This window comes from Alkalibaculum bacchi, assembly GCF_937875145.1.
In the GTDB taxonomy this organism is placed as follows: Bacteria; Bacillota; Clostridia; order Eubacteriales; family Alkalibacteraceae; genus Alkalibaculum; species Alkalibaculum bacchi_A.
In genome coordinates, this window is the sequence record NZ_CALNCS010000054.1 from 1 (window position 1) to 57671 (window position 57671).

Annotated in this window: 56 protein-coding genes and 6 tRNA genes (1 of these 62 running past the window's edge); 16 read left to right on the plus strand and 46 right to left on the minus strand. The window is 35.2% G+C overall.

All coding sequences use genetic code 11. The features are described from left to right. Window positions 1–595 precede the first annotated feature (595 nt). The 11 genes from Q7P22_RS03265 to Q7P22_RS03315 all read right to left on the minus strand — a co-directional run bounded on the left by Q7P22_RS03265 (window position 596) and on the right by Q7P22_RS03315 (window position 5295). Window positions 596–679: transfer RNA gene (locus Q7P22_RS03265), tRNA-Leu, on the minus strand. Between the two features lie 13 nt (window positions 680–692). Next, window positions 693–768 (minus strand) — tRNA-Lys (locus Q7P22_RS03270). 35 nt (window positions 769–803) lie between these two features. Further along, a tRNA-Gln gene (locus tag Q7P22_RS03275) sits at window positions 804–879 on the minus strand. A 20-nt stretch (window positions 880–899) separates the two neighbouring features. Beyond that, window positions 900–975, minus strand: a tRNA-His gene (locus Q7P22_RS03280). Between the two features lie 21 nt (window positions 976–996). Continuing rightward, a tRNA-Arg gene (locus Q7P22_RS03285) sits at window positions 997–1073 on the minus strand. Between the two features lie 14 nt (window positions 1074–1087). Then, window positions 1088–1161 (minus strand) — tRNA-Gly (locus Q7P22_RS03290). Window positions 1162–1442: 281 nt separating this feature from the next. Beyond that, entirely contained in the window at window positions 1443–1919 is a 477-nt protein-coding gene (locus Q7P22_RS03295) for a metallophosphoesterase (RefSeq protein ID WP_303860578.1), read from the minus strand. After that, window positions 1919–2509 carry an XTP/dITP diphosphatase gene (locus Q7P22_RS03300; RefSeq protein WP_303860581.1) on the minus strand — a complete coding sequence of 197 codons (591 nt, stop codon included), beginning with the start codon at window positions 2507–2509 and terminating at the stop codon, window positions 1919–1921. Before Q7P22_RS03300 ends, Q7P22_RS03295 begins: the two co-directional genes overlap by 1 nt. Then, window positions 2506–3237, minus strand: a complete 732-nt coding sequence (gene rph / locus Q7P22_RS03305) for a ribonuclease PH (protein ID WP_303860583.1) — start codon at window positions 3235–3237, stop codon at window positions 2506–2508. The genes Q7P22_RS03300 and rph overlap by 4 nt, the downstream gene beginning before the upstream one ends. Window positions 3238–3253: 16 nt before the next feature. Continuing rightward, a complete protein-coding gene (locus tag Q7P22_RS03310; protein ID WP_303860586.1) occupies window positions 3254–4252 on the minus strand; it encodes a GerMN domain-containing protein in 999 nt (332 codons plus the stop codon). A gap of 56 nt (window positions 4253–4308) precedes the next feature. After that, window positions 4309–5295, minus strand: coding sequence for an AIR synthase family protein (locus tag Q7P22_RS03315; RefSeq protein WP_303860588.1), 987 nt, complete (start codon window positions 5293–5295; stop codon window positions 4309–4311). Window positions 5296–5384: 89 nt separating this feature from the next. On the opposite strand from Q7P22_RS03315, the gene Q7P22_RS03320 reads away from it, so the two are divergent. Beyond that, complete coding sequence (locus Q7P22_RS03320) at window positions 5385–5534, plus strand: hydroxymyristoyl-ACP dehydratase (protein ID WP_303860590.1); 150 nt, start codon at window positions 5385–5387, stop codon at window positions 5532–5534. 292 nt (window positions 5535–5826) lie between these two features. Here the strand turns inward: Q7P22_RS03320 and Q7P22_RS03325 are convergent, their stop codons facing one another. The 11 genes from Q7P22_RS03325 to Q7P22_RS03375 all read right to left on the minus strand — a co-directional run bounded on the left by Q7P22_RS03325 (window position 5827) and on the right by Q7P22_RS03375 (window position 20408). Then, window positions 5827–6795, minus strand: coding sequence for an ABC transporter ATP-binding protein (locus tag Q7P22_RS03325; protein ID WP_369695487.1), 969 nt, complete (start codon window positions 6793–6795; stop codon window positions 5827–5829). Further along, window positions 6792–7793: an ABC transporter ATP-binding protein gene (locus Q7P22_RS03330; RefSeq protein WP_303860595.1), complete on the minus strand. Its 1002-nt coding sequence runs from the start codon at window positions 7791–7793 to the stop codon at window positions 6792–6794. The genes Q7P22_RS03325 and Q7P22_RS03330 overlap by 4 nt, the downstream gene beginning before the upstream one ends. A gap of 16 nt (window positions 7794–7809) precedes the next feature. Continuing rightward, window positions 7810–8751, minus strand: coding sequence for an ABC transporter permease (locus Q7P22_RS03335; protein ID WP_369695485.1), 942 nt, complete (start codon window positions 8749–8751; stop codon window positions 7810–7812). Then, window positions 8751–9680 carry an ABC transporter permease gene (locus tag Q7P22_RS03340; RefSeq protein ID WP_303860599.1) on the minus strand — a complete coding sequence of 310 codons (930 nt, stop codon included), beginning with the start codon at window positions 9678–9680 and terminating at the stop codon, window positions 8751–8753. The genes Q7P22_RS03335 and Q7P22_RS03340 overlap by 1 nt, the downstream gene beginning before the upstream one ends. 119 nt (window positions 9681–9799) lie before the next feature. After that, the gene (locus Q7P22_RS03345) at window positions 9800–11419 is read right to left on the minus strand and encodes a peptide ABC transporter substrate-binding protein (protein ID WP_303860602.1); all 1620 of its coding nucleotides are present in this window, start codon (window positions 11417–11419) and stop codon (window positions 9800–9802) included. A gap of 250 nt (window positions 11420–11669) precedes the next feature. Next, the gene (gene gatB, locus Q7P22_RS03350; protein ID WP_303860604.1) at window positions 11670–13091 is read right to left on the minus strand and encodes an Asp-tRNA(Asn)/Glu-tRNA(Gln) amidotransferase subunit GatB; all 1422 of its coding nucleotides are present in this window, start codon (window positions 13089–13091) and stop codon (window positions 11670–11672) included. Between the two features lie 15 nt (window positions 13092–13106). Further along, entirely contained in the window at window positions 13107–14558 is a 1452-nt protein-coding gene (gene gatA, locus Q7P22_RS03355; RefSeq protein WP_303860606.1) for an Asp-tRNA(Asn)/Glu-tRNA(Gln) amidotransferase subunit GatA, read from the minus strand. An 11-nt stretch (window positions 14559–14569) separates the two neighbouring features. Next, window positions 14570–14857, minus strand: coding sequence for an Asp-tRNA(Asn)/Glu-tRNA(Gln) amidotransferase subunit GatC (gene gatC, locus Q7P22_RS03360; RefSeq protein WP_303860609.1), 288 nt, complete (start codon window positions 14855–14857; stop codon window positions 14570–14572). Between the two features lie 140 nt (window positions 14858–14997). Further along, window positions 14998–16977: an NAD-dependent DNA ligase LigA gene (gene ligA / locus Q7P22_RS03365; protein WP_303860612.1), complete on the minus strand. Its 1980-nt coding sequence runs from the start codon at window positions 16975–16977 to the stop codon at window positions 14998–15000. Between the two features lie 17 nt (window positions 16978–16994). Continuing rightward, window positions 16995–19214 carry a DNA helicase PcrA gene (gene pcrA / locus Q7P22_RS03370; RefSeq protein WP_303860614.1) on the minus strand — a complete coding sequence of 740 codons (2220 nt, stop codon included), beginning with the start codon at window positions 19212–19214 and terminating at the stop codon, window positions 16995–16997. Window positions 19215–19274: 60 nt separating this feature from the next. After that, window positions 19275–20408, minus strand: coding sequence for an iron-containing alcohol dehydrogenase (locus Q7P22_RS03375; protein ID WP_303860617.1), 1134 nt, complete (start codon window positions 20406–20408; stop codon window positions 19275–19277). Between the two features lie 226 nt (window positions 20409–20634). On the opposite strand from Q7P22_RS03375, the gene Q7P22_RS03380 reads away from it, so the two are divergent. Beyond that, window positions 20635–21270 carry a hypothetical protein gene (locus Q7P22_RS03380; protein WP_303860620.1) on the plus strand — a complete coding sequence of 212 codons (636 nt, stop codon included), beginning with the start codon at window positions 20635–20637 and terminating at the stop codon, window positions 21268–21270. 180 nt (window positions 21271–21450) lie between these two features. Here Q7P22_RS03380 and Q7P22_RS03385 read toward each other — a convergent pair whose 3' ends face one another. The 9 genes from Q7P22_RS03385 to Q7P22_RS03425 all read right to left on the minus strand — a co-directional run bounded on the left by Q7P22_RS03385 (window position 21451) and on the right by Q7P22_RS03425 (window position 30436). Beyond that, window positions 21451–21885 (minus strand): DUF3887 domain-containing protein, encoded by a 435-nt coding sequence (locus Q7P22_RS03385; RefSeq protein ID WP_303860623.1) that lies wholly within the window; start codon window positions 21883–21885, stop codon window positions 21451–21453. 12 nt (window positions 21886–21897) lie between these two features. Beyond that, complete coding sequence (locus Q7P22_RS03390; RefSeq protein ID WP_303860626.1) at window positions 21898–22659, minus strand: YhfC family intramembrane metalloprotease; 762 nt, start codon at window positions 22657–22659, stop codon at window positions 21898–21900. Window positions 22660–22847: 188 nt separating this feature from the next. Next, on the minus strand, window positions 22848–22997 hold the full coding sequence (locus Q7P22_RS03395) for a hypothetical protein (protein ID WP_303860630.1): 150 nt from the start codon (window positions 22995–22997) through the stop codon (window positions 22848–22850). 208 nt (window positions 22998–23205) lie between these two features. Further along, window positions 23206–24276 carry an amidase domain-containing protein gene (locus Q7P22_RS03400; protein ID WP_303860632.1) on the minus strand — a complete coding sequence of 357 codons (1071 nt, stop codon included), beginning with the start codon at window positions 24274–24276 and terminating at the stop codon, window positions 23206–23208. A gap of 83 nt (window positions 24277–24359) precedes the next feature. Then, a complete protein-coding gene (locus tag Q7P22_RS03405; RefSeq protein ID WP_303860635.1) occupies window positions 24360–24899 on the minus strand; it encodes a DUF2284 domain-containing protein in 540 nt (179 codons plus the stop codon). A 387-nt stretch (window positions 24900–25286) separates the two neighbouring features. Beyond that, window positions 25287–26801 carry an ATP-binding protein gene (locus tag Q7P22_RS03410; protein WP_303860637.1) on the minus strand — a complete coding sequence of 505 codons (1515 nt, stop codon included), beginning with the start codon at window positions 26799–26801 and terminating at the stop codon, window positions 25287–25289. A gap of 21 nt (window positions 26802–26822) precedes the next feature. Beyond that, window positions 26823–28184, minus strand: a complete 1362-nt coding sequence (locus Q7P22_RS03415; protein WP_303860640.1) for a VWA-like domain-containing protein — start codon at window positions 28182–28184, stop codon at window positions 26823–26825. Between the two features lie 45 nt (window positions 28185–28229). Continuing rightward, the gene (locus Q7P22_RS03420) at window positions 28230–29540 is read right to left on the minus strand and encodes a leucine-rich repeat domain-containing protein (protein WP_303860642.1); all 1311 of its coding nucleotides are present in this window, start codon (window positions 29538–29540) and stop codon (window positions 28230–28232) included. Between the two features lie 113 nt (window positions 29541–29653). After that, entirely contained in the window at window positions 29654–30436 is a 783-nt protein-coding gene (locus tag Q7P22_RS03425) for an arylamine N-acetyltransferase (protein ID WP_303860644.1), read from the minus strand. Window positions 30437–30648: 212 nt separating this feature from the next. Here Q7P22_RS03425 and Q7P22_RS03430 point away from each other — a divergent pair, with 212 nt between their 5' ends. Continuing rightward, window positions 30649–30876, plus strand: a complete 228-nt coding sequence (locus Q7P22_RS03430) for a hypothetical protein (protein WP_303860646.1) — start codon at window positions 30649–30651, stop codon at window positions 30874–30876. A gap of 226 nt (window positions 30877–31102) precedes the next feature. Here the strand turns inward: Q7P22_RS03430 and Q7P22_RS03435 are convergent, their stop codons facing one another. Continuing rightward, window positions 31103–31651 (minus strand): hydrolase, encoded by a 549-nt coding sequence (locus Q7P22_RS03435; protein WP_303860649.1) that lies wholly within the window; start codon window positions 31649–31651, stop codon window positions 31103–31105. Between the two features lie 212 nt (window positions 31652–31863). Here Q7P22_RS03435 and Q7P22_RS03440 point away from each other — a divergent pair, with 212 nt between their 5' ends. Continuing rightward, window positions 31864–32139: a hypothetical protein gene (locus tag Q7P22_RS03440; RefSeq protein ID WP_303860652.1), complete on the plus strand. Its 276-nt coding sequence runs from the start codon at window positions 31864–31866 to the stop codon at window positions 32137–32139. A 179-nt stretch (window positions 32140–32318) separates the two neighbouring features. Here the strand turns inward: Q7P22_RS03440 and Q7P22_RS03445 are convergent, their stop codons facing one another. The 14 genes from Q7P22_RS03445 to Q7P22_RS03510 all read right to left on the minus strand — a co-directional run bounded on the left by Q7P22_RS03445 (window position 32319) and on the right by Q7P22_RS03510 (window position 47700). After that, entirely contained in the window at window positions 32319–33542 is a 1224-nt protein-coding gene (locus tag Q7P22_RS03445) for an ABC transporter permease subunit (RefSeq protein ID WP_303860655.1), read from the minus strand. 1 nt (window position 33543) lies between these two features. Next, entirely contained in the window at window positions 33544–34452 is a 909-nt protein-coding gene (locus Q7P22_RS03450) for an ABC transporter ATP-binding protein (protein WP_303860657.1), read from the minus strand. A 683-nt stretch (window positions 34453–35135) separates the two neighbouring features. After that, entirely contained in the window at window positions 35136–35732 is a 597-nt protein-coding gene (locus Q7P22_RS03455; protein ID WP_303860660.1) for a hypothetical protein, read from the minus strand. Window positions 35733–35802: 70 nt separating this feature from the next. Then, window positions 35803–36753 carry a DUF3644 domain-containing protein gene (locus Q7P22_RS03460; RefSeq protein WP_303860662.1) on the minus strand — a complete coding sequence of 317 codons (951 nt, stop codon included), beginning with the start codon at window positions 36751–36753 and terminating at the stop codon, window positions 35803–35805. A 161-nt stretch (window positions 36754–36914) separates the two neighbouring features. Continuing rightward, on the minus strand, window positions 36915–38396 hold the full coding sequence (locus Q7P22_RS03465; RefSeq protein WP_303860663.1) for a class I SAM-dependent DNA methyltransferase: 1482 nt from the start codon (window positions 38394–38396) through the stop codon (window positions 36915–36917). A gap of 2 nt (window positions 38397–38398) precedes the next feature. Continuing rightward, window positions 38399–39787 (minus strand): restriction endonuclease subunit S, encoded by a 1389-nt coding sequence (locus tag Q7P22_RS03470; RefSeq protein WP_303860665.1) that lies wholly within the window; start codon window positions 39785–39787, stop codon window positions 38399–38401. Next, window positions 39784–42579 carry a DEAD/DEAH box helicase family protein gene (locus Q7P22_RS03475; protein WP_303860668.1) on the minus strand — a complete coding sequence of 932 codons (2796 nt, stop codon included), beginning with the start codon at window positions 42577–42579 and terminating at the stop codon, window positions 39784–39786. The genes Q7P22_RS03470 and Q7P22_RS03475 overlap by 4 nt, the downstream gene beginning before the upstream one ends. Window positions 42580–42591: 12 nt before the next feature. Then, window positions 42592–42810 (minus strand): helix-turn-helix transcriptional regulator, encoded by a 219-nt coding sequence (locus Q7P22_RS03480; protein ID WP_303860671.1) that lies wholly within the window; start codon window positions 42808–42810, stop codon window positions 42592–42594. Between the two features lie 108 nt (window positions 42811–42918). Continuing rightward, window positions 42919–43260, minus strand: coding sequence for a plasmid mobilization relaxosome protein MobC (mobC, locus tag Q7P22_RS03485; protein WP_303860673.1), 342 nt, complete (start codon window positions 43258–43260; stop codon window positions 42919–42921). Window positions 43261–43599: 339 nt separating this feature from the next. After that, entirely contained in the window at window positions 43600–45051 is a 1452-nt protein-coding gene (locus tag Q7P22_RS03490; protein ID WP_303860676.1) for a VapE domain-containing protein, read from the minus strand. After that, window positions 45038–45979, minus strand: coding sequence for a hypothetical protein (locus Q7P22_RS03495; protein ID WP_303860679.1), 942 nt, complete (start codon window positions 45977–45979; stop codon window positions 45038–45040). Before Q7P22_RS03495 ends, Q7P22_RS03490 begins: the two co-directional genes overlap by 14 nt. Before the next feature lie 95 nt (window positions 45980–46074). Further along, on the minus strand, window positions 46075–46395 hold the full coding sequence (locus tag Q7P22_RS03500; protein WP_303860683.1) for a hypothetical protein: 321 nt from the start codon (window positions 46393–46395) through the stop codon (window positions 46075–46077). After that, window positions 46388–47509: a site-specific integrase gene (locus Q7P22_RS03505; protein ID WP_303860686.1), complete on the minus strand. Its 1122-nt coding sequence runs from the start codon at window positions 47507–47509 to the stop codon at window positions 46388–46390. The genes Q7P22_RS03500 and Q7P22_RS03505 overlap by 8 nt, the downstream gene beginning before the upstream one ends. Window positions 47510–47511: 2 nt before the next feature. Beyond that, window positions 47512–47700, minus strand: a complete 189-nt coding sequence (locus Q7P22_RS03510) for a hypothetical protein (RefSeq protein ID WP_075726746.1) — start codon at window positions 47698–47700, stop codon at window positions 47512–47514. A gap of 275 nt (window positions 47701–47975) precedes the next feature. Here Q7P22_RS03510 and Q7P22_RS03515 point away from each other — a divergent pair, with 275 nt between their 5' ends. The 12 genes from Q7P22_RS03515 to Q7P22_RS03570 form a co-directional block, all read left to right on the plus strand. Continuing rightward, window positions 47976–48404, plus strand: coding sequence for a helix-turn-helix domain-containing protein (locus Q7P22_RS03515; RefSeq protein WP_303860697.1), 429 nt, complete (start codon window positions 47976–47978; stop codon window positions 48402–48404). 673 nt (window positions 48405–49077) lie between these two features. Beyond that, complete coding sequence (locus Q7P22_RS03520; protein ID WP_303860699.1) at window positions 49078–50103, plus strand: DUF6017 domain-containing protein; 1026 nt, start codon at window positions 49078–49080, stop codon at window positions 50101–50103. Between the two features lie 46 nt (window positions 50104–50149). After that, window positions 50150–50329 (plus strand): hypothetical protein, encoded by a 180-nt coding sequence (locus tag Q7P22_RS03525; RefSeq protein WP_303860702.1) that lies wholly within the window; start codon window positions 50150–50152, stop codon window positions 50327–50329. Next, the gene (locus Q7P22_RS03530; RefSeq protein ID WP_303860704.1) at window positions 50301–51251 is read left to right on the plus strand and encodes a toprim domain-containing protein; all 951 of its coding nucleotides are present in this window, start codon (window positions 50301–50303) and stop codon (window positions 51249–51251) included. Before Q7P22_RS03525 ends, Q7P22_RS03530 begins: the two co-directional genes overlap by 29 nt. Window positions 51252–51301: 50 nt before the next feature. Further along, window positions 51302–52102 (plus strand): phage antirepressor KilAC domain-containing protein, encoded by an 801-nt coding sequence (locus tag Q7P22_RS03535; protein WP_303860706.1) that lies wholly within the window; start codon window positions 51302–51304, stop codon window positions 52100–52102. Then, complete coding sequence (locus tag Q7P22_RS03540) at window positions 52089–52589, plus strand: PcfB family protein (RefSeq protein ID WP_303860719.1); 501 nt, start codon at window positions 52089–52091, stop codon at window positions 52587–52589. Before Q7P22_RS03535 ends, Q7P22_RS03540 begins: the two co-directional genes overlap by 14 nt. A gap of 47 nt (window positions 52590–52636) precedes the next feature. Beyond that, window positions 52637–54427: a VirD4-like conjugal transfer protein, CD1115 family gene (locus Q7P22_RS03545; RefSeq protein WP_369695488.1), complete on the plus strand. Its 1791-nt coding sequence runs from the start codon at window positions 52637–52639 to the stop codon at window positions 54425–54427. A 131-nt stretch (window positions 54428–54558) separates the two neighbouring features. Further along, window positions 54559–54774, plus strand: coding sequence for a Maff2 family mobile element protein (locus Q7P22_RS03550; protein WP_303860720.1), 216 nt, complete (start codon window positions 54559–54561; stop codon window positions 54772–54774). A gap of 10 nt (window positions 54775–54784) precedes the next feature. After that, window positions 54785–55654 (plus strand): VirB6/TrbL-like conjugal transfer protein, CD1112 family, encoded by an 870-nt coding sequence (locus Q7P22_RS03555; protein ID WP_303860711.1) that lies wholly within the window; start codon window positions 54785–54787, stop codon window positions 55652–55654. 24 nt (window positions 55655–55678) lie between these two features. After that, window positions 55679–56149 carry a DUF3848 domain-containing protein gene (locus Q7P22_RS03560; protein WP_303860714.1) on the plus strand — a complete coding sequence of 157 codons (471 nt, stop codon included), beginning with the start codon at window positions 55679–55681 and terminating at the stop codon, window positions 56147–56149. Between the two features lie 11 nt (window positions 56150–56160). Then, the gene (locus tag Q7P22_RS03565; protein WP_303860717.1) at window positions 56161–57354 is read left to right on the plus strand and encodes a DNA cytosine methyltransferase; all 1194 of its coding nucleotides are present in this window, start codon (window positions 56161–56163) and stop codon (window positions 57352–57354) included. After that, window positions 57355–57671 carry the 5' portion of a PrgI family protein gene (locus tag Q7P22_RS03570; protein WP_303860718.1) on the plus strand. It continues 106 nt past the right edge of the window, so 317 of the gene's 423 nt are visible here — the first part of the coding sequence; the start codon lies at window positions 57355–57357; its stop codon lies off the right edge, out of view.

Below are 57671 nucleotides of genomic sequence, written 5' to 3' on the forward strand. Positions count from 1 at the left end.
AAGTTATGTTTGATTTATTTAAAAATCTTTTCTTGACATATTACCAGATTGCTTATAGAAACACACATCTATAACGCTTTTGTGTACTATACAGCGAAAAATAATTAATGGCAAGTTATAATTAACCATTTGTGACCAATTTGAAATAACAAATAAAAAGAATTAATTCTGTTAAGACAGATTTTTGACAGATGTATCATGATACTACATTTATGTTTGTTGTTTCTCTATAATTATATTTTAGCTTTTCTGAATAAAATAGCTGTTAAATAAAAAAAGAAACCCTTAGATACTAATAAAAAAACTTAGTATTTATAAGGGTTCTAGAAATTTCAAATCTCAAAAAATAAAAAAACACCCTCGCCGAGTAACGAAGATGCTTTTTTTGGTGCGGATGACAGGAGCAAATGCTTCGCATTTCTTTGCTCAGTCGCATAGCTCCTTCACAATCTCGTCATTTTCAAATATGCATTTAGCATATTCGAATGGCTTCGCCACCATTCCTCGTCCTTCTCAAGGTTCGACTCCTGTCATTCTCTAGACGTATTTCCACACATAAAAAAACACCCTCGCCGAGTAACGAAGATGCTTTTTTTGGTGCGGATGACAGGAATCGAACCTGCACGTCATAGACACTAGATCCTAAGTCTAGCGCGTCTGCCAGTTCCGCCACATCCGCACAAATTTTAAAATGGTGATCCATCCGCGACTCGAACGCGGGACACCCTGATTAAAAGTCAGGTGCTCTGCCAACTGAGCTAATGGATCAAGATTATTACTAATTAAAGATAAACAATTATGGTTGGCTGGGGTAGCAGGACTCGAACCTACGCATGCCAGAATCAAAATCTGGTGCCTTACCGACTTGGCGATACCCCAATATTAATTTAAAATTTCTATGGGGTGAGCGATGGGATTTGAACCCACGACATCCAGAACCACAATCTGGCGCTCTAACCACTGAACTACGCTCACCATATCTTTAGTTTTGTTGGATGGCGCGCTTGAAGGGATTCGAACCCCTGGCACACGGCTTAGAAGGCCGTTGCTCTATCCTACTGAGCTACAAGCGCATGCTTTAAAAAAATGGAGCGGGTGAAGGGAATCGGACCCTCGCGACTGGCTTGGAAGGCCAGGGCTCTACCACTGAGCTACACCCGCATAGTTAATTTATTACTTTTATTTACTTGATTTTTCGACATATTTCGATTGACGACTCATTTATTATACAATGTTCTATTTTTAGAGTCAAGAACTTTTTTAATTTTTTTATAATTATGTTTTATCTCCAAACATTCCAATTCCTCTATTTCTTAAGGACAAGCATTAGTATACAATAGGATAAGACTTAAGTCAATATCTTTTTTAATATTTTCATTGTCATCTTTTTATCAATATATTCTTAGCTTTAAAGGACTAAGGGGAACGTCTTACTCGTTCCCTTATTGTACGTCTAAAATTCTAGCTTCTAATAGTCCACTTTCTGTGATTTCAATAACTCCATATGTTTCTTTAGGTTGCCATCTTTTATCACCAATGCTTCCAGGATTTAAAAATAAAATTCCATTTACTATCTCCTGATAAGGCACATGGCTATGGCCGAACAAAACCACATCAGCTTTTTTCTCTTGTGCAGCGTAATATAAACTGTTTAGATCTGATTTTATTCTATACTGATGTCCATGGGTCAAAAAAAATCTCTTTCCACATATATCTTCGATAATTTCCAATGGTCCTTCACATAAATCTGTATTGCCCTTTACATATTTAACTGGACAAGATACCATCTCTTGAATTTTTATAGCATCTCTTATATTATCCCCCAAATGAAAAATCATATCCACATCTTTAAATGTTTCGAGTATCTTTTTCACCCTAAATAAATTTCCATGACTATCACTAAAAACTAATATCTTCATTAGCACTTATTGTTCATTAGCATTTCTGTTAACTTGTCCAATGCCAATGCTCGATGACTAATTTTATTCTTTTCTTTTGCTGAAAGTTCTCCAAATGTTTCCTTTAACCCATCCACAATAAATAATGGATCATATCCAAATCCATTTTGTCCATTTAATCTAAGGTCAATACTCCCCTTGCATTCACCTTTAAAGAGATGTTCTTCTCCATTGGGAAGAATCAATACCATAATACATACAAATTTAGCGCTTCTATTTTCCATGGGCACATCTTTAAGTTCAGATAATAGCTTTTCATTATTCATCTCATCTGTAGCATTTTCTCCTGCGTACCTGGCAGAATATACACCAGGTTTACCTTCTAGAGCATCTACCGCTAATCCAGAATCATCTGCTAAAATTATTTCTTTCGTATACTTCTTTAAGGCTCTTGCCTTTATGAGGGCATTTTCTTCAAAGGTTGTACCATCTTCCACGATGTCTACATAAATCCCTTCTTCTTTCATAGTTACTACATCAAATTCACTTCCAAGTACAGCCTTAATTTCGTCCTTCTTGTGTTCGTTTCCTGTAGCAATAACTATTTTCATTCGTTCATTCCTTCCATCAGCACTTTTCTCTGAATACTAATTAATTCCATAATTCCCTTTTCTGCATAAGTTAAAAGAGTGCTCAATTCCTCTTTACTTATAGGTCTTGCTTCTCCTGTACCTTGAATCTCCACATATTGGCCTGTTTCTGTCATTACTACATTCATATCCACGTCTGCCTTACTATCTTCTTCGTAACATAAATCTAATAATGGTTGCCCCCCTACTACACCTACGCTTACTGCTGCTACAAAATGGTCTATTGGGATTTCTTTAATGCGTCCTGCATCTTTTAATTTCTTTACAGCAATCATAATTGCAACGAATGCACCAGTAATAGAAGCCGTTCTTGTACCGCCATCTGCTTGAATGACATCACAATCTACCCAAAGTGTTCTTTCTCCTAATTTTTCTAAATTAATTATAGACCGAAGGGTTCTGCCAATCAATCTCTGAATCTCCATATTTCTGCCATCTACTTTTCCCTTGCTAGAATCCCTGATTTTTCTCGTCACTGTCGAGCTAGGAAGCATTCGATACTCTGACGTAATCCAACCTTTCCCCTGTCCCCTTAAAAAGATTGGGATTTTTTCTTCTACCATAGCAGTACAAATTACTTTTGTATCGCCAAACTCAATCAATACAGATCCTTCTGCATGTTTGGTATAATCTTTTGTAATCTTTATCTTTCTTAACTCATCGTATTTTCTTTTATCGTATCTTTGCATTTCTTGCCTCCATTTGTCATTTATATACGTTTGCGAATGCCTCTATAGTATAGCTTGCAACATCCTTATTTCCTTGGGATAGAATAATTAACTCTATATCACTATTTTGACTTATTGTCAAAGACATACTCTTCATAAACCGAACACATTCCTGGCTATCCGTATCAATGGGATTCTTTATCTTTATCTTAACCATATTGCCCTCTATTGAGACCTTTTCTAATTCAAAACCTTCAGGAATTGGTGTATTCGTTTCCTTAAAAAAGCCAATTTGTTCTTGAACTATCTTATCTACCGATGTGCTATCTTTGGAAATATTTTTTGTTACTGGTATATAATATGTGTAGTTGTTGCTTACATTATTATAAAAGTATAAAGTGCTCTTTACGTATTCCCCTTGAACTACATGATCTAAAGAATTGATATTTCCTCGGGTCAAAGGTTCACCTACTTTTGTTCCTTGTGCTAGTTCTTCTACAATCTGATTATTCACTAATACTTGCACCTTATTAACCGTTTCAAATTCTGTCAGTGTGTATACAATCGCCTTTATCGCGGTCTGTTCTTCTTTTTTGTCTTTAAATGAATTAATATCGTCGTTAAAACTTATTCTCATAAGATTATCTTCTTTTAAAGCCAAATCAAATTCAAGACTTTCCGGCAATACAGGAGATAAACCAATCTCTCTAAGCTCAATTCTATTTTCCGGATTATCTACTAAGGCCTTTATCACAGATTTTGCAATGCCTTCCTGTTTTGGAATTTGGCGCATAACTGGAATTAAATACCCCTGAGGGTCTACATAATAAAAAACACCCCGGGTTTTGCTTTCATCTAGCTCTAGCAATCTGATATCATTTAACTCGGTAAAAGTACTCACATAGTCCTTATTGGCTTGTTCATAATCTATATTTTCCACAGCTTGTTTATCATTCAAAACTGTATCTGTCCCTTTTCTACAACCCGAGCATATAATAAGCATAACTATGCATATCATCCACAATTTTCTTTTCAAAACTCCACCCCCTAGGATAATTATATGAGAAAGGGGGGCTTGTTAGAATAATGGATTTATTTATACGCTTTATAAAGTTCATCCGCCTCAGGTGCATCTAAAGGCAATCGCTGTCCATGTTCATTTAGTATCATCGACTCTTCTTCTATAAACTCACCTATTACTGCTCCATTAATTTTTTTTTCTTGTAAACTCTTTAAGAGCACTTCTTCTTTTTCTTTTGCAACAATCATGAGCATTACGCCACTAGAGATTAGTCTAAATGGATTTATATGAAACGGTGAGGTGATTTTTTGCGTTACCTCTAATATAGGGATGTTTTGAGACACGATTTGAACTCCGAGTTTCGCTTTTTCAGCCATTTCCCATGCAGCACCCAGAATTCCTCCCTCTGTAGCATCGTGCATAGATTTTACGCCAATTTGGGCACCTATAAGACCTTCCTCTATTACACTTAAGCTAGATGATACATACTGCAGTCCTTCTAAGTCTTTTTCTGTTAGGTTTTCAATTTGATTCTTAAAATCATCATATAAAATAGCCGTTCCTTCTAATCCTGCATACTTCGTCATGACAAGCAGATCTCCACGTTGAACCTTTTCTCCCAGAGTTAAATAGTCTCTGGAACCTCCTCCTAGTGAGGTGACTGAAAGAACAATTCGATTTACTGCGTCCGTTATTTCTGTATGTCCACCTAACAATTGAATCTCAAGCTCATTAGATACTTGTAAAATATCCTCCATTATCTCTTGAATATCTTCTAAAGTAGCCCTAGGAGGCGCTAATAAGGTAACCATAATACCAAAAGGTTTAATACCCTTAGATGCAATATCATTACATGATACATATACTGCTAATTTTCCCATATTGCTTGTCGTAATCGTAATAGGATCCGATGATATAACACATAGCTCATCTTTGAAATCTACAATACTACAATCTTCGCCAATACCTGAGCCTACTAATACTCTTTCATCTTTGTATTTTATCTTTGAGAAGATAATCCTATCTAGTTGTTCATTTGAAAGTTTTCCAATTTCCAATATTTTTCACTCCAAAAATTCTGAATTTGTCAAATACTATTATAGTATATACTAAATTAATCTGAAAGAAAAATAATGGAGGGCTTAAATTGACGACGATTAATTGTACTTCAAATTGTATCTATCAAGAAAACGGAAAATGCGCACTTCAAAATGTACAAGCTATTACCAGCTCATGTAATGATGATTGTGCATACTTTATTTCAAAGAAGCAAAAGGAAAATAGAAATACTCCGTAAAAGTTAAAAAAGATTATCGTTCTATAAAACGCAAGAAAGTGCCTCGCACTTTAGTTGTAGGTTCTAAGTAAAACCTTTTAGGTCACTAATAGTCACCGTTACATCAGGTTATTATCATTTGATAATAATTTCATTAAAAACTAGAACTTTCCTAATACGAAATAAATTTTTTATAAAAAATGCTATCCCCATAAAAGGTGATAGCATTTTTGCTTATTGTTTACGTAGTATATTCAATAATAGTAGGGACTATGAATATGAAAAGTCTTAATTAAAATATAGGCCTCTAATATTATATTTCACCTATACGATGACAAGCTGCATAATGACCAGGTTCTTGTTCTTGAAAAATTGGTGTAACTTGTCTGCATTTATCAATTGCATAACTACACCTATCCACAAACCTACATCCTTCTTTTGGATTTATTGGACTAGGAACATCTCCATCTAACATAATCCTCTTTTTATTCCTCTGAATATCAGGATTAGGAATAGGAATTGCAGATAATAGAGCTTTTGTATAGGGGTGAAGAGGGTTATCATATAATTCTTCTGATTCTGCCAGTTCCATCATATGCCCTAAATACATTACTCCAACTCGATCTGAAATATATCTAACCATAGATAAATCATGAGCAATAAACAGGTATGTTAAACCGAGCTTATCCTGTAATTCCTTCAACAAATTAACCACTTGCGCTTGGATCGAAACATCTAAGGCCGAAATAGGTTCGTCACACACAATAAATTTAGGATTTAAAGCCAACGCTCTAGCGATACCTACCCTTTGACGTTGTCCACCAGAGAATTCATGTGGGAAACGCATGGCATGTTCTTCGTTTAATCCAACCAGTTCTAGTAATTCAACTACTCTTGCATTCTTTTCTTTTTCAGATTTATAAACTCTGTGAATCTCTAAAGGCTCCGCGACAATATCTGCTACTGTCATTCTTGGATTTAACGAAGCATATGGATCTTGGAATATCATTTGTAAATTCTTTCTCACATCAGCCATATCATGCCTTGAAAGATTAAAAATATTTTTTCCATTAAATATAACTTCTCCTTCAGTAGCATCATACAATCTGGTGAGAGTCCTACCAGCAGTAGATTTTCCACATCCTGATTCACCTACAAGACCAAAGGTTTCTCCATGAAATATATCAAAGCTAATACCATCGACAGCCTTTAGCTTATTACCATTACCAACATTAAAAAACTTTCTTAGATTTTTTACACTAATTAATGGTTCTTGCATTATACTTCACTCCCCTTCGCATCTTTTGACATAGGATGATTCAACCAACAACGGCTAATATGAGTTGAACTGTGCTCTGTAAATTGTGGCATATGATCTTTACAAATTTTCATAGCATAATCGCAACGATCATAAAAAGCACATCCCTTTGGAGGAATATATAAATCTGGCGGTGTTCCATCTATCGAAAGTAAAGCCTCATCTTTATTCATATCTAAACTAGGTACAGAAGCTAGTAGTTTTTTAGTATAAGGATGAGAGGTGTTTTTAAATATTTCATCTGTCAAGCCTTGCTCTACAATTTGTCCTGCATACATTACTACAACACGATCACTCATATCCGCAACTACACCTAAATCATGAGTAATTAATATAATTGACATACCTAACTTTTCTTGTATATCTTTCATTAAATCAAGAATTTGAGCCTGAACCGTTACATCCAAAGCTGTTGTAGGCTCATCTGCGATTAACAACTGAGGATTGGATACCATAGCAAGCGCGATCATAACCCTTTGCCTCATTCCTCCGGAAAATTCATGAGGATATTGTTCTATTCTTTTTTCGGGTTGAGGCACTGATACAAGTTCTAATGCTTCAATTGCCCGTTTTTTTGCTTCTTCTCGTGATAAACCCTGGTGATTTATCAAACCTTCTATAATTTGTTGTCCGATTTTCATTGTTGGATTGAGAGAAGTCATAGGATCCTGAAAAATCATAGAAATCCGATTCCCTCTAACTTTTTGCATCTCTTTTTCTGTCTTCGTTATTAAATTCTCGCCGTCAAATTTGATTTCTCCTGCTTTAAAATAGGCAGGAGGCATTGGCAACAATTGCATAATTGAATTTGCTGTAACACTTTTCCCACACCCTGATTCTCCGACAATCGCAACTGTTTCTTGCTTACCTACATAAAAGCTGATATCTCTAACTGCTTCAACCTCTCCAAAAAAAGTTTTAAAAGAGACGGCTAAATTATTTATTTCTAGTATTTTATTCATATTCGTCCTAACCTCTCTACTTACGTAATCGTGGGTCTAATGAGTCCCTTAATCCATCTCCGAGTACATTAAATGAGAACATGATTAACGAAATCAAAATTGCAGGAATAAGAATTTGGTATGTATTTCCTACCGCCAGACCAGCCAATCCGTCATTTGCAAGTGTTCCAAGACTTGACTTTGGCGCCTGTAAACCTAAACCTAAGAAACCTAATGTGGCTTCAGCAAATATAGCACGTGGAATAGTAAGTGTTACATTAACTAGAATTGGACCTAATGTATTTGGAATAATATGTTTTCTTAAAATCCAACCTTTACCAGCACCTAATGATTCTGATGCCAAAGAGTATTCTGTTTCCTTTAATTGCAATACTTGTCCCCTAACCAGTATGGCCATTGGTACCCAACCAGTCAAACTCATAGCAAGTATTATGACAAACATAGAGCTACCTCCGCCCTCTGTCTGCAGAACGACTGATAGTAATATTACAACTAGCAAATATGGAATACTATAAATAATCTCAGCAAGTCTCATCATTATACTGTCTACTCTTCTAGAAGCCATACCTGCAACGCCACCATAAATAACACCTATTAAAAAATCAATTAATGCTGCAATTACTCCTATTGCTAAAGAATATCTTGCACCAAACCACACTCTAGTAAACATATCTCTACCTAACTCATCACTACCAAACCAGAAAGCAGAATTCGGTTTTTGATTCGTCATATCTAGATGCTGCTCAAAATATGCATATCCTGACATGTATGTACCTACAAAGGACATAATAGCCATTACAATAATTAGGGTTAATCCTAGCATAGCTAGTTTATTTTGTTTCAGTCTTCGCCAAACATCAGGCCAATACTTAATACTAGGACGATGAATTTTATCTGCATTTTGATTAGATTTGTCCGCTTTTTCGAATAATTCTGGTTTAAAATCTATATTATTCATCATCGCCCCTCCTTCGTCAACTTAATTCGTGGGTCTACAAGCATATATGCAATATCTACGATTAACAACATAATGATTAATATAGCTGCATAAAAAATAGTTGTGCCCATAATTAAAGTATAATCCCTATTGTTGATAGATTGAACGAAAAATCTACCTAATCCAGGTATTCCAAAAATCTTTTCAATTACAAAACTTCCAACGAGCAAATTAGAAATGGTTGTCCCAAGAATTGAAATAACAGGTAAAATCGCATTTCGAACTGCATGTTTTAGGATAACAGCTGACTTGGCAATTCCTTTTGATCTTGCAGTCTTTATATAATCTTGTCCTAGTACTTCAAGCATTGATGATCTCATAAGTCTTGCCATTGTCGCTAATGGCATCAATGCCATTGCAAAAGAGGGAAGTAGTGAATGTCTCCATGTACCCCATCCTCCAATAGGAAAGAAAGATACATTTCTCGCCACAAATTGTATTAACAATGTTCCCATAATAAAGGATGGAACTGAAATACCAATTATTGCGATAATCATAGATATATAATCAGGGATTTTATTTTGATATAGTGCTGCAAGAACACCTAATGCGGGTCCAAACACAACAGCAATAAGTAAAGCTTGCAATCCTAATTGAGCTGAAACAGGAAATCCTCTCGAAACCATATCATTAACGGTTTCTACTCTTGACTTCATAGAATCACCCAAATCTCCCTTCAATAAATTTTGAAGATAGATTACATATTGTTCAGATACTGGCTTGTCCAGACCATACTTCGCCTGTAAGTTTTCATATACGGCTGGTGGCATTTTACTTTCTGAACGAAAAGGATTGCCAGGTATTGAATGCATTAACATAAATGTTATGGTAATAACCGCCCAAATGGTAACCAATGCTAAAGCAATCCTTTTTATAAGATATTTTGTCATAATAGTTCTCCTTTATAAAGTAAGCTACTCTATGTTTATGTTGATGAATGAAAAACGAGCTCTATAAACAAGTTCATAGAGTCTCGGTTTTCACTTAACATATCTATTTATTTATTATTTTAGAACTTGTCAACATCCATATCTGCATAGATAAAGTATGGGTATCTGTTTACAGGTTTAAATACTCCGCTTACATAAGATTTTTGTGCATATGGTTGTGTATAGAAGTAGATTGGTAATACTGGCATCTCTTCCATTAATAATGTTTCTGCTTTTCTCATTGCATCCATACGTACCGCTTGATCAGCAGTTGCTTTTGCTGTCTTTACATATGCATCATACTTTTCGTTGCTGTAATTAGCATCGTTGTATTCACCATTTGTTACCCAAAGATCGATAAATGTCATCGGATCAATATAATCGCCTATCCAACCTGCTCTGGATATTTCATAATCTCCAGCTTTTTCCCTATCTAGTTTAACCTGAAACTCTACATTTTCTAATTGAATTTCAATATCTAGATTTGTTCTCCACATTTCCTGTACTGCCTGAGCAATTTTTTTGTGAGCTTCTTGTGTATTGTAGACAAGAGTAGCATTTTGCATATCATCAATGGACATGCCTTCTTCAGTTAAGCCTTCTTGTAATAATTTTTTCGCTTCGTCAACATCAAATTTGATGAAATTACCTACTTTACGGAATTCCTTTCCGCTTTCATCAAGTATACCATAAGGTACAACACCTTCTGCAGGTAGTTGACCACCTTGTGCTACATTATCAATAATCTTTTGTCTATCAATTGACATAGATAAAGCTTTTCTTACTTTTGCATTGTTAAAAGGTTTTACTTCATTATTTAAATTATAATAATATGTAGCTAAATCTGCTCCTATTACTAATTCAGAGCTCTTTTCAGTATTAAGTTGAGCTACTACTGTTTGTGGAAGAGGTGTTAAGAAATCAAACTCTCCACCTTCATATCTTTGCCATGCTGTATTTTCATCGTCTAATATTGCAAAATCTACACCATCTAGTTTTACTTTATCAGCGTCATAATATTTTTCATTCTTTTTGATTAAAATTTTAGCATTGTGTTCCCATTCAGTTAATAAGAATGGTCCATTTGACACATATGTTGAAGGATCTTTTGCCCAGTCTGGATTTTCTTCAACAACATCCTTACTTACTGGGAAATAACAATAAAAAGATGTTAATTCTGGAAAGAATGCAGTAGGACTTTCTAATACAACCTCTAAAGTTTTGTCATCTACAGCTTTTACTGCTACATCTTCTACAGAACCTTTGCCTTCATTATATGCTTGTCCACCTTTTATATAGTAAAATTGATAAGCATAATATGCGGCAGTTTCTGGTTTAAGAGCTCTTTTCCAAGAATATTCAAAATCATGAGCTGTAACAGGCTCCCCATTTGACCATGTAATATCATCTCTTAATGTAAATGTATAAGTCAGTTCATCTTCAGCTAACTTATACTTTTCAGCCATTCCCCCGACAATTTCTCCATCTGCACTTTTTTTCATTAACCCTTCAAAAATGTGGTCTAGAACCCATGATTCGTGAGTACCTTGTGCCAAGGCTGGATCTAGAGATCCTGGTTCACTTGCATTATTCGTTCGAAGAATTTTTTCTTTATCTTCTTCTGAAGCACCTGAACATCCAGAAATCAAAAGCACAACCACGAGAATAATACTTGTCATTGTTATTAACTTTTTCTTCATAAATTTTCCCCCTATTTTTTTCACGTCAATTATATTAATCTTACTTAATATATCATTTTTATCAGAACATTTCAATATTTAATGTTCATAAACAACTTATACCATTTATACCAATAATTTTATTACTTTTTCTATTCCTATATAATTCATATCAAATTGGTTGTACATACTATTAAAGAAAGAAGAATACTCTTAATTTCAGTGTATTCTTCTTTAAACAGTTGTATTAAAGTTTTATTAATGCCTTATTTTAGATATTCTTTTTAATCATATCATTTACTACGCCTGGATTCGCCTTGCCTTTTGTCGCTTTCATTACTTGTCCTACTAAAAATCCTATTGCCTTGTCTTTTCCGCTTTTTAGATCTTCTACAGATTTTGGATTGTCTGTTATGACCTTTAGAACGATTTCCTTTATGGCATCTTCGTCATTCATTTGGACTAGGCCCTTTTCTTTGACGATATCCTCTGGCGCTGCACCCGTTTCAAACATCTCTTTTAACACAGTTTTTCCTGCAGAATTGCTAATTTCCTTTTTATTAATCATATTGACCATTTTAGCCAAACCTTCAGGGTTAAATTTAATTTGGGTAATTTCGATTCCTGCTTCATTTAATAGTGCGGATAAATCGCCTAATATCCAGTTTGAAACAGATTTTGCATCATCACAATACATTACCGACTCTTCAAAGAAATCTGCCATTTGCTTTGTAGTTGTCAGAATTTGTGATTCTGTCTGGGTTAAATTCCACTCTGAAGTATATTTTTCTATTCTCTCCCATGGAAGAATTGGAATAGAGCCTTTTATAGATTCGATATACTCTTCTTCTAATATAACTGGTACTAAATCTGGATCTGGGAAATATCTATAATCATGAGCTTCTTCTTTACTTCTCAAAGAAAAGCTTAATCCCTTGTCATCATCCCATTTACGGGTTTCCTGAATAATTTTATTTCCCTTTTCAATTTCTTTAATCTGCCTTTTTGATTCTGATTTAATAGCATTTTCTAGAGATCTAAAGGAGTTTAAGTTTTTCATTTCAGTCCTCGTACCATACTCTTTACTTCCCATAGGTCGAACAGATAAGTTTACGTCAAAGCGCAAAGAACCTTCTTGCATCTTACAATCAGAAACTTCTGTATATTCTAAAGTAGCTTTAACTTTTTCTGCAAAGACTCTAGCTTCTTCAGCGCTTCTCATGTCAGGTTCTGTGACAATTTCAATTAAGGGAACACCGCATCTATTGTTATCTGCAAGAGTACCTTCTGAGCCTTCGTGAATCAACTTTCCTGCATCTTCTTCAATGTGTATTCTCGTAATACCTACAAATTTATCAAAGCCCTCTCCTTTAATGTGAATCTTTCCCTTTCCACAAATAGGAAAATCGAATTGAGAGATTTGATAGGCCTTAGGTAAATCAGGGTAAAAGTAATTTTTTCGGTCCATCTTGCTAAAACGTGCAATTTCACAATCCATAGCAGTACCTGCTTTTACGGCATATTCTACTACTTTTTTATTTAATACAGGCAAAGTACCTGGAAGCCCTAGACATACTGGACAAGTTTGTGTGTTTTCGTCGGCGCCAAATTTTGTTGAGCAACCGCAAAATATTTTACTTTTGGTTTGCAATTCACTGTGTATTTCTAATCCTATTACGATTTCGTATTCCATATATTCTAACCTCCTTTATAGACTTGCTCTTTTTTTATGATAATCCGTAGCTTGTTCAAAGGCATAGGATGCTTTTAACAGAGTATCTTCTCCAAAAGCTTTACCAATAAGCTGTAGTCCTATAGGTAAGCCTTCTGAGTCAAATCCACATGGGATAGAGATACCTGGTACACCAGCTATGTTCACTGGAACAGTATAAATATCAGACAAGTACATTTCTAGTGGATCATTACTCTTTTCCCCTAACTTAAAGGAGGTAGTCGGACAAGTCGGAGAAAGAATGACATCGCAAGTTTTAAACACATTGTCAAAATCTTCTTTTATTAATGTACGAACTTGTAGGGCTTTTTTATAATACGCGTCATAGTATCCAGAGCTAAGGGCATATGTTCCTAGCATAATACGCCTTTTCACTTCACTTCCAAACCCCTCGCTACGAGATTTTTTATATAAATCAACGAGGCCATCAAAATCCTCAGCACGGTAACCATATCTTATACCATCATAACGAGCTAAATTAGAGCTAGCTTCTGCTGAAGAGATAATATAATAAGCAGATAATGCGTATTCTGTAGTAGGCAAACTCGTTTCAATAATTTCAGCCCCTAGATTCTTATAGACTTTAATTGCTTCTCGAACAGACTGCTCTACTTCATTGTTTAATCCTTCTTGAAAATACTCTTTTGGAACGCCAATTTTTAGTCCTTTTATGTCTTTAGTTAAATAATTTGTAAAATCTTTTTTCTCTGTCACTACAGATGTAGAATCTTTATCATCATGACCGCAAATAGCATTTAAAACAATAGCACAATCCTCTACATCTTTTGTCATAGGGCCTATTTGATCTAAGGAAGATGCAAAGGCAATAAGTCCATATCGAGATACCATTCCGTAAGTAGGTTTTAATCCTACAACGCCACAAAAACTTGCAGGTTGACGAATAGAACCGCCTGTATCTGTACCTAGAGCAAAAGCTGCTTCACCAGCTGCAACGCAAGCAGCAGAGCCACCTGAGGATCCTCCTGGTACTCTGTCTAAATCCCAAGGATTATGAGTCTTTTTAAAACTTGAGTTTTCTGTAGAAGAACCCATAGCAAATTCATCCATATTCATTTTTGCAAGAACAATAGAACCAGCTTGTTCTAATTTTTCTACTACAGTGGCATTATAAGGCGGTTTAAAGTTGTAAAGTATTTTTGATGCACAAGTGGTCTCTACATCCATGGTGCACATATTATCTTTTAAGCCATAAGGAATACCCATTAAGCCCTTTGCTTGAATTCCATTTTTGTCTAGATTTTCTGCCTTTTCTAAGGCTTCTTCGCCCATAATTTTAAGAGTAGAATTTACCTTGTCTTCTACATCGTCTATTCTCTTTAAATAAGCTTGTACTACATCTTTATAACCTACTTCTTTTTTATTAATAAGATCTACTGTGTCGTGTAATGTTAAATCAAATAATTCCACTATCAACCCTCCTACTCTATAACTTTTGGCACTTTAAAGCAGCCATTTTCTTGAGATGGTGCATTTTGTAGTACCTTTTCTCTATCTAAAGATGGGATTACTACGTCTTCCCTTAACACATTGTTTACTGGTAACACATGAGCAGTAGGCCTGACATCACTCGTATCTAATTCATTTAGCTTTTCAGCATAATCGAGAATACTAGTCAATTGATCGCCAAAAACTTTTAACTCATCGTCATGAAACTCAAGTCGCGCTAATTCTGCAACATAAACTACATCTTCTTTCGTTAATTTCATCGTATTCCTCCTCTATTTACATGGAGATAGGAGGTTTGAGCTTAGAGGTAAGATTTTCCTTACCACCTTACCACCTATATTCCAAATTTTCAAACCTAATCACCTTACAATTATATGCCAAGTTCTTCCTCTAATCAAACTTATTTGCCGATCATAGACAAAAATTGCTCTTCTGTAATGATTTCTATACCTAGCTCTACAGCCTTTTCGTATTTAGAACCGGGGTTTTCACCAGCTAGGACATAATTTGTCTTTTTACTTACAGACCCAGCAACCTTTCCACCGTTTTTTTCTATCAGCTCTTTTGCTTGATCCCTCTTAAGACTTGGTAGTGTTCCTGTAACAACGAATTTTGCTCCTTTTAGTAGATCTTGGCCAGTATCTTTTTTCTGTTCTTTCATATTTATATCTAGACTTTTTAATTTCTCAACAAACTCTAGATTGGATTCTAATTTAAAAAAGTCTATGATTTCGTCGGCCATTTTCTCGCCTATGTCTTGAACGGAAAGGAGTTCTTCCTTAGGAGCACTTATAAGGTCATCTAAAACATCAAACTTCTCTGCTAAATTTTTTGCTCCTTTTTCTCCAACATAGGGAATCCCTAGGGCAAAAATCAGCTGATGAAGAGAACTCTTCTTTGATACTTCAATAGACTGGAGGAGATTGTCTACAGATTTTTCTCCTAGCTTTTCTAGTTTAGCTAATTCTTCACGTCTTTCATAGAGCAAATATAAATCACTTGGATCTTTTACAAAGCCTTCTTCCCAGAGTTTTGCTACAAGGGAACCTCCAAGACCTTCAATATTCATGGCATTTTTAGAAGCAAAGTGAGCAATTCGCCTTATAACCTGTGCAGGACAACTTAAATTGACGCATTTACGAGCTGCTTCTCCTTCTATTCGAAAAGTTGGTTCTCCGCAGGTAGGACAAGTCTCAGGCATGTGAAAAGGCATCTCTTGCCCTGTCCTCTTATCAAAATTTACCTGAAGAACCTCTGGAATGATTTCTCCAGCCTTTCGAACTAAAACCATATCTCCAATTTTAATATCTTTATCTTTGATAAAGTCTTCGTTATGCAAAGTAGCTCTAGAAACCCTTGTACCTGCTAATTGAACTTCTTCTAATTCTGCAACAGGAGTCAAGCTACCTGTTCTACCTACCTGAATAGTAATATCTAATAATTTTGTCTCTTTTACTTCAGGTGGGAACTTATAGGCAATAGCCCACCTAGGATTTCTTGCAGTAGTGCCTAAGATTTCTCTCGTCTTTAAGTGATCTATTTTTATAACGATGCCATCGATATCAAAAGCTAGTTCATATCTTTTTTCATTCATTTCATTACAAAAATCAATGACCTCTTCCATGTTCTTACAGATGAAATAAGGACTTACCTTAAATCCTCGAGAAGATAGATAATCTAAAGACTGGTGATGGGTTTCAAAAGAATCCTCTATCTCTTCTACATTAAACACATACATATCTAAGGGGCGACGAGCTGCGATCTTAGGGTCTAATTGCCTAAGCGATCCTGCTGCTGCATTTCTAGGGTTAGCAAATAATGCCTGCTGAGCTTTTTCCCTTCTCTCATTTAATTTCTGGAAGTCATTTCGATTCATAATCACTTCTCCGCGAACTTCAAGGCTATCCTCCCCTTTTAACTTAAGGGGAACAGAGCGAATGGTTTTTAAGTTTTGTGTTACATTTTCTCCCGTAACACCATTTCCTCTCGTTGCACCTTGGACAAATAGGCCATCTTCATAATTTAAAACAACGGTCAAACCATCGAATTTATACTCTACTACGTACTCATAGTCTTGAATGACCTTTCGAATTCTATTGTCAAAGCTTCTTAGGTCCTCTGGACTAAAGCCATTTGCCAAGCTTAACTTAGGTCTCCTAAAGCTTACTTTACTAAAAGAGTCCAGAGCCTTTCCCCCAACTCTCTGACTAGGAGAATCAGGCACCATATACTCTGGGTATTTATTTTCTAAATCCATCAACTCATTCATAAGATGATCATACTCGTAGTCCTGTACCTCTGGTGCATCTAATTCATAGTACAGTTTGTTATGGTGTTCTATTTCTTCTCTTAATTGTTCTATTTTTTCTTTTATATCCATATCCTTACCACCTATTTCTAACCAACAATCGTAATCGGCGCCATACTTAAAGCTACTTTTTTAATTCCCATTCCTGGAAAGGCTATAGAGGCGATGGCATTATCCCCTTGTCCTGAGATATTGATGATTGTACCCATTCCCCATTTAGCATGATTGACTTTTGTCCCTTCTTTTATATCTCCTTTGCTGGATTTTTTTTCTGATTGATGGGAATAAGTATGTTGCATTCGGTTTAGTTGTTGATAAATGCTATTTTTATTAATAATTCCTTTTTGAGATGTTTCGGTTTCCGTAAAGGTAGATTGCTTTTCTACATCACCAGAGATGAAATTGGCAGGAATTTCATCTAAAAACCTTGATCTAGGATTGTAGCTCGTCCTTCCGTATAGCTTTCTGTAATTGGTATAGGTCATATAAAGCTTTTCTCTGGCCCTAGTTATACCCACATAACAAAGTCTTCTTTCTTCATGAAGTTCTTTATCGTCATTTAAAGATCTGGAATGTGGAAATATGCCATCTTCTAAGCCAGGCATGAAAACTACTGGAAATTCTAAGCCCTTAGCATTGTGAAGGGTCATAAGCTTGACTTGACCTTGACCTTCGGAGTAATCATCTATATCTGCGACTAAAGATACATTTTCTAGAAAAGCTGTTAACGATACGTCATCGCTGTTACTCTCAAATTCTACAGCACTAGAGATTAATTCTTGTAGATTTTCAATTCTACTTTGACCATTCTCTACTTTGCCCTCTTTGAGCATATCCATATACCCTGTAGTATGCATAATATTATCAATTAATTGGCTAAGAGATAAACTATTCTTTATTTCTATAAACCCTTTCATCATGTCTGAAAATGCTATGAACTTATTCATAACTGCCTTTGACAAACCAACCATTTCTTCGATATTTAATACTACCTCAAATAAGCTCATGCCTTTAAAGTCTGCAAATTCTTGAAGTTTTTCTATTGTAGCATTTCCTAGACCTCTTTTTGGCGTATTGATTACCCTTTTAAAACTTACATCGTCCTTGTGATTTTCTATCAACGTCAAATACGAGAGAATATCTTTGATTTCCATACGAGAGTAGAACTTTAAACCACCAATAATTTGATAAGGAATACCTCTTCCCATAAAGGATTCTTCAAATACCCTAGATTGAGCATTGGTACGATACAATATGGCAATAGAACCGTAGTTACAATCTGTCTCTCTATCAAGTTTAGAAATTTCTGAAGCAATATAATCTGCCTCATCCCTTTCACTAAACAGTTGCTTAATCTCTATTAATTCACCTTCTGGATTGTCTGTCCACATTTCTTTTGCTTTTCTATTTGGATTGTTTTGAATGACACTATTAGCCGCTTCAATAATGGTAGTACTAGAACGATAGTTTTGTTCTAGGCGTACAATCTCTGCATAATCAAAATCTTTTTCAAATTCTAAAATATTTCTTATATCTGCGCCTCTAAAGCCATAGATGCTTTGATCATCATCTCCACATACGCAAATATTTTGATGATTATCGGCTAACATCTTTACAATATGGTATTGAATCGGATTTGTATCCTGATACTCGTCCACTACAATATACTTAAATTTATCTTGATAATACTGAAGTACCTCTTCATTTTGTCTAAAGAGATTCACAACATTTACAAGCAAATCATCAAAGTCCATAGCATTATTACTCATAAGCTTATTTTGATATAGTTTATAAATTTGAGCAATCTTTTCTCCTTTGAAATCCCCTTCATTTTCACGTAAGAATTTTTCTGGTGAAGTCCCCTTTTCTTTGGCTTGAGAGATTGCACTAGTTACCGAGCCAATAGTTAGAGATTTTTCATCAATGTTTAACTCTTTGTAACAATCTTTAATAACATTTTTTTGATCTGCTGAATCGTAAATAACAAAACTTCTCTCATATCCTAAAAGGTGGGCGTGAAAGCGTAAAAGTTTTGCACATAATGAATGAAAGGTACTCATCCAAATTCGGTCTACATGAGATACATCCATTTTTACCATACGTTCTTTCATCTCTTGCGCCGCCTTATTTGTAAAAGTCAAAGCTAGTATCTGATCTGCCCGACCTTTTCCGCTTTGAATAATATGGGCTATACGATGAATAATCGTTCTAGTTTTTCCTGAACCTGCTCCTGCTAATATAAGCAGTGGCCCCTCTGTATGAATCACAGCCTTTTGCTGCATTTTATTTAATCCATCTAAAAGATTCATATTCTTCTCCTTACTCTTTGGTTTATACCCTAAGTTTTTTGTAATAATATAGATTTCTTTCTAAAAAAGAATCTTACCATAGTAGATGGATTTTAATACTTTATCCATCTCTTCTTTAGTCATTTTTACTGGATTTGCTCTAGTAGAGCCTAACAGGGCATTGTCTAATACTACATCATAGCGAGATAAAAACGCTTCTTCTGAAATTCCCATCTCTTTAAAACTCTTTGGAATATTTAATCTATCGTTTAAATTTTTGATGCTTTCTATAAAATTATCTTGCCCAATAGCTTTTGCAAGCTTATCTAATCTTTCCTTCACTAGGGAATCTCTAGAATTATAGCTCAAAACATATGGTAAGCCTATTGCATTGATTAAGCCATGCCCATAGTCGAACATGCCCCCGATACTATGGGAGATGCCGTGATCCATTCCAAGACCTATATTGTGAAAGGCCATAGCTGCCATAGATTGATAATTATGCACCTTTTGTCTGCTTGTAATATCCCCTTTTTCATAGGATATTGGCAAGTATTCAAAGAGTCCTTCTATAGCTCCCCTACAAAGGACTTCGCTAAAGTCGTCTAGATTTTTATTCGTGTAGCATTCTACAGCATGGGTCATAGCATCCATTCCCGTTTGAGCTACCACCTCTTTAGGCATAGATAAGGTAAGCTCACCGTCCAGTATGGCGTAATCTGGAATAAAATTATATGTTTTTAATCCTATTTTAATATTTTCTTCTCCATAAGTGATGACTGAGGTTTTTGTCATCTCAGAACCTGTACCCGAGGTGGACGGAATAGCAATAAGTCCTATATCTCTAGAAATATTGATGTCGAGGGATTTTCTGATGATTTCGAAATTGAGTTCAGGATGTTCATATAAAAGTATCATAACCTTGCTTGCATCAATAGCGGAACCCCCTCCCAAACCAATTACCGCATCAGGCTTAAAAGCTTTCATTTTATTGACCCCTGCTACAACTTCACTAGCTGTAGGATTTGCACCTATGCTCGAAAATACACTATACTGGCAATTATTTTCCTCTAATATCTTCTCTAACCGAGGGATCGTTCCATTTTTAAACATAGATGATTTTCCTGTGACAATGAAGTATTTTTTATACTTTAACTCCTTAATATATTCTAAGGATCCAGGATAGGATACATATTCAATTCCATGTAATCTCATTTTTATAACCTCCTCTGATTTAGTTCTAAGTTGGATGTTTAAAACATTGATATGGTGTTAATCAATACTTTGGTTCAAGATTTTGATTATTACTGCACATTACACATTATAGCATTAATCGCTGTAGAATTATTCTGAAATATTTTCACTAGACATATAATACATATATAAAAAGAGCTTTTATGCTCTAAGAGAGGTGAGAGTTATAATACGCAAAAAAGAAATAATGATACTAACATCAATTCTATCCATTTTGATTATTACATCATCTTGCGTAAAAAGTGAAGAAAAAGTAAACGAGGAAATTATTCAAATGACTACTAATTTACTTTCTTGTAATTGGCAAATACATAATATTCAAATGACTTATGAAGATTATAAAGAAGAAGTTGCTGATTATTTTATAGATAAAGAGACCTTTAAAGATCATATAAAACACGATGATTTAAATCCAATTATCTTAGAGGATGTAACAAAGAACGATGCCGCATTGATTGAGAAATACAAGACGAAAAATATTTTCAACTATGATCTTTTAAACATTCAAATATCTAAAGTTTATGGCGAGGCCACTTCTACAAGTAAATACTGCTATATTAATATGATTGTGTCTCCACATATTCCCCAGCAAAAGGAAAATGCGGTGGCATATACGGCTACAGGATACACCTTAAAAGAAGAGCAAAACATAATGATTCTATGGACAAAAGAAAATAACAAGTGGAAGATATCCGATTTCCAGGGAAATACCTATTTAATAGACTTAAAAGATAAACTGTCGAAGGAATTCATCAGCAGATACACCACCTACAACAGCGAACCTGTTGAATACATACATACGTTTGAATTGATAAACGAATAAAAAATAGTGATCAGCCACCAACGGTGGCTCTTGTTTTTGCTTTTGCTAACCACCTGGGAGTAATACCCGATTTATCTTGTCCGAAGGTAAGAGAAATCGAATGGTATTACCCCTGTCAAGGTTGGCGAGACTTATAGCGACTAAAAGGAGCTATAAGTCCGCAACCTACGACAGACCGCCTTATTTAGCATTTTCCACTAATTTAGGTGAATTAAATAGAAGCGTCTCTATTTTAGGGTCTTCTCCTTCTGTAAAGTAAACTGTGACGGCGACATCTGATGTTTCTTTTGAAAATGTAGCTTTATAGATTACCACAATGTAATCTTCGTCACCTTGTGACACTTTATCTACTTTTGCTAGTTCTTTGTTTTCGTAATTACCGATAATATCTTTTATTTGTTTTTTAATGATTCCTTCGTAATTTTCTACATTTAAGGCATCAAGCATTATAGGGCCAAAGTCCTTGCTAAATTTCTCATAATTGTCTTCATTCATTCCTTGTAGCATATTTTCGACCATAGGATCCGCGTATTTTTGGACTTCTTCTTTATCTACCCCCTTGCTACAAGCTGGTAATAAGAGTAAAAGCAAAAAAAGGATTGCTATTCTTTTCAAATTCTATCCCTCCTATATTACAAATTTCCACAGACTTTTTTTACGATGTATATATATTATACTGAAGATAGCTCCTATGCCTATTATGCCCTCCACAATCCATATATTGGACGATATGAGCAAAATTGATACATTAAGCAAAGTATGAAGCCCTATGGCTATAATAAGGCCTGTAACTTTCCCAACGCGAATAGATCCTAAAACAAGTAAAGAAAGGCCTATGTGAATAATTATAGTAAATAGCCGTTCCATGCCAGCTAGCAAATAAAGTGCAGGGGGAGTTTCCTGTAATAATAGAGTTACGGTATCTATATTCGGCAAGAGACCTACTATATTTTCGAATAAACCAAAGTTCAAATGTAAGGATATAAAAATAAAAGCCAAATAGTTTACGCCCACTAAGATAATGGATTCTACTCCTCCATGGCCAATGCCAAAAATCACCCCATTTTCCCATTCACGTTTATCTACTAGCAAAAACTTAAAGGCTACATATCGTCCAATCTCTTCAAAAAGACCTGCAGTCAAAGCTAACATCACAATATACAGTTTTTCATTTTGAACGATATAGGTATAAAACCAAAATTGACCGCCAAGCCAATTTAACAGCGGAATTCGTATGAACAATTGAAAGATGGTGAACACCAAAGCACCGACGACAAGATAAGATAAAGAAGCATTGTAATGTCTCTTAAAATAGATAATCATGACAATTGGAAATCCTATAGAAATTAACGCTGTAAGGGCAATAAAAAGCAAAGATAAACCGCCCATTTTTTCACCCCCAATAGAATTCTCAAATACAGTATAACATATAATGGTAAAACATATCGTAGATTCATGAAATTTAACAAGTGTTTAGCAGTAGTTAAATGATAGTTGAACAATTGTACTTTTTCTGTCCAACCATTAAAAAAATGAAAAGCAGGAACAAACAAATCATTCCTACTTTTCATTTCATTTTATGCTTGATCTTGTATCAGCTTTTCTACTCGATCGATTGCTGTTTGAAAACCATCTCTCCAACCATCTGAATACTTATAATCAGCTTCCGAACCCATTAACATAACAGATTTTTTCATATTTTCTAATCTTTCTATTATCGCTTCCATACTATAGCATCCCCCTTAGAAAAACAATATTTACTATATTCTATACCTTTGTTATGATAACGTTACCATAACTTATATTTATTATTGTAGTCCTTTATATTCAAAAAATCAAGTAAATAGTCAACTTATTATCGGTATAATATGTCATTTTTCATCCTTATTCAAAAGAATCATGTTATACCAACAAATAAAGTGCTATACTAAATGATTAATAATGCACTCGAATCAACCAAAAAGTAATTCCAGATCGATTCCAGCCTATATCCCAAGGTACTCTATAACGGTCTACATTATGACAGTTTACGAGAGGATATCCTTTTGAATCATAACCCGATACAATAGACACGTGACCAATCTTCCCCTTTTCTTCGTAAGCGACAATATCTCCTGGCTGCAATTTGTAGGCTGATTGGTATACATTCTCATAACTCCCTACAGCTATTCTTGAGCCTCTCCCGCTATTTAAAAAGTAATTCGTAAGATTTTGAGCCTTTATCCAAGCTAGACTCCCCCCTTTATGGTAATTCCACAGGCTGTTTTTCTTAAAGCCTCCCCCTTCGTGTAGGACTTGAGATGTAAAATTAGCGCAATCTCCACCAACAGGATTGTAATTTCGGTAATCTTTATTGTAGCTACTGTTTTCATAAGCACTACAATATTTGTCTGCGTACTTGATGGCCTTTTTTCTTCGACCTTCTAATTTGTATTTTTCAGGATTGTAGTTACTAATGTACTTCATTATCTCTTCTTTTTTTTCGTCTTTTAAGGAAATGCTATCTGCCATTGGATCAGATGACCAATCCTTTGTAATAATCCAGCGATCTTCTTTCATTTCAATTCTCATATAGTGGTATACTGCAATCTTATAACTGTTTTCTTTGTCCTCACCTTTGTACTGATAAATATATTCATCTATAGATTTTACAGTTAAATTATAGGTAGAATCAGAGCCTGTTATTTTGGGAAACTTGTGATAACTCTTTATATCTGTATATTCTATTTCTTGTTTTTTTGCCCATTTATTAAGATAATCTTGCTTTTTTATAGCGTATTCATATGCCCATTTTCCGTGAAGAACATCCTGATCATAAGCCTGTTTAAGGAGCTCTTCATCATTGTTTAAATAAGCTATATTGATATCATTAAGAAGTTGACTTGCTATTTTTTCTACTTCTTTATCTTCAAATAATCTAGAATACATGCCTAGGGTAACTGTAATACAGCCAATTACAATAAGTATTAGTAGAACTCGCACTATGTATTTGTAGCTACGCATCATCACACCTCATAAAAAATCACCTCTTACTGAATACTATTAATAGCTATTCAGCAAAAGGTGATCTCATTACAAATAAAACAAAACTAATTCATTAATACGCAACCTACATAAGTCAGTGTATTAGGGCCATAGTAGTAAGGTATATTGTTTGCAGAACAGATATCACTTACAACGATTCCATAAGCTTCCATAGAAGAAATCATTTTATCTGGAAAACGACAGGGCTCATCCGGATATGTACATTCTTTACATATCGTACACGCTCCAGCTCCTAAGACCATAGCATCAGGATAAATTTCTCCTATCTTTTTTGCAAAATCAGCAATTGCTTTGCCATGAACTTCATTAATCTCTGTCATCGATTCAAAATCAAAAGAATCTTCAAGCTCACCAGTAGTTTGCAGAATCAATCCTTTTTTAAATTTGCGAATCTTCTCTTCGCATTCTGGTAGCGTTCCACATCCTGGTGGACAGGACCAGTTCTTTCCGTAAGACTTACATTTATTCTCTGCACACATATCTCGCACTTCTGTTCGCAGTTCAATAAGGTCTGCATCCAGATCTCCAATATGCGTAAAACCACTTTCTAAAGCAAGCTCTTTAATTTTTCCGTAATCATCCATACTCCATGCTCCTTTATTTTAGAATTTTGCATTCGTTTCTTTATCATAAAATATCGCAAATTGCCTCAGCTACGTTGTAGCTTAGGTCGTTACACTTGCTTATAGCACTTCACGTCGTCCGCGGGTGCACTTACATCAATTCAAACAAGTTTGGCTGATGTTTACTTTGCCTTCGCGCAAATCATCCCATTTTCTCGTGCAAGCGCAGAAAATATTTTGATTTTAGCGAGCCAATCTTCTAATACAAATATTATATCACGTAAAACGATTTCAGGATAGTGTTTTTAACTACGATTAAATGCTGATTGAACTATCGTTACGTAGTTAAAAAAGGATTGCTAAAAGAATTTCCCCGCTTAAATGCGAGTTCTGCTTTTAGCTAATCTTTCAGTTTTCCGCTAACCCATCCAATTCCTGGAGAATTTCCTTTTGCCTATCTAAAAACATTAACCTTTTATTGTATTTGTAATAATCTTCAGATCCTTTACTGCTTATAAACTTTGCGCTGTAATAATCAGCTGTCAATTCTGTTACTAATATGAAGATCTCCTGTCCTTCCCCATATACCTGCTCTACAAAATCAAACATGTGATGCATCTTCTTTTGAACCATACTGGTTTCTTCTCTCATATTTTTTACAGCTTCATCAAAATTCTTCTTAATATATTCATAAACCTCTAAATGCTGGGTGACATTTTTATTTTTAATTTGAGTTTTATTTTCTTCTAATATTTTAATAATCAGTTGGTCGTTTCGTTTTTTCTCATAAGATAGACTATTAGCCTTTTTCTCCTTTTCTAGACATAAAGTAAGCTCGTCTATATGTTCCTCTAATATATCTATGGGTGGTTTTGTATTTTCATTTAACTCTATCTTTATTTGTTTTAAAACTTTCACCAAATCCATTAAATAACTCTCTGTAAAAAGATTCTTTCGGATGTCTCTTTGCATAGCTTCTAATAATAGGTTTAGTAGGGATAATCTCTCATCAAATTTCGCTTCCTTTGCACGTTTTTTAATATTCTCGTCTGCATACCCCTCAAGGATTTCCCCTATTTTATAGTCTTTTTTATACTTTTGATATAAGTCATAGTAAATAGCATAGTTTTTTGCTATCTTTCTATTCCTAATATATTGGCTCACTAACACTTCATCTACTGTAAGATTTTCCTCTTCGTACAAAGCAATGGCTTCTGATAGATCTTCCCAACCTCTTGCCGTCACATAAGACTTTTCTCCTATGGCTGTCTCGACCAAGTAAAAATCATCTTTTTTAATATCTAAATAAGTTAATATAGAACCATGTATGCCCTTCTTAGATGCGTACTTTTTCCAGATTTCATATTGTTCTGTCACTTCAAGGATTTTCAAACGATCCATCGTTACAATATCAAACTCCCGAACAGATTTATTATACTGAGGTGGATTTCCTGCAGTCACTACAACCCATCCTTCAGGAACTTTGTGGCGTCCAAAAATCTTATATTGAAGAAATTGTAACATAGCTGGAGCTAGTGTTTCAGATACACAATTAATTTCGTCTAAAAACAAAATCCCCTCTTTTACCTTGCTCTCTTCCATGGTTTCATAAACAGTGGCAATGATTTCACTCATAGTATATTCTGACACGGAATACTCTTGATTCCCATAGATTTTCTTTTCAATAAAGGGCAAACCTAAAGCACTTTGTCTTGTATGATGAGTCATAGAATAAGAAACTAAAGCTACTCCTAGCTCTTGTGCAATTTGCTCCATAATAGCCGTCTTTCCAATTCCTGGAGGCCCAAGTAAAAAGACAGGACGCTGTCTGACAAGTGGAATTTTATAATCGCCATACTCGTCTTTTTTAAGATAAATTCTTACAGAATTTTTTATTTGCTCTTTTGCTTCTTCAATATTCATTTTAAATAACTCCTGTATTTCCTAAATTTTTAATTCATCTTCTTGTAAAACCAATTTTATGGCCCAGGACGGTACTTTTTTCTCATTGTAATTTTCATCTAAAAAGACAAAAGCTACATCATATTTTGGTCTCCACTCTGGAAATATACCATATCCATCTGTAAAATAAATCAGCCCTTTTAGATTATCAAACTCTCCTTGTTCTATTAGTTCTTCTACATAATAAAAAACAGGTCTAAAGTCTGTTCCGCCAAAACCAAATAATTGGAGATTGTCCATAAATTTTTCAAACTCTTCATCTGAAGTAATCTTTGTGTCCTGCTGAATTTTTGCATCGCATTGAATAATATGAATATTTACTTTTTTAAAAAAGTTTTCTGTACTCTTCATAATGGAGTATGTTTTATTTAAAAAGTCTTGCACAACTTCTCCCGAGCAAGAGCCAGAAGTATCTATTGCTATAACAAAATCCTTAATCTTATAGACTTCTTTGTGCTCTAGCGGCTCAATTAGAGGAAGGTTTCCGTATAGTTGCATTCCGTAAGTATAAAATCCATAATCAAACTCATCATTATTGACTTGGATTTCTTCTGATAGAACAGAAAACTGTTTTAGAAATTCTCCGTAATCGTAGTGATCCCGATGAACTTCTTTTATGTTTTGAATCAAAGCTGTGGTCTCTTCTCCACGTTCTTTAGAAAAGGTCTCTAGTTCCACCTTGACTCTCTCACTAATTTTCTCCCACTCTTCTTGAATCTCCTCTTGGTATTCTTCCTTTTGTTCTTCAAATTTTTTATATATAAATTCTGCATCTATTTGACTGTCAAACTGTTTCTGCTTTAGATTAAATCCCCAGATAGAGTGCTCATCCCTTTTAAACAATGCACTATCTTTCTTTAATTGATCCTCAGTCAAAGGATTACGCCAAAAGTACTTGTACAATTTTTCTGCTGTAATTTCTGTCTTTTCTTTCAATTTATCAATTACATCTTTTTGTTCTATATCCCTCTGAGTCTCAACGGCCTTTATGTTTAATTCTAATATGATATTTTCAACGGCTATATCTGTAGCTAGATTCCACAAATTAGCATCTTCTATACCTACCTTAAATGGATCATAAAAGATCCAGTGAAAAACCATATGCAAATAAGTTCTAGCTAATACTTCCTTTTCTCCCTTATAGGTTTTTAAGATGTACTTATAGTCATAGAAAAGCATCTCTCCATTTGACCCTATGGTATTATTATCTATAAGCTGAAAGGATTTGAACTGATACAAGGCCATATGGAGAAAACGCAACGATACCAAAAGATGATCTCGGGTTAATAAAAGTATCTCTTTCGCTAAATCTCTTGACTTTTTTATTTGTTCTTCTTGATTCATACACATCTCCATCCTCATAAATTAGGTAAACATAAGATTTTCCCCTTAGTCTAAAGACAGTGGATCATCAATATCTTCATTGTGGATATTCGCATTTTTGTACTCCATTAGGAAGGCCAGAACTTTAATAGACTTATACGTATTTGCCTCTTCAATGAATACATCAATTTTATGAGGGTCTATTCTATTTGTACGAGCTAAATAATGCAGCCCTTCTAGTGAATCCTCATGTATTAATTCTAAAATAATGTGATTAATATGAGATGAAATGTAATTTTCATAGGTTTTTTGTGGCATCCCCTTGTATTCGCCTTGACCCTTACAATATAAAAGAGCTAATTGTCCTTTTTGCTCAACACTTAGAAGAAAGTCAAAAGCAAAGTCACTACCAGAAAAATACTGCAATTTATTGTTTAATATACCTTTTCTCAGAGGTTCTAATCCCTTTAAACTATTTTTTCCGTCTCCTATTAGGGTCACCTTTGCCAGATTTTTACAACCGCTAAAAGCCCATTGTCCAATTTTTACCTTATCTGACATTTCTATGCTTACAAGAGCAGAACCATTAAAAGTATGAGCCCCTATATATTGCACCGATTCAGGAATGATTATCTCTTTTAGATTTATACTACCCCAAAAGCCGTTTTCTTGAATCCTTTTTACTTTCTTTGGTATCTCAAAGAACTCTCCTTTGTTAATAGGATAGTATATTAAAGTCTCTTGGGCCTTATCATAAAGAACTCCGTCAATACTTGAATAATTCTCATTTTCACCTTCTACCTCTATGGATTCTAAACTGTTACACGCTTCAAAAGCATGCCAATCGATTACTTTTACCCTAGAAGGAATATGAATCCTTTTTAAAGTAGTGCATCCTTTAAATGCGGCCCCTCCTATCTCTACAATTTTATCAGGGATATGGATACTATCTAAATTTTTGCAATCTACGAAGGCATACCACCCTATATGGATAACGGATTCTGGTATAATAATATCTTTAAGCTTGCTGCAACCGCTAAAGATGGATTTGCCTATTTCTTTTAGATTACACGGTAAATGAACAAACCTAAGAGAAGTACAGTAAGAAAATGCATTACGATCGATTTCCTCTACTGTATCAGGTATATTCATCTCTTGTAAGTCACTACAGTTACTAAAAGCCCACTTTCCTATTTTAACAACGGTATTAGGTATTTCTATAACTTTTATTCCTTTGATGTTTTGAAAAGACTCTGGGCCAATTTCTCTTACTGGCTTACCATTGATTTCAGACGGAATCTTTACAATATTATCTGTAATACCTTCTATACCTGTGATTACAATAGCCTCTTTTTTTTCTTTATAATGAAATCTCAACACATCATCTCCCCTTTTTAGTTCTTAATTCTAAGTAAAATAGCAGATCATTCTGCGACCACTGATTTTACTATCTAAAAAGAACACCTCTGAGTAAGAGAGGTGCTCTTATACTATCTTATTGTCTCTAAATCCAATTTAAAATGTTCTTTTAGCAGTTCATTGTAATGGTCATCATCCTCTATTTCTAGTATGGATGTTTTATTATCTTTTTCTACCTTAAAATGATCGTCTGTTAAAGTGATACGTCCTTCTTTTGTAGGCATAGTACATACTTTTTTGTTAACAAAAAGAGACTCTGAAAACGTAGATGTAAAGTGATGAGACATAAGAAAATCCGCTGGACTACATTCTTCTAAATCAAAGGCATATATATACACAAACTCATCTTCCACTTTTCTTTGCAATACATATCCATACTTTTCAACTTCTATAATTCGAAAAGTATCATAGAACTGTTCTTGTTCTTTTCCTGGCTCTATGAGTATAGGAGCAACCAAGCCGTTGTTTCCATAACCTACATCTAATAGATATTTTTCATCACCTATTTCTACACACAAAACTTGATGAGTTTTTGCTTTATAAGTTATTCCGTTATCTATTGTAATACGTGCTAATAAATTTGATACTTTAAAACCCAATCCTTTTAGGATAATAGACAACAAGCCATTCATTTCAAAACAGTATCCGCCTCTTTTATTGGCTACAATTTTTTTGTATAAAGATTCCCTGTCCAAATAAACTGGTTTCTTAAAATAAACGTCTAGATTTTCAAAAGGAATACTTAGAGCATGAGCCATGTGTATATTATATAAAGTTTCTTTGGATACATCTAAACTCCCCTTGTAATTAATTCTTTCAAGATACCCTTCAATATTAAAACAATCTTTTGACATAGTCATTTCCCCTTTAAGTGTAGTCATAGCTTCCTCACTTTTTATTATTATATAAAATTAGTCAGATTACAATATCTAATTGCACATAATTTCTCTTTTTACAATATTTTTTTAATTTGTCTCATAAAAATATTGTCTGATTTTATAAGCAAATAATACATTTAAACTTTCTATGGGGTTATACTATTTATAAACAAATAAAGGAGTCTATTATGTTTAAATACACTTTTGAACGGGATGCTGATATAAAAGTATTGACTTCATTTAATATGAATTACGATAAAAAAGAAGTTACAAATGGTCAACATTATAAAAGGTATTACTACACCTATCCAAATGGCCTGACAGTAGAAATGATTGAGTATCCAAATAAGACCGTATTAAAATCCAATAGAGAATTTGTAGAAAATGGTGATGGTACCTTTGATATACTTATTTAAAGTGCCTGCGGTAATTTAAGAGGTGATCGGTTAATAAAAGCATTTTGGGCTTTATAACGGAACGACGGGGTGTCATTCCATCTACATTATTTCGCTTAGAGGCGAGGTTTGCGTTCCTTTAATAGTCACTTGGTAGGAATCCTTCGCTGTACTCAGAATGACAATAGCAGGAACTAGAGTCTTGACTCGCCCGAGGGCGAGTATGTTTTTCCTGACCACCTTAAAATCACTTAACCAATTTCGAAATCGCTTTAAATTCTGGTGTCCCAGAGACCTTTAACATATCAAATAGCAAAGTCTCCGTATTGCTTATAACAGCTCCCATATCTTTCATTAATTCTAAGCCATTTTGTTTGTTCTTCAGGGTTCTAGAGCTTACTGCATCGCTAGCCACAAATACAGAATAGCCGTGATTTAATAAGTCCCTCGTTGTTTGATATACGCAAACATGTGTCTCTACACCTGTAATAATCACTTGTTTTCTCTTTGTTTTTTCTATGTATTCCATGACCTCACTAGTGCAACAAATATAGCATATCTTTTCAAATATAGGATCATCTTCTGTGAGCGTATTTATTTCGCCTATCGTTTTGCCTAAACCTTTAGGGTACTGCTCTGTTACAAATACGGGCACTTCTAAAACCTTTGCTCCAGATATAAGAATTTTACTCTTATTCACTAACGCTTCTTTCTCAAGTATTGCTGGCATCAATTTTTCTTGAATATCAATGACTAATACAATTGCATCCTCTTTATTTAGATAAAATTTATCCATTTTTACTCCTCCATTCCCCTTCTTTAAAAGAGTATTTATTGACTCTAGTATAACATTTTTTAGTAAGAGTTTGTACAGAGACTTACTTTATTACAAAGACCATAATTATATTTTTCTATATAATAAAAATATAATTTTTTCGTATAAATAGGGAATAGTAAATTTATCAAGAATTTAATATTATTGATAAACTATATTTAGGAGGTTTTTATGTGAAAAAGAAATTTTTATTATTAATAACTATGGCTTGTTTCATCTTTAGTTTTTCTGCTTGTACAGCAGACGAGGATCCTGTTGAAGAACAAAACCAACCCATCGAAGAACAACAAGTGGATCCTGGTAATGACGGAGATATCAATGACGATAATCTAGAAAATGACGTTATCGACGATGTAGATGACGTTGGGGATGAAATAAAAGATGATGCAGAAAATGCTGGGGATGAAGTAGAAGACACTGTAACTGATGACGACAACGCAAACAAGTAGAAGAGTGTTTTAGGACTTTAGAAGATCCTTTATGAAAGGGAGACACATTTATAAATGTGTCTCCCTTTGTCATAATTTCTAAGTACCATATAAAAGCCTTTAATCACCTTCGGTGACGTAGTAACTTACGGCTTAGAATCAAAAAAGAAGCCATTTGCTTCTTTTTTAATTACTTTGCTTTAAATAAGCAAATCTCTTTTTGTGAATAATATATGGGAGAGAATATAACACAATACTATCCACCCTACTAAAATGAGTATTCCTGTGACGGCCGTAAGATTCGGGTCGCTTAAATAAGCAGATATATCTCCTGTAATGATTTCTCCTATGGATGAATAGGTGGTAAAAACAAGTTTAGACAAACCATAAAAGCTCGATATCTGAAATACAATTGTTGTCGCAATAAGGGATACTACACTTGCACCCATAGAAACCATGCTACTCTTTACAATAGAGGATATCATAAAGACAAAGGATGTAACCGTCAAAATAAATAGCCCTTGGTATCCTAATAACATGAGAGTATATTGCCAAATAGGAACAATTTTCCAGCTACCGTCAATTAATTCTAATGGATGAGTTCCATCTTCAAGCAGTACGGAAAGATCCCAATCAAAGGCCTTGCCTATAGCCGTTGGATAATTTGCATCACCGAAGCCAAATAACGAACCAACTAAGATAAAGGACAAAAATTCAATTAATATAATCAATCCTACTGCCGCAATGGAAACAGCAAAAAACTTAGATAAAAGAACTTTTCTCCTAGACACTGGCTGAGCTAAGAGCAATTTCATAGTCGGTGGTGTCCATTCACCCGAAACCATATCTGCTGCAAAAACGGCAATGCCAATTGCCAAAAACACTTGACCAAGTTGCAAAACTAATTCATTAATATAAATAAATGCATTAAAATCATAATTTTCTTGTGGCTTGATTTCCTTGTCTTGTAAGTATTCCAATTGCTCTAATTCTAGTTTCGCAGAAGCTAAATCTCCAGATGAATAAATCACTTTATTTTCTTCAATTATTTTTTCATATTCTGAGATATCTTGTTCTAATATTTCTTTCCAAGATAGATTTTCATCTACTCTTGTCTTTAGCATCTTTAGTTCTTCTTCCATCATTTTAATATCGTTTTGGATTCGGTCCTGATACAGTTTTGCTTCATCCGCATCGTTTTTTATTTCGTCTGGAATATTCTCCATGTCCTTCTCTAAATATGCTATATTGTCTTCTAGATTTTGAATTTGAAATTCTGGTTTACTGTATTGTTCCATATAATAAGCGTTTTGCTTAATGCCGTAACACAAAAATACTGTTAGCAAGATAAATCCCACGATAACAACTAGAGTCTTTTTTCGCTTAAAGAGTTTGTACAGCTCTTGTCGTATGAGAATAGCCATATTATTTTCCCCCTTCTACTAATTCCATATACCTTTGTTCTAAACTATTTTGTTTTTGATAGATCTGGTATATGTCTACATTTTGCTCTACTAAGGCTCTGATGATTTTTGGAGTGCTTCCCTTTTCTATTACAGCACAGTACTCTGTACCCTTTTGCACTACATTTGAAACTTCTCCAACACTATCTAATATATTTTTTATAGAACTTACTGGACTTGCTACAATTGCAATTTGTTCGTATCCCTGTTGGACGTTTCCGTTAATTAAGTCTTCCATGCTCTTGATCTCTCCATGATTGATAAAAGCTACTCTAGTACACAATTGTTGTACCTCGCTAAGTATATGAGAAGAAATAAATACAGAGGTTTTTAGTTCCTTTACAGCATTTTTTACAATATTTCGAAAATCGATGATTCCAGATGGATCTAATCCATTAGTAGGTTCATCTAAAATAAGCAGTTTTGGTTTTCCCAAAAGAGCACAAGCTAGGCCTAACCTCTGTTTCATGCCTAAAGAATACTTTCCTACCTTATCATCTATTCGATTTGATAAATCTACTAACTCTACCACATCCAATATATCTTGTTTCGGTATTTTTCGAATTTCGGCAATCATCTTTAAATTCGCCATACCAGATAAGTAATTGTACATTTCTGGATTTTCCACCACTGCTCCTAGCTTAGCTCTGGCTCTGTTGCCATCCTTTAAAATGTCAGCTCCATTAATAGAAATACTACCTTTGTCCGGCCGAATAAGTCCTACAATCATCTTTATCGTCGTCGTCTTACCTGCCCCATTAGGTCCTAAAAAGCCAAAGATTTCTCCTTCTTCTACAGAAAAATCAATTCCTTTGATGATTTCTCTTTTACCTAAAGACTTATAAACATTATTTACTCCAAGAACACTCATACTTCCCCTCCTCTTTGTATAATCAAGTATACTATGTTTATTTTAAATACTTATTACAGAATTCTTACAAGAATCTTAAATTAGAAATAATTGAACAGTAGTTGAACAATGGTTAATCGATTGTTTAAAACATTTTCTCACCTATAGGCGAGTTAGCTTGACCCAAGTTACTGTTTTCAGTCACTCCCAGAATCTTACTACGAAGAATCTCTACAATCTAACAACGAATCGAAATTATCTCGATGTTTTTCTTACATACTTTACAAGTACAGATTCTTCACTGCACTCAGAATTAACTTACGTTTCAAAAGCTCCAGTGGAGCCTTTGAAACGTAAGTTAATTCTGTATTTTGCATTCTAAACCCTATATTGCCTTAAACGTTCCTCTTTCACCAAATAAAAAAGGTGACCAGATAAACTCTAGCCACCTTAAATATTTGCTCTTCAAATTTCCTTTTTTATTCCCAGTCGTAGATCACTCCCACTCTACATTTCATATCTTTAACTATATGGTAAAGCTTTCAAATTAGCCATTATTTTACCGTTCATTTATGTTCTATCCGTCTAGTTTAGATGTATTTCAACTTAACTTTACCCGTTCCAGTCCCAGTTCCGATTCCGTTTGTGAATCCTCTATCATTAATATTTCTTTTTTCTAGCTAATATAATTAAAAAATATAATGCTATAGTCCCTTCGTAAATTTTATAAAATTATCAAAAGCACTTTTATTTTTCAACAATTCCACTACTTCTGGAGTTATAATTTCTGTCATATTTGTATTATTTGAGATTGTTTTGCTAAGAATAAGATTTCTTAACAACTCAGTTAATGGTTCACCAATAGCCGATTTGAAATCAAATCCTAATAACTGCAATATTTTTAAAGTTTCAGTAGATAAAATTGGATGTAAAATTTTCATTAAGGACTGAATTTCTTCTATTTTCAAAGTATTTTCATCATCAATTGTTTTAAAACCCATTAATGTAATAAATAACTCATTAAGGACTGGGATTAAATTTTCTGTAATATATACTAGGTCATCTTCTGATATTTTCCTCATTATAAACTCTTCTTCATATGCTCTGGATACTTGAACCAAATCATTTTTATCTTTTATTAAATCATTAATTATTTCTTCTAGGACATTTATTGTTTCTTTATCATCTTTTTTTGCTTTGACTGCAGATACTTTATTAATTATAGTCTCTGTAGTGTTTCTAATCGCAATTTCTGTTAATTTGGCACCTAACAATATAGCTTGATTTTCTAAATTATTCATTTTTGCCCCCTGACCAATTAATAATTTTAAATTCATCCTAATCAAATTTTCGTAAAGATTTTAAGTTTGGTTATGAATGACTTTCTTGACAGTATTCCCTTACAACATCTAACCAATTTTCATACCAATACCATTGTTTGGCTACATACACTCCATAATTATACCTAGGATTTCTTGCGTCTTTATTTTGCCAAAGTTGAGTATGATAGTGCATAGAAAACTTTTCATACCCTTCGTCATTCATTCTTTTTACAATTTGTGATGGTAAATATTTAGGTTTTTCAACACCCCGAATTAGTACTTTTTCTACATTTTTTGCATTTTCACTACCAGCTTTTATAAATTCTACAGCTTTATCAGCTTGATTAGCTCTATTTACCGAAATAGGAACATATACAACTCTGTACGCATACGACTGTAATTTTAATTCTTCATCTGATAATCCTGCTTCAAATTCTGTTACAAATTTGATGATATTAGAATATTTTAGATTATCAGCTTCTTTTCTCAACTGTTGTTCTTGTAAAGGATTTAATGGTGTTAGCTGAATAGCTAGGCTAAGCTGTGATTGAATGCTATGTTTTTCTCCAAATAACTTTACCAATTCTCTATTATAGTTTAATGAGCAAGCCTGGAGTTTCGCTCCAATATAATCATCAATTTTATCTGTTCTTTGATGCTCAATTTCATGTCTAATCCCGATTAAAAACTTTAAATTTAAAATCGTTCCCTTATCTAAAGGACATTCTTTATCATTTAAGCATCTTTCTAAGTCCCAATATTTATATGCTTTATGCTTAGTCCTATCATAGCTTTTTCTTTTACCTTGCATTTTATAATACCTATAATCTACATTTATGCTACGGTAATAGGCATGCATTAAATACGTCCAAGAAATTACAGATGTGACAATGAAAATTTCAGATTTAAATTTTATTAGAGGGTTATTATATATTTGTATTGCAGACATCATTGCTTCTTTTGATTTTTCTATCAATTCATTTTTAATAGACCAGACCATATTTTCACCTCTTACTCAGACACTTAAATATCATCTCTTCATAAAATATCATAAGCTCCTTACCATCATAGGGTTTTTTAAATAATAATATCCTCCAACTCTTGCTTTATAAAAAAGTCCCCTTAAAATTTATTGCATTATACATCTTACATAGCCTCGAACTACTCTCCATTCAAAGTTTCCATCAAAGCCTGAAAACTCTCTAATCCAGCCTCTATATTTTCTATTATTTCATTAGCTAAAATATCTGGATCTGGCAAGTTTTCTAAATCAGTTAGGCTGTCATCCTTAAGCCAAAATATATCCAAACTTGTCTTGTCTCTTTCAATGATTTCATCATAGCTGTATTTTCTCCATCTTCCTTCTGGATTTTCTTCTGACCATGTTTCCCGCCTATCATGTCTATTCGATGGATTGTAGCATTTTATAAAGTCTTCTAAATCTTCAAATTGCATTGGTTTTTTCTTTAAAGTATGGTGGACGTTGGTCCTATAGTCATAAAACCATACTTCTTTTGTCCAAGGGTCTCTTGCTCCCGGCTTATTGTCAAAGAAGAGTACATTAGCCTTAACACCTGGTCTATAAAATATCCCTGTTGGCAACCTTAGTATCGTGTGAAGATCTGTAGTTTTAAGAAATTCCTTTCTAACTGTTTCTCCCGCTCCACCTTCAAATAATACATTGTCAGGAAGAACCACTGCAGATTGTCCATTTTCTTTTAACAATGTCCTAATATGCTGTAAAAAATTTAATTGTTTATTTGATGTAGTCACCCAAAAGTCCTGTCTATTGTAAACTAAATCTTCTTTAACTTGCTCACCCTCTTCATTGGTAATAGTCATAGAAGATTTCTTCCCAAAAGGTGGATTAGCCAGAACATAATCATATCTATTTCCTTCATCTGCTATTAAGGCATCTGCGGAAGAAATAAAACTTTTACCATCAATTTCACCTATATTATGTAAAAACATATTCATCAAGCAAAGGCGCCTAGTATTGGCTACAATTTCATTACCATAGAAGGTTTTATTTTTTAAAAACTCTTTTTCATCCCTATTTAAATTATGAGCTTGACTAATATAATCGTAGGATGCTAGAAAAAATCCTCCTGTCCCACATGCTGGATCTATTATAGTTTTCTTTGGTTCAGGCTGAACACAGGCAACCATGGCCTTAATAAGAGATCTAGGGGTAAAATACTGTCCTGCACCACTTTTTGTATCTTCTGCATTTTTTTCTAAGAGTCCTTCATAAATCTTCCCTTTTAAGTCTGATCCCATCATGCCCCAGTCTTCTTTATCTATCATTTCTATAATCCTATAAAGTTTAGCAGGGTCTTGAATTTTATTTTGAGACTTGGTAAAAATTTGTCCTAGAATTCCTTTAGCATTAGCCAATTCTTTTAAAGTTTTATTATAGTGGTCCTCAAGTTCAGCACCACGTTTCTTTCTTAATTCACTCCAATCATATTCTTCTGGAATGTTTATTTCTCTAAAATAAGGAGGTTTGGAAAATTCATCTGCCATTTTTAAAAAAAGCAAATAAGTTAGTTGTTCTAAATAATCACCATATCCAACCCCATCATCTCTTAATATATTAGCAAAACTCCATACTTTTGATACTATATTAGATTCATTTACCATTATTACTTTGCCTCCTTAGTAGCTTCTTTGATTCTTTTTAGTAATTTCTCGGCTGGTTCCCAATCATCTTCTTGTTTGCAAGCTTCTAACTTTTCTTTAGAAAGCAATTTACCTTCAAAGGCTTTTTTCAAAATGCTATGACGTAGAGCTTCAGCTTTTTCAAAAGCTTCCTCTATATTAGCTTCTATATTTTCACAAACTGATAGACGAGATTCTATTTCTTTTATAATTTCTTCTTGTTCGTCTATCAAAGGCAGAGGAGTTGGTAACATCCTTAAGCCACCTAAAGATATAAATTTTTGCGTTGTACCTCTTATTAATTCTTTATCAGACATTATCTTTTTGGAAAACCAGCTTGATAAGTAATAATACAAATACCTCGATTTAATTAATGTTTCATTTTTCTTAAATAATCCTACATTCTTTATGCTAAATATATTATCTTCTTTTACTATTACGGGGCTACCTATGGTGCCTATCATTCCAAAAAGTATATCTTTTTCTTCTACTTTAGACCTTTTGCTAATTTCCCTATGATCAGATATAGATATATAACTTACATTTTCTAAATCAATATCCCCATCTTTTAAGTTTTTAGATGTTACTAATGGAATCCCTGTTTTTTCATACTTCGGAGTATCGTGTGTTCCATCCCTTACAGACTGACAAACCTTATGCGCCTCGACCCACAACCAACCAAAGGGTATTTCAGGCAATTCATCAAATGAGACAGTAGGTAGGCGCCTAGGTATATCCTGCCCTTTTTTATTTAAAATAAATTCATTGATATCCTTTTTTATTTTCTCTAAGTATTTTATAGAATAATTGTTTTCTTTTCTCCACTCTTTTGTTAATTTTCCTTCAAATGCTGCTTTCAGCACAGCTTGTCTATATACTTCTAGCTGCTTCTTTGCTTTATTAAGACTATCTATTCCACTATCTAATTCAGAAAATAATTCTTCAATTTTAGCTACAATAGCTCTTTGTTCTGGTAAAGGGGCTATTGAAATATTTAGTTTTGAAAATATTGAAATCCAATATCTCTTATGTGTATCTACATTATACCTAATTGTTTGCATATAATAATAAACATATTTAACATTTACTTCGTCTGATGTTGGCACCAATATTTTCATAGCTGATGACTTGACTTTAAATTTGAAATTTACATATTTAGTTGCTGTTGTAAAATCATCAAAAATTATAACTGGAAGTTCTGTAAATATATTATTCTCTTCATTAGTATAACCTAAAATAAAAGTCTTTCCTGCAGTCAATACTGGTGTCTTATAAGTATCATTATAAGCTGTCGAATCAACTATATAATTAGTAGGTTGAACATAATTAAGCAAGTCTTCTAATTTTCCTTCCGTCCAATATTCTTTTATCATGCTATCAATACCTCATTTAACTCATTTATTATTTGCAACATATTATCTCCAAATAATTTATACATTTTTCCTCTGCCTCCCTGACCATCAAATGGATGGTAATCTAAGTCGTCAACTTCAATATGAAAACTAGTGGCTATATGATCTTTAATCATCCTCAACCATTCCATTTGTTCTTCAGTATATTTTAATGGTCCTGCCTGTTTCCCAAAAACCCATCTTTGAAAATTTCTATCTACAATTCTATTATAAGGAGTAAGTTTTTCATCTATACCTGAAACTCTCCTTACTAAAGAAACAAGAGCCACTAATTCATTTATGGGACTGGATTCCTTTACATCTTCTAATTGACTATAAGCATCCCATACATAATGCGGTGCAAGTAGGGGCTTTTCAGTTTTTAGCTTTTTAAATAAGTCTTTTATCATCTTAAAAGTCAATTCTTTCAGTCTATAAGGTTGATTATAAAAGATACTTAAAGCAATAATTTCATCCTTGTTTTCTTCTATATAGTCCTCAAAACTTTTTACAAGTTCTTTAGCCTTTTCCTTTGTAAAGCTATCGAATTCTGCTCTCAACACTCTATCTTGGTTTATATTATCAATAATCTGTTCATGTAGCTTTCTTACATTCTCAATATATTCATTTAGCTCTCCAGTGAAAACCTTGGCTGCATTTGTTGCTAGTTGACTCTCTGCTTTCTTTCTACACTCTTCTTCTTTTAAAGGTGTTCTTTTCGACTCAGGAATCTCACTTACTAATTCAATAGTTCTGCTTTCAATTAAATCTGGGTTATAAGCATTTAATAGATTCTTAGTCATATCTTTTAGGTCTTGTCCACCACTTATTTCTTTTAATCTATCTTTTTCATCTTCTGTAATTTGCTTGTCTAAGCGAATCAACCTATTTGCTAAGGAAGTGAATAGATCTTCATCCTGGGCACCCATAGCTACTGCACCCAATAAGTCTTTTAAGGCTACACTTCTCTTTCTTTCCAAAGGCCTACTATCAGTCTTTCGTGATTTTGTAACACCTACAGCATCTACAATAATAAAGTGTGTCTTAGTATATTTAGCTGCCCTAGTTACCTTTTTTAAATCATCAAAACTAATGGTACGAGTTCCTCTTCCTTTCATTTGCTCAAAATAATTAGAGCTTTTTACATCTCTCATAAAAAGCAAAACTTCCAACGGTTTTACATCTGTTCCTGTTGCTATCATATCTACAGTTACTGCTATTCTTGGATTCCAGGAGTTTCTAAATCTATTTAGGACTGACTTAGGGTCCTCGTCAGTCTTGTATGTTACCTTCTTGCAAAACTCATTGCCTTCATTAAATTCTACTCTTATAGTATCTATAATATCATCTGCATGACTATCAGTTTTTGCAAATACAAGAGTTTTTGGTACCTCAAAATCTCCATTTTCATAATAACGATCAGGAAAAATTGTAGGCAAGGCTTCCTTATATGCTTTGATAATATTCCTAATTTGACTTTTACTAACTACCTTTTTATCTAAGTCCTTAGATGTATATTCAAGATCCTCGTCTAACTGTTCCCATCTCATTTTTCGCGTTAGTCTTTCTCTTTTATCAACAAACTCTTTGGCTTTTAGTTTAGCTCCAGCTTGGGTTATTTCAGTTTCTATTGTAAAAACATCATAGGGAACATTGACACCATCAATAACAGATTCTTCATAAGTATATTCACTTACTACATTTTCATTGAAGAAACCAAAAGTTCTTTTATCTGGTGTAGCTGTAAGACCAATTAAAAAAGAATCATAATAATCTAATACTTGTTTCCATAAATTATAGATTGATCTATGACATTCATCTATAATAACAAAATCAAATTGTTCTATAGGATTTACCTTTGAGTATTCAACTGGCATGGGATCTTTCTTCCTCCATTGCCAACTACTTTCATTAGGATTTTCCTCCTCAGAAGACTCTTCAAGCTCTTCACCCTTTAAAATTGAATATAATCTTTGAATAGTAGAAATACAAACTTGACTATCCTGGGCTATGTAGCTAGATGTTAGTCTTTGAACATTATATAGCTCTGTAAACTTTCTGTTATCATCTTTAGGCTGATATTTTATAAATTCTTGTTCAGCTTGCTCACCTAAGTTTTTAGTATCTACAACAAAAAGTATTCTTTTAGCATTTGCAAACTTCAATAGTCTATACACAAAAGTGCAGGCAGTATATGTCTTTCCAGCACCTGTAGCCATTTGAATCAAGGCTCTTGGTTTATTGTTTTTAAAGGATATCTCTAGTTTTTTTATAGCTTTTATTTGCGCAGGTCTTAACCCTTCCTCATCTAAAGTAGGCATATCCTGCAATCGAGCTCTTAGGGTTTTTTCTTCCTCAAACCATTCTAATAGAGTTGATGGTTGATGAAAGTAGAAAACAGGCCGTGAACGAGGTTTAGGGTCTCTATAGTCAGTAAACCTTGTCAAAACCCCTGTACTTTCATATACAAAAGGTAAAGGCTCCTTGTTTAGATTATACTTTAGTTTTGCTTGTGCATAACCATATGCTTGGTCCTCAGCAACTGTTAATCTTTGTCCTTCTTCCTCTTTTTTAGCTTCTATTACCCCCAGAGGTTTTCTATCAACAAATAAAACATAGTCAGCAGGTCCTACATCTGTTTGATATTCTCTTACAGCAACACCCCTGCTTTCTGATAAATTAACTTTGTTCTTATCTTGAACACTCCAACCAGCATTTTGTAACATAAGATCAATCTTATCTCTAGATCTTTGTTCTGGACTTTGATTTACCATGACTTCACCCCTTTATTCCCTCACGTACTCCATAATATCCGCTATCTCACAGTCTAAAACATAACAAATTTTTGCTATTGTAGTTAAATCCACTCGCTTAACTTTATTATTACAGTATGAATTAAGTTGGGTCCTTTGAAGGCTTGCTTCCTTTTCTAATTTGTTTTTGCTTATGTTTTTATCTTCTAAAACCTGTTCAATTTTAAAAATCACTCTTCCAAAATCTTGCATCTTTTATCTCCTTTTGATATTTAAAGATAAGTTTATTTCTTCCTATTTTAAAATCATTATTAAAACAATTATATCAGACTTGCATTCTTTTTACACCTGTAAGAAGTTTTAAATATATTTTCTCAGCAAGATATCCTGTATCTTTAATATTTCTCTTGATATATCATCATTTTCTTTTTTAAGATCCTCAATATCTTCTCTGTAGATTATTCCTGTAGTATTTACCCTCTTTGCAATTTGATTAAGATTGTTTGCATTCCTCCCAATAAGGGTCTGCATCTTCCTAAAAACATTCATATCTATTACAAATATAGGAGCTTCAAGAACTCTTTTCCTTATAAAATGTCCCATTGATTTTGATTTACTAAGTTCAAGTTTTTTCTTAAAAATTTCTTTTTCTTCCTTGGTTAATTTAATTTCTATCCTTTCATTTCTGTATCTATTAGCCATAGTATTCTTCCTTTCTATAATATTTTTAACTAGGGTCTTAGGGGGAACCCCTAAATCATTCCGATAGGAACAAGTAGAAAATTTTATATGTAAAAGTAAGCCCAACAGGACTTACTTTTACAATTTTCTCGTAGCTGTCCGTACAGCTACTGTGCTTGCTACTAAAGTTTTAATAGACACAGGAGATTTGTAACTGTAACCTACTATTTCAAAAGTCCTCAAATAAGGCATTGATTCTTATTTTGATTCCTACAAGCCTTGATATTACTAGACTTCCATTTCTACCAGCCTAATTCTAAGGGTTTTAAAATCTCGGTTACAAGTTACATAGTTACAAAGTTACAATTTCTCTTTCTTATTCTCTCCTGTGTCCATTTTTATTTGCTCTGCCTCTTGCCATTCTTTTGGTAAATCATCATTATCAACTTCTATAAAATCATTTTCTATCTTTTCTTCCTTCTCATAATAAAGTTTTACTGGGATAGATACTCCACTAGGAGAAATTCTCTTAGTCTTCGATGACCTGATTGCCTTCCATTCTGGAAAATAATTATCCATGATTTCAGAAAAGGATTTTGATTTGATATGATAACCTTGCATGGATAATTCCTTAAAGCAAGTTATATTTGGTTCTTGTGTTTTTGCTTTATATTCTTCTAAGAAGTAGCGAATATCTTCAACATCTGGATTAAGATACTTAAACTTTTCTTGTTCCTGGTAAAGATCATTAAGAAGCTCTTTTGGTATGGTCCAGGAATGTTTCTTCTCTTTGTAGAGTTTATATCCATAGGCCAAGGCCTGGTTGAAATTTTCTCTAATAGAATCTAAATAATCTTTTTCTGATTGATTTCCTTGATAATCCTTGTCAGGGTAAATAGCCTTCTTTCTATTTTCCTTATGACATTCTACAGGTAAATATCTTCTCTCTCCTGTATGGTCATTTAAAAAAGTTCTTTCATTTAATGTACCAATTAAAATACAAGTCCTAGGAACATCAGTTGAAAACTTTTCATAGGGGATTCTTATCCTATCACTTAGTTTAGATAAAAATGATTTTGCTTCATTAGCTGATTTTGCATTTCTTAAGGCTACAAATTCTTCAATTTCTACTACAGTCTTTCCCATTAAGTTCATAACAGCATCTTTACCTTGAATATTTTCAATGGTACAAAACCAATCATCTCTAATAGCCAAATATCTAGCAAAAGTAGACTTTCCTATTCCTTGTCCACCTACTAAAACCATCATTTCATCAAACTTAGATCCTGGCTCAAAGACTCTTTTAATTAAACCTAAAATCATATGCTCCATAATCCAGGCATTAAGTTCTGTATCTTCAGCTCCTAGATATATTGGTAAGAGTTTAGCTATTGCATTTCTATCTCCCTTCCAAGTGAGGTTTTTTAGATATTGTTCTGGTGGACTTATTTCATACTGATTAGCAACAAAGCGAACTGCATCCCACATTTTATTAGCATTGTAATTAAGCCCAAAATGTTTTTCTATTTCAAGTCCTATCCTATTGTTCAGTGAGTCATCCCATAGTCTAATTTGGTTTGTTTTTATACTTTTTTCCCCTATAATTTTACCTTGAAATTTAATCTCATTGGTAAATTTATCATAGAAGATTTGTCCTTCATATATTTTCTTAGCCTTACAATATTTTGGATTAAGAAGTACTGTGACAATATTTCCTGTAATCTGCTTTACATTACCTTTTACTGTTTTCTGTAAATCCATTAAAGAATAGGACTGGTCTATTTCAGGAAAGGCTATTTTAAACTCTTTCATAGGCCCTAGTCCTTTTCTTGTATTGAAAATGTCTGCTCCAGTCAAAGGCTACAAAATTTCCAAGACCTAAGACTTTTTCTATAGTCTTTTTTACATAATCAAGATACTTTCTATCATCCCTTCTTTTCTCATTGGTTGCTAGGCGATTTAAAGGAGTCATTAAAAATAGCTCTTTCATTAAGTTAGGATTTCCATCTGTATAGTTTCTAGCAAGTACTAGAAAGGTAAAGTCATCCCTGCTATGGTCACCTGTTAGACTAGCTCCTGAGATAAGCATACTTGCCTTTCTATTGGTTCTTTCCATGGTGGTTAGTATTTCATCTAGGCTTAGGTCATCTAGTCTAGAAAACTTGTTTAAAGGCTCATACTTGTATTCTCTGATTTGTTTTAAGGTGGATTCTTTCTCCTGTGTCCATTTCTTGTAAAGCTTACTTAATTCATCTTCTTTGTCTAAAAGTTTATTACTTCTAGGAAAGAAGGATCCACCTCCTATATTTCCTGTAAGAGCTATATATCTATTTTTCTTGTATATCTCAATTCCCTGACTTGATAGATTGAGGTTGCCTGGTATTGTTCCCTTTGCAAAGATATGGATTCCCTTGCCTGATTGAGATAATTCCATATATGTTCCTGTAAAACTCTCTATAATTTCTTTTGCCATAGGAGTTAGCTTTCCACCTTGAATCGCATGGTCTAGGTCTATACAGATATTCCTATCTTCCTCCACTAGAACAAATCCTAGAGGTCTATTCTTAGTCTTAGCTTCATTGAAATCTATCCACCGTTCTGGATGATTCCAATCATTAGCTTTTCCATCAATTAAGGAAAAGGGAAGCTTGGCTACTTTGCCATTTAATTCTTCCTTTCTCCAACCTACAAATCTTTTCATTTTTTTCATTTCTTCTGGTAGATATTTATATTTTTCCATTCATTTTACCTCCTTATGCTGTTCAAAACAGACCCCATATGGTAAAATGAATTTGGTAGAAACATTCCACATGGGGTGTGCCTTTGGCCTTTGTGCTAAAGGCTTTTTTCTTTTTTGATTTCATAGTAAATTTCTATTAAAAATCTTAAAATCTCTTGGTCATCCTCTTCTAATCTTCCATATTTCTTTACAACTTTTGCTAGTCTAAATATTTCTAGAGCAAATTTATCTTCAAGTCTATAATCTGCTTTAATGGACACAGGAGGAGATGTTAATGCACTTATAATATAATCTTGCTTAGTAAGGCCACTTATTTCTACTTTTCTATCTAATAACTCAGCTTCTTCCCCTGTTGCCCTAAAAGAAATTATCTTATTTCTCTTTCTTTTAACTTGTTTTTTTATTTCCTTACTCATCTTCATCCTCCAATAATTTTTCCCATTCATCATCTAAGTTTTCTTTTCTTATATTAGATAAGGAAATGGCCATATCATTTTGCTTGCTTGGGAATAAATGAGCATATCTGTAGGTTATATCAATAGATTCATGTCCTAATCTGTCTGCTATGGCTATTGCCGAATAACCTAATTCAATTAATAAAGATACATGGGAATGTCTTAAGTCATGAACTCTAATTCTCTTAACCCCAGCTTTTGTACTTCCCCTAGTCATTTCATGGTGTAGATAAGACTTGGTGATTGGAAATAATAGTTGATTGTCTTTTAGCTTGTATATACCAGCCATGTATTTTTCTATTTCATCTGATAAAAAATCTGGCATTACAACAGTCCTTATGCTTTTCTTGGTCTTAGGTTCTGTTATAATATTTTCACCATCTATTCTTTGTAAAGATTGATTTATCCTAATAGTATTATTGGTAAGATTAAATTTTTCCTTTGTTAAAGCGAGCAATTCACCAGTTCTTAATCCACACCAATATAGAATCTCAAAAGCATAGAATGATAAGGGCTTGTCCTTTACTTCTTCTATAAATTTTCCATATTCGGCTTCAGTCCAAAATTTCATTTCTGAAGCTTCTTTTTCTCCCATAGAACCAACATCCCTTGCAACATTAGATTTTAGGTTATAGTACTTGCAGGCATAATTTAGGACACTACTTAATTGAGCATGTATTGTTCTTAAGTAGGTCTGGGAATATTTTTTGCCTTTATCATCTTCCTCTTTCATTAATATATTTTGCCATTTAACTATTGTCATTTTAGTAATTTCATTAACTTGAAGATATCCTATATAGGGAATGACCTTTGTCCTTATTATTTGTTCCTTAGTTCTCCAGGTGTTTTCTCTTAATCTTGGTCGCATATCCTTTCCATATACTTGAAAAAATTCAGCAAATGTCATATCAAGATTTCCAGCTTGCTCTCTTAAAAAATCTTCTTCCCATTTCAGAGCTTCTTTTTTTGTCTTAAATCCTCTTTTCTTCCTATTAATTTTCTCACCTCTCCAATTGGTGTAGGTGAATTTGGTAAACCAGGTGCCATTTCCACTTTCATCCCTATAAGCTCCCACTACTAGGCCTCCTTTCTTTCTTGATAGCAATACTTGTCTAAGAAATATTGTCTATTAATTTTGCCTCTTTGAACCCTATAGCCTAATTCAACTAGTTCTCCATTCATTTCATTTATTATTTGATAGGCCGTAGTTCTGCTAACTTCTAAAAAATCCTGTACTTCCTTTGCATTCATAAAAATCTTATTCATTTTTTTCTTCCCCCTTATGTTTTTATTTATAAGCTTCTCATCAATGAATAAGCGACGAGCATCAATTTGGTTTCCTTATAATTTATAGCACAATTTCGTGCTATTTAATCATATAATATCAGCACGTTTCCGTGTTGTCAAGATTAATTTTAAATTATTTTTATTTATTGTTCTTATTACAAGAGATTTCAATGGATTTATAATCGTTCACTTTTGTTGCTATAAATGATATCTTGTGATAAAATAAATTAAAATACTACCAAGAGGAGTTTAAAATGATTTCAGGTGAAAAGCTAAAAAAGTTAAGATTACTTAGAGAATTGACACAAAAGGAATTAGCAATAAAATCAGGCCTTACAGATTCTGCTATAAGAAATTATGAATTGGGTTATCGTTCGCCTAATAAGGATCAATTAATAAAAATAGCCCAAGTTTTAGACTGTGATGTATCTGCCTTAATTGACCATACTCCTATTTCTAATTTTGAATTTATGCAAATTCTTTTTGATTATGAAGAGGATTTAAAAATCAGACCACTAATAGAAGATTCTACAATAGGAGTGCTTTCTCATGATATGACTTTCAATGATTTTCTAATTGAGTGGGATGAAATGAGGAAAAAGCACTATAACGGAGAAATAACAGATGAGGAATTTGAGGATTGGAAGTTATCCTATCCTAAAAAGTCCAGATTTAAAAAGTAATTCTTAAACTATAAATATATAAGCTCATTTTAAACTGGTCGAAATCGACTAGTTTATAAATAATTCAATACTAAGTATATAATCCAATTTTAACCCCATTGAATTCGATAGGTTTAAAGTGTTTCATAAGCAAATTCATAACCCAAGTTTTAACCGTGTCGAATTCGATGCCTTTAGAAATCTGTTTAGATTTCTAAATAAATATACACACAAAAACACCATAGAATCTTATCCAGATCTCTATGGTGTTTCTATTTGTAATCCACTTGGCACTATTTATGAAGTTATTCCAAAAAACTTTTTTACCCAATTTCGTTCCAGTTGAGAATTTCAAACCTCTACAAACATTGGTTTTATGGGCTTTCTTGTTTGTTTTTAACTACTCCCACTCCAGACCGACGGTACGCAATATAAATGAATATGGCGTATTTGCAGGCTTTTAGAGCAATATGAAGGAGTATGGAACACTATCATTTACAAAAAAAATGCAATAATAATGCAATTGGAAATGAAACAGTTTTCTTGCAAGCCACAAACCCAACTGACCGAAATATTGATAACACTGTTTTTGCAATGCTTACATTATAAACAATAAATATGCTTTATAGCAAGTCTTAGACGCTCCAGAAATGTAGCGTCTTTTTCTTTGTCCAAAATTTTAGGAGGGGGCGCTATGAGCCAGCAGCTAATATCACACAATTATTATTACGGCAGCGAAGCCGAACAATACACTTTTTACCGTTTTCCAAAAGCCTTGTTCACAAACGACCTATACAAAAACCTATCGGACGGTGCAAAAATCCTTTATGGGTTAATGCTCGACCGCATGGGTTTGTCGCTCAAAAATGGCTGGGTTGATGAAGAAAATCGGGTTTTTATCTATTTCACGCTAGAACATTTGCAAGAGTATATGAACTGCGGTCACAACAAAGGCGTGAAACTGATGTCTGAACTTGAAAAAATCGGACTGATTGAGCGTGTAAAGCAGGGGCTTGGAAAACCAGCCATTATCTATGTGAAGCAGTTTTCGGTTGGCAGCGAAAATCCTGTAAAGCCGCCGTCTGACGGGAGTTATCAACAGAGTTATCAACAAAATTATTCACAGGGAAACCCAGACTTCCGAAAAGGGGAACTCCAGACTTCCGATTATGGGAAGTCAAGACTTCCGCATATGGGAACTCCAGACTTCCCGAAAGAGGAAGCAAATAAGAATAATCTTAATAAGCCTGATTTTAATAATAATAATTTTAGTAAGAACTATCCTATCCAATCCTACGGACAATCGAGTGAACAGGCTTCTCGTTCTTCGCCTCATGGATTGGATAAGGATGTGATGTGGGAGATAAATTCATATCGTGATTTGATTATGGACAATATCGAATACGATTGTCTTATTCACAGGCACGGCAGGGAGCGCATGGACGAACTAGTAAACCTCATTACGGATACAGTTTGCTCAAAACGTGATTACATCACGATTGCAGGCGATGATTTTCCAAGAGAGGTTGTGAAAAGCCGTTTTCTCAAGCTGGACGACAATCATATCGGCTATGTGTTTGACTGTATCGACAAAAACACTACGAAAGTCCGAAACGTGAGAAAATATCTGCTTGCTGCCCTGTACAACGCACCTACCACGATGGACACTTTTTATCAAGTTGAGGTAAATCACGATTTGTACGGAAACATCGGAACATAACGCACATCTTTGGATGGGCGTATTTTTTATAACAAGGGGGTTTTCTATGGCAAGAAAAAACAAACGCAAACCACAGCCCTATTTTCATGGGGCTACGATTTATGACAAGGGCTTCGCTTTTGCCGGCAAGGATTTCAAGTGCATGACCAGTGACGGTCAGTGCTTGAAAAAGCCGCTTGAAAGCAAGGAGCGTGACAATGGCGCTACTATCAGCAGAACAAGTTGAGCAGGCGCGAAATGTTGACTTGCTCACATACTTGCAAACCCATGAACCATATTCCATACGCAAAAGCGGCGCTAACGAATATTGCCTTGTGGAGCATGACAGTCTGAAAATCTCGAACGGTAAGTTTAATTGGTTTTCCCGAGGATTCGGCGGCTATTCAGCGCTGGATTTTCTCATAAAGGTTCGTGGACTTGACTTTCCCGAAGCGGTGAACCACCTGGCAGGCGGTGATGTTGCATATTCCCCGCCGAAACCGCCGCCAAAGGTTTTGAAAGAAAAACCGCCGAAAGCGTTTGCCCTGCCTGTTGCCAACATCAACAATGACAAAGCCATAGCCTACCTTCGAGGGCGTGGTGTTGACAACGATATTATCAGGCAGTGCATTAAGGGCGGCTTGCTGTATGAAGCGGCAAAATCCCACAACTGTGTGTTTGTGGGTTACAAGGGCAAAAAAGCCAAGTTTGCTTGCGAACGTGGCATATCAGACGATTACAAAAAAGATGTATATGGTTCAGATAAGCGGTTTAACTTCACTTTACCGCCGATAAATCCAAACAGCACAAAGCTCATGGTTATGGAATCGCCCATAGATTGCCTTTCTCATGCTTCCATTCACAAGCTGGACGGTAATAAGTGGGACGGATACCGCCTTTCTCTTGGCGGTGTTAGTTCACTGGCACTTATTAGCTTTTTAGAACAGTACCCTGAAATCAAAGGCGTTCAGCTTGGGCTTGATAATGACAAGGCCGGACAGAAAGCTACAAACCGCATAATCAAGGAGCTTTTAAGCGACAACAGGTTTTCGCACCTGAAAATATCCATAGTGCCGCCGCCCATCGGCAAGGACTACTGCGACACATTGGGCGCTATTTTACAACTGAATAAAGAAAAATCTACTCAAAACCGCCATGCCGCACTGTGATATGCAGTCGCACATAAGGCGGTTTTTGCTATTTTAGGAGGGTTTTCGATATGAAAAACCAAATGCAGATATTTGAAAATGAGGACTTTGGCAAAATCCGTGTAGTGGATATTGACGGTCTGCCGTGGTTCGTTGGTGCTGATGTAACGAAACGCCTTGGCTACCGCAACTCTCGTTCTACCATTGCAAATCATGTTGACCCCGAGGATAAGGGTGTAGCGAATTGCGACACCCTTAGAGGAAAGCAAAACTTGACAATTATAAATGAATCGGGACTGTATAGCCTTATCATGCAAAGCAAACTCCCCAATGCAAAGGCATTTAAGCGTTGGATTACCACTGATGTCCTCCCAACAATTCGCAAATACGGTGTATACATTGCCGATGATGTGCTTATAGAAATGGCTAAAAACAAAGAGTATACAGAAAATCTACTCGACAGCCTGCAACTGGAACGCAATCAAAAGGCTTCGTTGCTTAACCATTTGGAGGAAATCACACCCAAAGTTCACTATTTTGATACGGTTCTCCAAAATACAGATGGCATTCAAATAGGAGTTGTTGCCAAAGAATATGCAATGAGTGCTGTCGCTTTTAACAAGCTGCTTCATGGCTTAAAAGTTCAGTTTAAGGTTGGCGGCACATGGGTTCTCTACAAAAAGTTTGCAGACAAGGGCTACACAGTAACCCGCACCTATCATGTAAACGAGAATACAACCGCCATCCACTCATATTGGACACAGCGTGGACGGCTCTTTTTATACGACTTTCTCAAATGGCACGGCATTATTCCCGAAGCCGAGAAAGTACAAAACAAAATGTTAGGAGGCTCTGAATATATCGACCAATGACCAGTTAAGCGAAAAAAATGTTGCCCTGATTGTTAAGGGCGGCAAGTTGACCGCTAAACTGCTTGCCAAAGCTATAAAAGCCTTTCTTGACGAAAGCAAAAAGGTGAAGAAAAACCTTGCTGACCCGAATAGGACGGCTGGCAAAGGCAAGCAGACTGTAAAACAGCTTACAAAGCAAGGTGTAGGCGTTTCCAATATCGAAATCAGTGATAAAAATATCAAAGCCTTTGAATCGGTTGCCCGAAAATATGGCGTTGATTTTGCCCTGACAAAAGATAATACCGAAAAGCCACCTAAATGGCTTGTGTTTTTCAAGGGGCGTGATGCAGACGCTATCACTGCCGCATTCAAGGAGTTTTCGGCACAGCAACTAAAACGCACCACGCAAAAACCCTCTGTCATTCAAGGCTTGCGTAACCTCATGGAAAAGGTTGCAAATCAAGTTTTGGATAAAACCAAAAACAAAGACAAGGGGCGTGAGCATTGAAAATAGACGCAAAGAAAATCATTATCAAAGCTCTGCCCTTTGTTATCATGGGGATTTTCGCAACCAAACTCGGGCAGGCGTACCGATTATCAGAAGGTATCGCCTTTGCAGATAAAATAATGAACATCGGTGGCGGCTTCGCTTTAGCGTTTCAAAACTCCATGCCCAGCTTCCACCCTTTTGATTTGCTGATCGGTGCTGCCTGTGGCGGTATCTTCAAAGCCGTTGTCTATTTCAAGGGCAAAAACGCTAAGAAGTTCCGCAAAGATATTGAGTATGGCTCTGCCCGATGGGGCAAGCCCGAGGACATCAAGCCGTATATCGACCCGAAGCCCGAAAACAACATCATTCTTACCCAAACGGAAAGCCTTACCATGAACAGCCGACCGAACCCTGTAAAATATGCCAGAAACAAAAATGTTTTGGTTATCGGCGGTTCGGGCAGTGGTAAAACAAGATTTTTCGTTAAGCCGAATATTATGCAGTGCCAGTCTACAGATTATCCGGTTTCGCTGGTAATTACTGACCCAAAAGGAACGATTTTAGAAGAAGTTGGCAAGCTGCTTGTGAAGAACGGCTACAAGATAAAAGTGCTGAATACCATCAATTTTAAGCGGTCAATGAAATACAACCCTTTCGCCTACATTCGCTCTGAAAAGGATATTTTGAAGTTTGTTACTGCTTTGATAGCCAATACACAAGGCGATGGAAAAGGCGGCGATGATTTTTGGGTAAAGGCAGAAACCCTGCTTTATCAGGCGCTTATCGGCTATATCTACTACGAAGCGCCACCCGAAGAAAAGAACATGAACACCCTTGTTGAGATGATTAACTCAATGGAAGTTCGAGAGGACGATGAGAATTTTCGCAATGCTGTTGATTTTACCTTTGAAGCACTGGAAGAACGTGACCCGAACCACTTTGCCGTTAGGCAATATAAAAAATACAAGCTTGCGGCAGGCAAAACTGCGAAGTCGATTTTAATTAGCTGCGGCGCAAGGCTTTCACCCTTTGATATTGCCGAGGTTCGGGAAATGATGAGCGAGGACGAACTCGAACTTGATAACCTCGGTGGTTACAAGAAGTACAACCCAAAAACCAAGGAAGATGAAATCATCAAGCAGAAAACCGCCCTGTTCGTTATCATTTCCGACACTGATGATAGTTTTAACTTCATTGTGGCGCTTGCCTACAGCCAGCTTTTCAATCTGCTATGCGACAGAGCTGATAATGATTTTGGCGGTCGGCTGCCTGTCCATGTACGTTGCCTGTTAGACGAATTTGCGAATATCGGCATGATACCGAAGTTTGAAAAACTTATTGCAACAATCCGAAGCCGTGAAATATCGGCTTGCGTTATTTTGCAGGCGCAATCGCAACTTAAAGCGATTTACAAGGACAATATGGATACCATAATCGGCAATATGGACACAACACTTTTTCTCGGTGGTAAAGAAAAAACCACCCTTGAGGAAATATCGAAAATGCTCGGCAAGGAAACAGTGGATATGTACAACACCTCTGTTACCAAGGGCAATCAGGAAAGCCACGGTCAGAACTTCCAAAAACTCGGGCGTGAACTGATGTCGGTGGACGAAATCGGCGTAATGGACGGTGCGAAGTGCATTTTGCAAGTCCGTGGTGAGCGTCCGTTCTTATCGAATAAGTACGATATTACCAAACACCCGAACTACCGCTATCTTGCGGATTTTAACAAGAAACATCATTTTGATATTGAAAAATATCTATCCACAAAATTAAAACTGAAACCGAATGACGAGTTTGAGGTTGTTGAAATCGACCTTTCAGATGAACCATCGGCGCAGCCCACTGTTTAGCCCAATCAAACAGTGGGCTTTTCTTATGCCCAAAAGCAGAGCGCTTCGGGCATTTTCTTATGTCCAGCAAGGGCTTAATCGCCCTTTTTATATATATTGTTGCACCACAAAAATTTTAAGGAGGCTTAGTTATAGCATTTTTTAATTCAGCAGTCGGAGTATTGCAAACATTGGTAATCGCACTTGGAGCAGGGCTTGGAGTATGGGGAGTAATCAATCTTCTCGAGGGCTACGGCAACGATAATCCTGGGGCAAAATCGCAAGGCATGAAGCAACTTATGGCCGGTGGCGGCGTCGCGCTAATCGGTATGTTGCTAATCCCACAATTGTCCGGTCTATTCGGTTAAGAGTTAGCTAATGGATTGGCTGTTTGATGGCATAGGCGATTGGCTCAAACAGTTGTTCATAGACGCTATCATGGCAAGTTTTGCTGAAATGTTTAGCGATGTCAACGCACAAGTCGGAAACATCGCAACACAGGTAGGCACAACGCCCGAGGGCTGGAACTCGGGCGTTTTTTCCATGATAAGAACACTGTCTGAAACGGTCGTACTTCCCATTGCGGGAATGATTTTAACTTTTGTACTTTGCTATGAGCTTATTCAGCTCATCATCGAAAAAAACAACCTACAGGACTTTGATACCTTTAACATCTACAAGTGGATTTTCAAAACATTTGTAGCCGTGTTCATTTTAACAAATACATTCAACATTGTGATGGGCGTGTTTGATATTGGTCAGCATGTTGTCAACCAAAGTGCAGGGCTTATATCAGGCGATTTAACGCTTGGAAACGGCGATATGATGGACGCAATCCGCACGAACCTTGAAGCTATGGAAATTGGCGAACTTATAGGGCTTTTCTTTGAAACACAGATAGTAAAGCTTTGTATGGGCATTATGTCAATTTTCGTAATGGTTATTGTTTGGGGCCGCATGATTGAAATATATTTGACTGTTTCAATCGCACCGATTCCCCTGTCAACAATGGTAAACCGTGAATGGGGGCAGATGGGTAACAATTACCTCAAATCCCTGTTTGCACTGGCGTTTCAAGGTTTTCTGATTATGGTCTGTGTGGCAATTTACGCTGTTTTGGTGGCGGGAATTTCTGCTTCCGACAATATGCACATCGCCATATGGGGCGTTGCAGGCAATACAGCTTTGCTCTGTTTCATTTTACTGAAAACAGGCGGCATTGCCAAATCAATTCTAAATGCACACTAAACGAAAATATGGAGGTTTATCTATATGAACAGACTAATTGACATACTTAGGGAAAAACTGGAGCAGAACTTTGACGATTTCAGAGAAAAAATGATTTCTATGGACAGCGAAACCGTCTTTGCATTTGCACGGCAGATTGCGGCAATGGAAGATGTGCTTTTCTACATGAATACCCATGATTGGGTAGATGAACACGAAGCCGCCTATCTGCTTGACTTCGCCGAACCGCTAAAGCTGATTGCCGACGCATGGGAGGAACACTTGGACGATGGCGATAGCAGTTTCAGGGGCATTATTAAAATGGTTCTCAACAATGATGAGAACGAAGAAAACTATATCACGGTTGCGCTGGAGCGTGAACTCCGTGAAAAATATGGCGATGATGTTTCACTTAAAGACGCTGTACTGGTTGAGATTGTAGAAACTATGGAGGAATATTTTGAGCTTCGGGAACTATATGAAAGTTTGGGGGGCGAGTTCTGCGACGGGGAATAAAAGTAGTTTCCTTGTTTGATGGAATCGCCTGTGGCCGTGTTGCACTCGACCGTGCAGGAATTGCCGTTTCCGCATATGAAGCCTACGAGATAGACAAATTTCCAAGGTCAATCAGCCGTTACAACTATCCCGACATTCGCCATCATGGTGATGTGCTTGGTGCAGACTTTTCACAGTTTGCAGGCTATGACCTTGTAATGGGCGGTTCGCCTTGTACGTTCTGGTCTATTGCAAAAAATGACCGTGAAGTGGATAAAAACGGCATGGGCTGGAAGCTGTTCATGTGCTTTGTGGAAGCTGTGCGGATAATCAAGCCGAAGTGCTTTCTATATGAGAATGTGGCTTCCATGCCTGCAAACATCAAGGCGTATATTTCAGAAGAACTTGGCAGCGAACCTATTTTCATCAATTCAGCACTTGTATCGGCACAGCAACGAAAAAGGCTGTACTGGACGAACATCAAAGGAGTGGAACAGCCCGAAGATAAGGGCATTTTACTGAAAGATATACTTGAAAGCGGAATGGTTGGCAGGGATAAATCTCTTTGCATTGATGCCTGCTATTACAAAGGCGGCAACCATACACGCCCACAAAGCCAGAGCGGACAACGCAGAATGGTTTATGAACCAATCGCCCTTGCTGATAAATCGCAAACGATATTATCAACTATGTATAAAGAAAACGCCCTGTCTATGCTGAAACGTGGTAAGACAGGGCTTTTCGTTGCAGAAAGTGTAGACAAAGGAGCTGCCCTCCGCACCCGTGCCGATGAAAACGGCAGTTTCAAACGGCTTGAAGTCCGAAGCGACGATAAACTCAATTCTTTAACAACTGTGCAGACCGACAGTGTTATTTGTTCCCCTGTTCGTTTGGGTGTGCTTGGCAAAGGTGGTCAAGGTGAGCGTATTTACAGCGTTCATGGAAAAACCGTCACGCTTTCCGCAAATGGCGGTGGGCGCGGCGCAAAAACAGGGCTTTACAAAATCAACTTGCCCGATGGCGATTACATTGTTCGCAAGCTTACCCCCATTGAAGCGGAACGCTGTCAAACCCTGTCTGATAATTACACAGCTATGGGGATTGATGATAACGGAAAAACCGTGAAAATCAGCAACACACAACGCTATAAAGGAGTGGGCAACGGCTGGACGATAGATGTTATCGCCCATATTTTAAGTTTCGCAAAACTTGGAGGTGATTTCTAAATGGCATATGTGCCAGTACCAAAAGACTTATCCAAAGTAAAAACCAAAGTGGCGCTTGGGCTTACAAAACGCCAGCTTATATGTTTTAGTGCGGCGGCCGCAATCGGTGTGCCGATATTTTTTCTCACCAAAGGTTTTATCGGCAATTCACCGGCAGTTCTTGTGATGATACTTTTCATGCTTCCCGCTTTTTTTGTGGCGATGTATGAAAAAGACGGTCAACCCGCCGAAAAAATCATTAAAAACATTCTTAGGGCGCGGTTCTTCTTCCCGCAGACACGCCCCTACAAAACCGAGAACTTGTATTCTTACATTGA

Excerpts from the sequence above, each read along its gene's own strand:
- Q7P22_RS03490 (WP_303860676.1), bottom strand. The coding sequence starts at position 45,051 with ATGAAAGAGTTTAAAATAGCCTTTCCTGAAATAGACCAGTCCTATTCT.
- mobC (WP_303860673.1), bottom strand. The coding sequence starts at position 43,260 with ATGGCTAATAGATACAGAAATGAAAGGATAGAAATTAAATTAACCAAG.
- Q7P22_RS03460 (WP_303860662.1), bottom strand. The coding sequence starts at position 36,753 with ATGGTCTGGTCTATTAAAAATGAATTGATAGAAAAATCAAAAGAAGCA.
- Q7P22_RS03560 (WP_303860714.1), top strand. The coding sequence starts at position 55,679 with ATGAACAGACTAATTGACATACTTAGGGAAAAACTGGAGCAGAACTTT.
- gatB (WP_303860604.1), bottom strand. The coding sequence starts at position 13,091 with ATGGAATACGAAATCGTAATAGGATTAGAAATACACAGTGAATTGCAA.
- gatC (WP_303860609.1), bottom strand. The coding sequence starts at position 14,857 with ATGAAATTAACGAAAGAAGATGTAGTTTATGTTGCAGAATTAGCGCGA.
- Q7P22_RS03510 (WP_075726746.1), bottom strand. The coding sequence starts at position 47,700 with ATGAATAAGATTTTTATGAATGCAAAGGAAGTACAGGATTTTTTAGAA.
- Q7P22_RS03345 (WP_303860602.1), bottom strand. The coding sequence starts at position 11,419 with ATGAAGAAAAAGTTAATAACAATGACAAGTATTATTCTCGTGGTTGTG.
- rph (WP_303860583.1), bottom strand. The coding sequence starts at position 3,237 with ATGCAAAGATACGATAAAAGAAAATACGATGAGTTAAGAAAGATAAAG.
- Q7P22_RS03495 (WP_303860679.1), bottom strand. The coding sequence starts at position 45,979 with ATGGAAAAATATAAATATCTACCAGAAGAAATGAAAAAAATGAAAAGA.
- Q7P22_RS03410 (WP_303860637.1), bottom strand. The coding sequence starts at position 26,801 with ATGAATATTGAAGAAGCAAAAGAGCAAATAAAAAATTCTGTAAGAATT.
- Q7P22_RS03300 (WP_303860581.1), bottom strand. The coding sequence starts at position 2,509 with ATGAAAATAGTTATTGCTACAGGAAACGAACACAAGAAGGACGAAATT.
- Q7P22_RS03340 (WP_303860599.1), bottom strand. The coding sequence starts at position 9,680 with ATGACAAAATATCTTATAAAAAGGATTGCTTTAGCATTGGTTACCATT.
- Q7P22_RS03555 (WP_303860711.1), top strand. The coding sequence starts at position 54,785 with ATGGATTGGCTGTTTGATGGCATAGGCGATTGGCTCAAACAGTTGTTC.
- Q7P22_RS03545 (WP_369695488.1), top strand. The coding sequence starts at position 52,637 with ATGGGGATTTTCGCAACCAAACTCGGGCAGGCGTACCGATTATCAGAA.
- Q7P22_RS03395 (WP_303860630.1), bottom strand. The coding sequence starts at position 22,997 with ATGGAAGCGATAATAGAAAGATTAGAAAATATGAAAAAATCTGTTATG.
- Q7P22_RS03520 (WP_303860699.1), top strand. The coding sequence starts at position 49,078 with ATGAGCCAGCAGCTAATATCACACAATTATTATTACGGCAGCGAAGCC.
- Q7P22_RS03295 (WP_303860578.1), bottom strand. The coding sequence starts at position 1,919 with ATGAAGATATTAGTTTTTAGTGATAGTCATGGAAATTTATTTAGGGTG.
- Q7P22_RS03445 (WP_303860655.1), bottom strand. The coding sequence starts at position 33,542 with ATGGCTATTCTCATACGACAAGAGCTGTACAAACTCTTTAAGCGAAAA.
- Q7P22_RS03470 (WP_303860665.1), bottom strand. The coding sequence starts at position 39,787 with ATGATAAAAGAATATTGGACGGAAGGAAAATTAGAAGACTTGCTTAAT.
- Q7P22_RS03475 (WP_303860668.1), bottom strand. The coding sequence starts at position 42,579 with ATGGTAAATCAAAGTCCAGAACAAAGATCTAGAGATAAGATTGATCTT.
- Q7P22_RS03390 (WP_303860626.1), bottom strand. The coding sequence starts at position 22,659 with ATGGGCGGTTTATCTTTGCTTTTTATTGCCCTTACAGCGTTAATTTCT.
- Q7P22_RS03535 (WP_303860706.1), top strand. The coding sequence starts at position 51,302 with ATGAAAAACCAAATGCAGATATTTGAAAATGAGGACTTTGGCAAAATC.
- Q7P22_RS03530 (WP_303860704.1), top strand. The coding sequence starts at position 50,301 with ATGGCGCTACTATCAGCAGAACAAGTTGAGCAGGCGCGAAATGTTGAC.
- Q7P22_RS03335 (WP_369695485.1), bottom strand. The coding sequence starts at position 8,751 with ATGAATAATATAGATTTTAAACCAGAATTATTCGAAAAAGCGGACAAA.
- Q7P22_RS03480 (WP_303860671.1), bottom strand. The coding sequence starts at position 42,810 with ATGCAAGATTTTGGAAGAGTGATTTTTAAAATTGAACAGGTTTTAGAA.
- Q7P22_RS03435 (WP_303860649.1), bottom strand. The coding sequence starts at position 31,651 with ATGGATAAATTTTATCTAAATAAAGAGGATGCAATTGTATTAGTCATT.
- Q7P22_RS03375 (WP_303860617.1), bottom strand. The coding sequence starts at position 20,408 with ATGAGATTACATGGAATTGAATATGTATCCTATCCTGGATCCTTAGAA.
- Q7P22_RS03450 (WP_303860657.1), bottom strand. The coding sequence starts at position 34,452 with ATGAGTGTTCTTGGAGTAAATAATGTTTATAAGTCTTTAGGTAAAAGA.
- Q7P22_RS03525 (WP_303860702.1), top strand. The coding sequence starts at position 50,150 with ATGGCAAGAAAAAACAAACGCAAACCACAGCCCTATTTTCATGGGGCT.
- Q7P22_RS03405 (WP_303860635.1), bottom strand. The coding sequence starts at position 24,899 with ATGGATGATTACGGAAAAATTAAAGAGCTTGCTTTAGAAAGTGGTTTT.
- Q7P22_RS03400 (WP_303860632.1), bottom strand. The coding sequence starts at position 24,276 with ATGATGCGTAGCTACAAATACATAGTGCGAGTTCTACTAATACTTATT.
- Q7P22_RS03465 (WP_303860663.1), bottom strand. The coding sequence starts at position 38,396 with ATGGTAAATGAATCTAATATAGTATCAAAAGTATGGAGTTTTGCTAAT.
- ligA (WP_303860612.1), bottom strand. The coding sequence starts at position 16,977 with ATGGATATAAAAGAAAAAATAGAACAATTAAGAGAAGAAATAGAACAC.
- Q7P22_RS03425 (WP_303860644.1), bottom strand. The coding sequence starts at position 30,436 with ATGTCAAAAGATTGTTTTAATATTGAAGGGTATCTTGAAAGAATTAAT.
- Q7P22_RS03500 (WP_303860683.1), bottom strand. The coding sequence starts at position 46,395 with ATGAGTAAGGAAATAAAAAAACAAGTTAAAAGAAAGAGAAATAAGATA.
- Q7P22_RS03430 (WP_303860646.1), top strand. The coding sequence starts at position 30,649 with ATGTTTAAATACACTTTTGAACGGGATGCTGATATAAAAGTATTGACT.
- Q7P22_RS03515 (WP_303860697.1), top strand. The coding sequence starts at position 47,976 with ATGATTTCAGGTGAAAAGCTAAAAAAGTTAAGATTACTTAGAGAATTG.
- Q7P22_RS03455 (WP_303860660.1), bottom strand. The coding sequence starts at position 35,732 with ATGAATAATTTAGAAAATCAAGCTATATTGTTAGGTGCCAAATTAACA.
- pcrA (WP_303860614.1), bottom strand. The coding sequence starts at position 19,214 with ATGAATCTTTTAGATGGATTAAATAAAATGCAGCAAAAGGCTGTGATT.
- Q7P22_RS03330 (WP_303860595.1), bottom strand. The coding sequence starts at position 7,793 with ATGAATAAAATACTAGAAATAAATAATTTAGCCGTCTCTTTTAAAACT.
- Q7P22_RS03380 (WP_303860620.1), top strand. The coding sequence starts at position 20,635 with ATGATACTAACATCAATTCTATCCATTTTGATTATTACATCATCTTGC.
- Q7P22_RS03415 (WP_303860640.1), bottom strand. The coding sequence starts at position 28,184 with ATGAATCAAGAAGAACAAATAAAAAAGTCAAGAGATTTAGCGAAAGAG.